The sequence below is a fragment of the Chelatococcus asaccharovorans genome, assembly GCF_003201475.1.
GTDB lineage: Bacteria > Pseudomonadota > Alphaproteobacteria > Rhizobiales > Beijerinckiaceae > Chelatococcus > Chelatococcus asaccharovorans.
Map to the genome: position 1 here is coordinate 227272 of NZ_QJJK01000011.1, position 56149 is coordinate 283420.

Sequence of the window (56149 nt, forward strand, 5' to 3'; positions counted from 1 at the left end):
TCCCGACATCGGGAGCCTGCTGCAGCAGGAAGCCGACAAGCCCGAGTGATGAAGGACCGGTCGTCTCGCAGATCAAAAGACCGAGATCGTCGCGGCCTGTTTCGCGTACGCACCGGCTCAGGAAACGGCAAAAATGGTCATAGGGCATGGTGTTGTCGGGGTGCCCAAAGATATCGGGGTGCACCCCTTCCTCGCGACAGAGCACCTCACTTGAAAACCCGAGTCTTTCCAGCACCGCGGGCAATGTGATGGACGTCCCGATCCGGATATAGCCGGGGGGGACAATATGACCCAGACCTGCCCGATAAAGCGGCGTTTCCGACATGGATGGTACTCAGCCCAGTATGGGCCACAAGGTCAAATTTACGTCCCGCTTTGTCAAGCATCTGGCAGCCGATCTGAGATTGATGAGCGCTGTAGAGCATGCCCCGAAGAGTGAAACGAGGGCACCAGGGAGACTTCCATGTTGTGTCGTATTGAACGCGGTGTTGGTGGACCATTTCAGATTCTGGCTGCGACCATCGCCCTGACGGCAGGGGTCGGATTTTCCCATACGGTGAAAGCCGCGGACGTCGCCCTTACTCCGGAAGAGGCGCGGGCCATAGGTGTGGACGCCTACACCTATTTCTATTCGCTGATTACCATGGACGTGACGCGGCTGCAGTCCACCAACATGGAAGCCGGCAAGGAACTCGGCAAAGGGCCGATGAACACGTTCGTGAACATCGGCGAGTATCCCCCCGCCAATTTCCGTGGCGTCGTCAGGCCCAACTTTGACACGCTGTATTCGAGCGCGTGGCTCGATCTCCTCAAGGAGCCCGTCGTCATCTCGGTCCCGGACACAGGCGGGCGCTATTATCTGTTGCCCATGCTCGACATGTGGACCGACGTGTTTGCGTCGCCGGGCTGGCGCACCACCGGGACCGCGGAAGGCCATTTCCTCGTGGCGCCCCAGGATTGGCGGCCCGATCTCCGGGATCGCTTCGTCGAAGAATTCAAGCTGCCGGCAGGCACCCAGCGCATTGATTCGCCGACCCCTTATGTCTGGGTGATCGGACGGACCAAGACGGACGGACCAGCGGACTATGATGCGGTCCACAAGATCCAGGCCGGCTTCAAGATCACGCCCTTGTCCCAATGGGGCCGTGAGCCGCAACCCGTCAAGGTCAACATCGACCCGAGCGTCGACATGAAGACACCGCCTAAGATACAGGTCGATACGATGTCGGCTGAACGCTTCTTCAGCTACGCCGCCGAGCTGATGAAGGTGCAGAGGCCGCATATCACTGACGAGCCGATGATCGCCAATCTCAAGAAGATCGGCATCGTCCCCGGCAAGAGCTTCGACATGGCGAGTCTGGACCCCGCCATGCGCAAGGCATTGGAGGCGGTGCCGGCCCAGGCGAGGGCGCTGATGGACTGGAAGCTCAAAAGCCTCGCGACCGTCGTCAATGGATGGTCGATGAATACCAACACGATGGGCGTCTATGGAAACTACTATCTGAAGCGGGCCATCGTCACCCAACTCGGACTCGGGGCCAATCTGCCGGAAGATGCGATCTATCCGATCAATCTCGGCGATTCCACGGGAGCACCGCTCACGGGGGCCGATCGCTATGTGCTCCACTTCGACAAGGAGGACATACCGCCGGTCAATGCCTTCTGGTCGGTCACCCTCTATGACAACGAGGGCTTCCAGGTCGCCAACACGATGAACCGCTTTGCCCTCAGCAGTTGGATGCCGCTGGTTTACAACCCGGACGGCTCCCTCGATCTCTACTTCCAGAACGACAACCCCGGGCCTGGTAAAGAGAACAATTGGCTCCCCGCGCCGAAGGGACCGTTCAACCTGACCATGCGTCTCTACGCACCCAAGCCGGCCGCCCTGACCGGGCGGTGGAATCCACCGGCGGTGACGAAGGCTGGCATCCAGCCGGTTGGCGCCCAATAAATCCTGACGTAAGCGGAAACGGAAAAGGCCACCCTGGTCCGCCCGGGGTGGCCTTCGCATTCTTCGCATGGCTATGCGGTCGAGAGACCAAGGCCGTCCCCGGTCCGCTGAGCCTGCCTCAGCTTTCCGAGCGCGGCTGCTGTTGAGGGGCGGGCCCCGGCGTGGGTGTTTCCATGCTGCGGCCCACGGGGCGCATCGGATGCCCGGGCTGGCGCGGATCGTTCTTGGCGACGGAATGCGCCATGTTCATCACATCGCGGCGAATGCTCTCGAGCAGGTCCTGGCCCCAGCCGGTATCGCCAAAGCCGATATGCTTCAAAGCTTCCTTTATCACGTCGATCTTGGCCGACACCTCAAAGGTGTTGCGGGCCTCGATGCTACCGATGGAACGCTCAACGGTACGCAGTTCGCGCAGCAGGTCATCGCGCAGCGACTTCTGATCGTCGGCGTTGATCAGCGGGGACGCAAGCATGCCGCGCAACGCAGCCCAACGCAGGCCGAGAGCCGCGACGCTGCTCGATTGGTCCTCGGAATTTGGCGGAACATTGGTCATGGTTACGCTCCCACGAGGGTACGATCTACTGGAAGGAATTCGGCGACGGCGGGACACCGGCACCAAGGCGATGGAATGTCCGCTGACAGCGAATCGGGACGAAACTGAGATAGTCGCAAGGCCATAACATGTCATCGGACATCGCGACGATCACTCGTCTTGATGGCGCATATGCCTTGTCCTTAGAGCATCACGGCCGAAAGTGTAAGCACCTTGGGCAACATCCGGCGCCCTGCGGGCCTGTGCCCCCTCTCCGGAGGAGGTTATCCCCACTCACCCACACGGCGTTTTGCCCAAACGGCCTTCTGCCTACGCCGCGCCCCGGATTTTACCGCGCAGGGACCAGCCCGCACCGGCGCCTGGTCATCGCGTGCCTGCGGAGCTTGCGTGGAAACATAGAACGCACAACGGGCAGCCACAACAGACTATCGCCCCGCTCGAATCCTATCCGGAACAAAAACGCGGGATGGCTGATTGTCGATAACGAGACACGACGAAAGGTGGCAGAAATGCGTGGTATCATTCTCTGGATTCTAGGCGTCCCCGTATCCGTCATTATCCTCTTGTACCTTTTCAACTTCCTTTGATCTGGTACAAGGCTGGGGTAAAGCTGTGGATTAGCGCGGCAGCGTCACGGAAACTCTCAGTCCGACGGGGACCTGGCCGGGGTTCCGGGGTTCGAGAACGATGTTGCCCCCATGTCCGCTGATGATGTCGCGGGCAATTGTCAGCCCAAGTCCGGTGCCCCCCGTCTCCCGACTCCGCGACGTCTCCAGCCGCTGGAACGGGGCGAACGCCCGTTCGACGTCCTCCGGTGCGATGCCCGGCCCATTGTCCTCGATCAGCACTTTCATCGTCTTCGGCGCCACAACGAGGCTGACGGTCACGGCCCCACCATATTTGACACCGTTGCGGATGATATTGGCCAGCGCACGACGCATGGCCACAGGCTGGCAACGGCCCGTGGCGTGGTCCGGCCCGACATACCGGGCCTCCCCTCCGTCGTCCGTGACGTCATCGCAGAGACTGATCAAGAGCGAGGCGATATCGACGGGGCGATGATCCTCGCGCTTGGCCTCCTCGCTGGCGAAGGTCAGCGTCGCCTCGACCATGGTTTCCATCTCGGCGATATCTGACATCACCTGCCGACGCTGCGCCGGGTCGTCGAGATACTCGGCCACCAGGCGCAGCCGCGTCAGCGGCGTGCGCAGGTCATGGGAGATGGCGGCCAGAAGCATCGTGCGCTCGTCGACGAAACGCTTCAGGCGCACCTGCATATCGTTGAAGGCCCGTGCAATGGCGGCGAATTCGCGGATCGGCGGTGGCTCGATCGGTGTCATGGCCCGCTCCCGGCCGAGCCGTTCCGCCGCGGTGGCAAGCCGGCGGAGGGGCTTCAGCATGCTGCGCGCCATCCACACCGAGAGCACGGCAATGATGACAAGGCTCAAGACGAACAGCGCGAGCGTGCGAAGTCGGTTCCACTCGAAGAAGCGGTTTCGGAACGAGCCCTCCTTCGGCTGCACCGTGAACCAGTTGCGGCCGGCATCGCTCTCCAGCGGCAAGCCGATCACAAAGCTTGGTGGCAGCACCGTGTCACGCGCAACGGCCATATTGGGCGATGCCGGCAGGGCGTCGGCACCTGGGGGAATCACGCTGATCGACGGGGGGCCAAAGCCGCCACCTTCGCTGTCGGGCGGGTCCAGCGTGAGGATAACCGGGAGAGCCTTGCCGTCGAGCCCCGCGCGCAGCAACAGGAGCAGCCGATCAAAGGGCCACCGCGCCTCCTGTTCGAAGGGCTGCCCCTGCGGCGGGGGCGGTCGGGCGCCGCCAAACCAGTCCCAGGGTTGCCAGAGGGACAAAGGCGGCGGCGGCGGCGCCGGAGGACGATCGTCGACGGAAAATTGCAGCCATTGCGCCGTTGGCAAGGCCTCAAGCGCCGCAACGCGGGCTTCGGGCCGCGTCCGCCGCGCAAGGTCATAGGCCTCGATCGCGGCATCGGCAATCCAGCCGGCCTGGAAGAGGGTGAGGTGGGGACGGGGCACGAGCAGAAACGCCACGATATTGACGATCTGCACGGCCGCGAGCGTCAGCGTGACCGCTATACCGATACGCGTCGCCAGACTGGTCGCTGACAGCCGGCGCCACAAGCTCACGGACCGTCGCCCCGCATGACCGCGCTGGTGAAGATATAGCCACCGCTGCGGACGGTCTTGATGAGCTGTGGATCCTGCGGATCGACCTCGATCTTGCGGCGCAGACGGCTGATCTGCACATCGATGCTGCGATCGAACAGTTGTCCGACCCGCCCATGGGCGAGATCGAGCAGTTGGTCGCGGCTCAAGACACGCTCCGGATGCTCGACAAAGGCCAAAAGCAGGTCGAACTCACCTGATGTGAGGTCCGTCAGCACACCCTCGGGCGAATGCAGGGTGCGATGCGAGGCATCAAGCCGCCAGCCGGAAAAGGTAAAGCCGCCGCGACCGGGTCCCTGGGCGTCGCTGACCGGGCCGGCGCCCTGCATGCGCCGCAAAATGGCGCGGATACGGGCCAGCAGTTCGCGTGGATTGAAAGGCTTGCTGACGTAATCGTCAGCGCCAAGCTCCAGGCCGACGATGCGATCCGCATCGTGATTCATCGCCGTCAGGAGAACGATGGGCACCGCATTGTCCGCACGCAGCCGTCGGCAGAGGGAGAGACCGTCCTCGCCCGGCATCATGATGTCGAGAACAATGATGTCAAAACGCCCGCCGGCGAGCGCCGCGAACATGCGCTCGCCGTTCGCGGCCTCGGTGGTGCGCAGGCCATGATCGGCCAGAAAGCGCACCAGCATTCCACGAATCTGCGGGTCGTCATCAACGATCAATACATGGGGCTGGGCAGCGGTCGCCGACATGCGCCATGCTCCTTCGCGCTGTAGATCAGGCGGTACGCGCTTCTTAAGAGATACGCAAACGCAGCATCAAGCGGATTTCTGTAACGCTTCGTTACAAACCGAAACTTCCATGTCATCGCCCATGGCCTTGCAGCCGCTACACAGGTCCTGCTCGGGCTCTATGCCGGAGATGCCGTGAAAACTCCCCAGTTGCAACGCATTTCCGGAACAGGGCGCTCGGGAGAGCCCGCCCGCATCTTCCGAGACCGAGCGCCAGTTTTCCAGCCCGTTACGGGCATGAGGCGTCTCGATCACATGTCATTTGTTTTCAGCCTTTGCACAAAATCGACGGTATCGCCCAACATCGACCGCTCCTGGCCGTCTCTCAAACGGAAATCGGCCATGATCGGGGGCTGGGCCTGTGCCATTGCCGCTGGTGTGATCCTGTGGGGCGGTCTCGCCGTGCTGTTCGGTGCGCGTGATGGTCGCATGGTGACCCTCGCCAGCGATTGCGCCGTCACAAGCTATCGCGATCCGGTGACCGGACGGGTCCAAACGGCAAGATCATCGGCGAGCAGACTGGAAAAGCGGCTCGTCTGCGGTACCAGATAGGACGTCTCCAAGACAAAGCGTCCCGCGGTCTCCCGTCCGGCTTGCGACTCGCAGCTTGCGCGTGAGCCAAGGTCGACCAAAGTAGCCCGCGTCCGTTTGACAGATCGGCCACAGGCAAGTGCCCGATCGCCAGATGCCTCATCCCGATGTCAGCGCCGCAACCGCCGGCCGTTGGCGCGCACCTTGCGCCGCAATTTGCTGACCACATGTTCAGCCGCACCGCCGGTCGCGATCGTGGCGGCAACTTCGACGAAGGCCGTGACTTTCTCGTCGACCATCCGGTTCACTTCCGCCTCCGCAACCGGGCCGCCACCCGCCAACCGCAGCATTCGCAAAGCGATGACTTCCTGGGCCTCGAAACTCAGGAGCGTCACGTCACGTGATAGCCGCATCCACGCTTGCCACATGATTCAACCTTCATAACCCGCAGGGGAAAAGTCCGGGCCGAGCCTACGCCGGCCGAAGCCGGACGGGCGGGACATAGGTGGCCAAAAATGGAAACAGACCAGGACAGGAGCCGTCAGGCGTCCCTTCACGATCGTCGACAGTCGAGGGGGCGAGCTTCCGTTCAATATCGTCAATGACCTACCGCAACACCAAGGCCAACAGAAGCGTCGACTCAGCTTGCTTCGGCCAACGATAACGCCGAATCACTAAAAAATATCCACGACGCGACCCTCATATTCCAAAAACGCATGGCAAGGACAATGAAAATGCCGACCCATGCACCAGGTGCCGCACTCACGGGCTCCAGCCCACGCACGCACACCGAAGGTTGGGCCGCATCGGTCAACGCAGCATAAAGAGATCGCGGCGGCTTGGGCGCTTGACCGTTTGACGCATGACTGATGTGCTCCAGGCACCGCCGTGAGCGCCATCAGTCGTGTATAGACTGGTGCCGGCAGTTCCGAAGACATCATCGCCACCGGCCATCCGATCGAGTTAAGTCCTAATGCCCTTCGACCCGCAAATCCTGCTGCAGATCCTGCAAATCGCTTGGATCGACCTGCTTCTGTCAGGCGACAATGCCGTCGTCATCGCATTGGCCTGCCGCTCATTGCCCGCACGGCAGAAGCGAGTGGGTATCTTTCTCGGTGCGGGCACGGCGGTATGCCTGCGAATCATCTTCGCGCTGATCATCAGCTACCTGCTGGAATTACCTTTCCTGCGCGTCGCGGGCAGCCTGCTTCTCCTGTGGATTGCCGTAAAGCTCGCGGTGGGCGAGGAGAGCAGCGACCACAACATTCGGGAAAGCACCAGCCTGTGGCAGGCCGTGCGCACCATCGCCATTGCGGACGCCGTCATGAGCCTGGACAATGTGGTCGCCATTTCGGCTGCGGCCCACGGCAATCCGTGGCTTTTCATCTTCGGCCTGATCCTGTCGATCCCGCTGATCATGGTCGGATCCACGCTGATCATGGCCCTGCTCGAGCGTTTTCCCATCTTCGTCTGGGCCGGCGCTCTGCTGCTCGGCTGGATCGCAGGCGAAATGCTGGTCTCCGACCCCTTGGTGGTGGCGCAACTGAATTCTTTGGGTACGGCGCTTGCCTTCCCGGACGCAGCCCACGACGGGGCACTCATGCCGGTCGCGCGCGTGCTCTATGCGGCCGCCGCCGTCGGCGCCTTGTTCGTACTGGCAGCGGCCGGCCTGGTAAAATGGTCGCGCAGCCGGGAAAAGGAAGCCTAGCTTCAATCGACATTCTGCGTTTCAGCTGTCATGGCCGGGCTTGTCGTTGAAGTCGGGCTTGCCGACTTCAACGTGTCCAACGCGAAACTCGGCAACAGCCGAGTTCCGTTGCCATCCCGATTTATGGAAGCGCCTTTCCGATCGGGATCACCGGAACTCGGCTGTTGCCGGGTTCCTGATCACAAGCCGAAATTCGGATAAATCCGATTTCGGGGTCAAGCCCGATGATGACAAGGGTAACACGTGCAGCAATTCTTGAATGTCGATTGAAGCTTAGGCAAGTCCGCCTGTTGCGGATTGGCTTCGCTCAAAAATAGACGAGAAAATTCATCGGCTTGGATGGGATCAGACATCCATTCAAGTCGGACCCGCTCTAGCTCGGGCCCGAGAAGCGCTGAAGGATGCGCTGGGTCAGCTGGTCACGGACACTGCGATAGGCGTCGAGCCTCTGGTCCCGCGTTCCTTCCGCAGCCGTAGGATCATGGGTCGGCCAGTATTCCACGTCGAAGGCCTGCGTTCGCGTCAGTTCAAGCGACTGGTGATGCGCCTCCGGCGAGAGCGTCACGATCAGGTCGAAACTGAGATCAGCAAGGTCATCCAGCGACTGGGGGACGTGATCGCCGATCGCCACCCCGATCTCGTCCATGACCGCCACGGCGAAGGGATCGAGGTCATCGGGCCGCACACCACAGGACGTGACATAGATCGCGCGGCCGAAGAAATGGCGGGCGATGCCCGCCGCCATGGGCGAGCGCACCGCATTATGGGCGCACATGAACAGAACCGCCCTGACCTCGCGAGCCCCGGCAGGCGACGGCTCCGCCATTGGCTCACCCCTTCCAGTGCAGCGCAAAAATCAGGGTGAACAGGCGCCTGGCCGTGTCGAAATCGACCTCGACCTTGCCGTTGAGACGCTCACGCAGAAGCTCGGAGGCTTCGTCGTGCAAGCCTCGGCGGCCCATGTCGATCGCCTCGATTTGCGAGGGGGTCGCGCTGCGAATGGCCGCGTAGTAGCTGTCGCAAATGAGTTTGTAGTCCTTGATCACCCGGCGAAACGGCGTGAGGGACAGGACATGCACGATAACCGCATCGCCGCTCTCGCGGCGGATATCCAGCGCGAGCTTCTTCTCCACGAGCGAGATGTTGAGGCAATAGGGGCCGCCATCGTCACCCGGCACGGCGAAGGAATTGGCCTCGAGGATATCCCAGATGGCGACTGCGCGCTCGTGCTCCTGATCCGGGTTGCCCCGGCCGATCGAGACTTCATCAAGCGTGACGGACATGAGGCGGCGGCGATGCTTGGCGTCTCCCAACCCTCTTCTCCTGTCACAATTATCGATTGAGCCGGATGCTGACTGAACGCGCGTGAGCGTCAAGTCCCTCTGCCCGGCCGAGGGCAATCGCCGCCGGACCGAGCGCCGCGAGGCTGTCGGGCGTGCAGTGAAGGATAGACGTCCGCTTCATGAAGTCGAGGACCCCGAGGCCGGATGAGAAGCGTGCCGAACGCGCGGTCGGCAAGACATGGTTCGAGCCGCCGACATAGTCACCGATCGCTTCCGGCGTATGGCCGCCGAGGAAGATCGCGCCGGCATTGCGGATGCGCCGCGCGAGCGCGTCAGCATCGGCCGCGACGATCTCGAGATGCTCCGGCGCGAGCCGATCGACCAGCGGGATGGCCTCGGCCAGCGACGCCACATGGATGATGGCCCCAAAATTCCGCCAGCTGGCACCGGCGATCTCCCGGCGCGGCAGGGTCTTGAGCTGCCCCGCGACCGCGGCTTTCACCGCGGTTGCCAACGCGCGGTCGTCGGTGACGAGGATGGACTGGGCTGCCGTGTCGTGCTCGGCCTGGGCGAGGAGGTCAGCGGCGATCCATTCCGGATTGGCCGACCCGTCCGCCAGCACCAGGACCTCGGAAGGCCCCGCGATCATGTCGATGCCCACGCGTCCGAAGACGCGCCGCTTGGCGGCCGCCACATAGGCATTGCCGGGCCCGACGATCTTATCCACGGGGCGGATCGTATCCGTGCCGTAGGCGAGCGCCGCCACCGCCTGCGCGCCGCCGATCCGGTAGACCTCGTCCACGCCCGCAAGCCGCGCGGCCGCGAAGACGAGCGGATTGACCGCGCCGTCGGGGGTCGGCACGGCCATCACGATGCGCGCGACGCCGGCGACCTTGGCGGGCACGGCGTTCATCAGCACCGACGACGGATAGCTCGCGGTGCCGCCCGGCACATAGATCCCGACGGCCGCAACCGCCGTCCAGCGCCAGCCCAGTGTCACGCCCAGCGCATCGGTGAACCGCTCGTCCTTGGGCAACTGGCGGCTGTGATACGCCTCGATCCGGTCACGCGCCGTCTTGAGCGCCGCCAGCGTTTCGCCGTCGCAGGCGCCCGCCGCCGCGTCGAGCTCGCCCTCGCTCACCCGCAAGGTCTCCGGCGTCAGGTCGAGCCGGTCGAACTGACGCGAAAAATCGATCACCGCCTGATCGCCGCCGGCGACGACGGCCTGCACAATGCGGGCGACGGCCTGGTCGACCTCCTCCGAGACCTCGCGCTTCATCGCGAGAAGAGCAGCGAAGCGGGCGGGAAAATCCGTCGCGGCACTGTCGAGCTCCAGCGGTCCGATGCCGGAGGGTGAATTGTCTGGCGCGTTGGTCATACGTCTCTTGCTACATTCTCGGGCGTGGGACTGGTGCGAGGAACAGGGATGCGCGCCGCTATCAGGGCACGTCGTGTTTGGGGCGGGCCGGCGCTTCCCACTCCGGGCCAAGGTCTTTCAACTGCGCCTCGATACACTCGACGCGCAGCTCGATGGCGGCCCCGCCTGAGAACAACAGCATCACGAGACCGGACGGCGCGTCGGTCTCGATGAAATCGATGGCGAGCAGGTTCAGGACCTCGCCATTGCGCGCCGGATCGATCTTGTTGCGGCGAACCCGTTCGACCTGGTTGAAATGCAGGGCAGCCAGCCGCCGCCGGGGCTTGTCTTCGGCCGGCGCCTCCCACTCGAAGCGGTGGACAGCCATCGCAAAGCAGCGCCTTTGCGGCAGATAGGTCAGATCCTCCACACGCAGCAGCGCATCCTGCAGATGTGCCGAGATGACGGACAAATCTTCACGGTCGAGGGCAACCAGCTTGATCTCGTCCATATTCGGTCCCCATGCGTCTCAGAAATTACCAAAAATTGACGCACTCATGGTTTGTTATCCCCGGGTGGGGGCCGACGCAACAGATGCGGCGGCTCGGGGGTCGATGAAACATTCCCTGGCATTAGGCGTTGAGACCACAACTCAATCTGTGCAGGTCGTGCCATCGGCTCTGCAGCGCTGACGATCGGCCCGCGTTGCAGCCTGCCTTGACGCGGCTGGACGCGGGGTTTGGAGGAAACAATGTCTTTTCGCCTTTTTCTGTCGCTGTTCGCGCTGCTGGTGGCAGGCTGGATGGCTGTGCCCCAGACAGCGCTGGCCCAGTATGCCCCTCCCGGCTATGGACGCGACTATTATGATGACCGTGGCCCGCCTCGCTATGATCCCCGCGAGGAAAGGCGGCGCGAAGAATGGCGGCGCCAGCAGGAGTGGGAGCGCCGCAACGAGCGTCGGGGCGACTGGGACGGCCGCCGCGGCGGCTGGGACGATCGCCGGGGCCCCCGCGGGGGCCGCTATTGCGTAACCTCGCGCGGAAGCTGCCCGGCCGTCGGTCCGTCCGGCGGGGCATGCCGCTGCGAAATCCCGGGCTTCGGGCGCAAGCGCGGCATCATCCAGTAAGCCGGCGCCAACCAACGCACCTCAATCGGGCCGCCGCTGACACCAGCGGCGGCTTTTTATCGCCGGTCGCCGGCCTGCCGTCCGCGACCTGCGCTGGGGCAGGCCGTCCGCTCAGCCGGAGATGCGCTCGATGCGGGCGCCGCAGCGCCCAAGCTTGTTCTCGAGTGCTTCGAAGCCGCGATCGAGGTGATAGACGCGGTTGACCATTGTCTCGCCCTCGGCGGCCAGGGCCGCGATGACGAGCGAGACGGAGGCGCGCAGGTCGGTCGCCATGACGGGCGCGCCCTTGAGGCGCTCGACGCCGTCGACATAAGCGACATCGCCATCGAGGCGAATCCGGGCGCCGAGGCGAGCCAGCTCCTGCACATGCATGAAGCGGTTCTCGAAGATGGTCTCGCGAATGCGGGACGTGCCGTTGGCCCGGGTCATCAGCGCCATGAGCTGCGCCTGCAGATCCGTGGGGAAACCCGGGAACGGCTCCGTCGTCACGTCGACGCTCGCAAGCCCCGCGCCGTTGCGCTTCACGCGGATTCCCGCGTTGCTGGCACTGATCTCCGCGCCGGCCTCAACCAACACGTCGAGCGCCGACTGCAGGAGGTCGGGCTCGGCGCCTTCCAGCAGAACATCGCCCCCGGTCATGGCAACGGCCATCGCATAGGTGCCGGTCTCGATACGGTCCGGCAGCACGGAATGCTCCGCGCCGCCGAGGCTGGTCACGCCCTCCACGACGATGCGCGTGGTGCCGGCGCCCGTGATACGCGCCCCCATCTTGGCCAGGCAAAGGGCGAGGTCTGTCACCTCCGGCTCGCAGGCCGCGTTCTCGATCACCGTGGTGCCCTCGGCCAGAACTGCCGCCATCAGCGCCGTATGCGTCCCGCCGACGGTCACCTTGGGGAAGACGATCTCTGCCCCCCGCAATCCCTTTGGCGCCCGGGCCTGCACGTAGCCCGCATCGATCTCGATCTCCGCACCGAGCCGCTCCAGCGCCATGAGCAGAAGGTCGACGGGCCGCGTGCCGATGGCGCAGCCACCCGGAAGGGACACACGCGCCTCGCCCATGCGGGCAACGAGCGGGCCAAGCACCCAGAAACTCGCCCGCATGCGCGAGACGAGCTCGTAGGGGGCGAAAGTGTCAATGATGCTGCTCGCCTTGAGGCGGATTGTCTGCCCCGTCTCGGCGGTCTGCCCCTGGCGCTTGCCGGCAATGCTGTGGTCCACGCCATGATTGCCGAGGATGCGCAGGAGCAGGCCGACATCCGCCAGACGCGGGACGTTGTGCAGTTCCAGCGTCTCATCCGTGAGGAGAGAAGCGATCATGAGGGGCAGGGCCGCATTCTTGGCCCCGGATATGGGCAGCGTACCAAAAAGCGGCTCGCCCCCCACGATGCGAATTCGATCCATCGATAATCAGTCCTCTTTCACTGGATGCTGGCCGCCCGCCCCGTGGAAATGCGTTGCAGGATCATCATGCGGTCCCGGGGCCGGCGTGCCCTGGCTGCCGGTCCCCGCCATTGGCGAATCGGATCCCTCATGGAAACCCTGGCCCGACACCGCGACCTTGCGCGCCCGGCCCTGCGCCTTGCGGCGCTTCAGGTTGTCCCGCAAGGCAGCCGCCAGCCGCGCCTGCCGGCTATCCGTCTCACTTTTCGCCATGGCGGTCCGTGATCAAGCCATTCATTCACACCGTCACTTCAGCAGCCGCGCCCGTTCATCGATGCAACGCGCAGTTCACAATCAAAAAGCGATAGACATCTCCGGCCCGGGCCACAAGTGCCAAGGCGCCCTGCCCTGAACTCAGGGTCAGCAAATCCTTGCAGCGAATACCCTGCGGACGCGGTTTCGGTGTTACGCCAAAGGCTTCGCACATCCCGTTCAGATTTATCGCCTGCGGCGTCTCGACGTCTTGTCTGATACGCGCCAATATGGAATTCCTCAAAATGTGACAGGCGCAGCTCGCCATAGCGGTTGGGCTTATCCTGTCGCCTTGACGCAGGGTAGGACCGCGATTGCGTGCGATCAGGCCCCGCCGGATGGGACGCCGCATGATCTACGACCACTTTTTCCGCTCCGCCGTCGACACGCTGCACGATGAGCGTCGCTATCGGGTTTTCACGACTTTGGAGCGCGACGTCGAACGATTTCCCCGGGCAATCTGGCATTCGTCGGATGGACCGCGCGACGTGGTGGTGTGGTGCACCAACGACTATCTCGGCATGAGCCGTCACCCGGTCACGATCGAGGCGGCCATGCGCACGGCGCAGCGCATGGGGGTCGGCGCCGGCGGCACGCGCAACATCGCCGGCACAAGCCTGCCGATCGTCGAGCTTGAGAAATCGCTGGCGCGCATCCATGGCAAGGAGAAGGCGCTTGTCTTCACCTCCGGCTATGTCTCCAACGAGACGGGTATCGCGACAATCGCGCAGCTTCTGCCCAACTGCCTCATTCTCTCCGATGCGCAGAACCACAATTCGATGATCGAGGGCGTGCGCCGCTCCGGCGCCGAAAAGGTCATCTTCCGGCACAACGACCTCGCCCATCTCGAAGATCTCCTGGCCGCCGCCGAGCCGGCCCGGCCCAAGCTTATCGTGTTCGAAAGTGTCTATTCGATGGACGGCGACGTCGCGCCGATCCATGCCATCTGCGATCTCGCCGAGCGTTATGGCGCGATGACCTATATCGACGAGGTCCACGCGGCGGGCCTCTATGGCGCGTCAGGCGGCGGCTATGCGGAGGAAGTCGGGGCGCTCGAGCGCCTCGACGTGATCGAGGCGACGCTCGCCAAGGGCTTCGGCTGCATCGGCGGCTATCTCGCCGCAAGCGACCTCATCATCGATGCGATTCGCTCGAATGCGCACGGCTTCATCTTCACCACCGCCCTGCCGCCGGCCATTGCCGCTGCCGCCCATGCCGCTGTGGAACATCTGGCGACAAGCAGCGAGGAACGCCGCAGGCATCGCACCCAGGTTGCGCGCACCAAGGCCGTCCTCAATGCCGCCGGGCTGCCGGTGAAGTTGAACCCGACGCATATCGTGCCCGTCATTGTCGGCGACCCCGAACTGACGAAGCGCGCCAGCGACATGCTGCTCATGGAGCACGGCATCTATGTGCAGCCCATCAACTATCCCACGGTGCCACGCGGCACCGAGCGGCTGCGCATCACGCCAACACCTTTCCACAGCGACGATCTCATCGACGGGCTCGCCGACGGGCTGGTCGCGGTGTGGCAGAAACTCGGCCTGCCCCTCAAGCCGCAGGCCGCGGCGGCGTGAGGCTGTCAACAGGCGTGGAAGAACGCATTTAGTGGCATCTGTGTGCTTGCGCGGGCGAATGCCTTGTGGCAGTGTCCGCGCGATTTCAGGCAGGCACGCGCCGCCGGACGTCGATTGGCTGCCGTAGCTCAGTGGTAGAGCACTCCCTTGGTAAGGGAGAGGTCGAGAGTTCAATCCTCTCTGGCAGCACCATCCCTTCCCTTCGCCAGACCGCCGGTACAGTCCAGACGCTACCCCCTCACGGGCGTGCGCCGGATGTGGTGTGCTTAGCTTCGCCCGAATCGCGGGGCTTGTCTTTACGATTGCGCCGCACGCAGGTTTGACCGACAAATCCGGCAGGTTCATCATGGGAGAGAATCCCCCATCAGCCGGTCATTCCCGCCATGTCCATCCAACCCGAGACATTCCTGCGCGGGCGAGCCCTGGCCGAGGCCCTGCGCGCGCCCGATGTCGATCATCGCGCCGCGATCGAGGCGTTCGTCGAACCCTTCGAAGAGACGGATGGCCTGCTCGCCGCGACGTCGGTGGTCATGTCGCTCGCCGATGCCTTCGTCGGCACGCCGCGCGGCCTCGCGGAGGATGCCGTGCGCGGCTTAGTCGATGCCGCCATCGCCGCCGGCTACAACGCGGAATACAAGGCGCGTATGATGGAAGGCCGCATGTGACATCACATGTGACATCACGCAGGAGGTCACGCGGGGTGACCGGAGGCTGTTAGGGACCGGCGATGTTTGCAATGCAGCTCAGGGCGTTGGGAACGCCGCTCGTCTGGACCGAACTGCCGGACAGGGAACCCGGTCCCGGGGAGATCCGCGTCAAGGTCGCCGCCTGCGGCGTCTGCCGAACCGACCTTCACGTGGTCGACGGCGACCTGCCCTCGCCGAAATTGCCCATCATCCCGGGCCACGAGATCGTCGGCCGCGTCGATGCGCTTGGCGCCGGCGTCACCGATCTCACCATCGGCGAGCGTGTCGGCGTTCCCTGGCTTGGGCATACCTGCGGGACATGTCCTTATTGCGCGAGCGGCCATGAAAACCTCTGCGACGCGCCGCTGTTCACCGGCTACACCCGTGACGGCGGCTTCGCGACCGCCTCCATCGCGGACAGCCGCTATGCGTTTCCGCTCGGGGAGGACGGCGACGACGTCGCGCTCGCGCCGCTTCTCTGCGCGGGGCTCATCGGCTGGCGCGCGCTCGCGATGGCAGGAGACGGCAAGCGCCTTGGCCTCTACGGCTTCGGCGCCGCCGCGCATATCATCGCGCAGGTGGCCGCCTGGCAGGGCCGCACCGTCTATGCCTTTACCCGGCCCGGAGACGTCGCGACCCAGGCCTTCGCCAAGACAATCGGCGCCATCTGGGCGGGAGGATCGGACGAAATGCCGCCTGACCTGCTCGATGCCGCCCTGATTTTCGCCCCGGTCGGCGCCCTTGTCCCGGCCGCGCTGAAAGCCGTCCGCAAAGGCGGCCGCGTCGTCTGCGCCGGCATTCACATGAGCGATATCCCGAGCTTCCCCTATAGCCTCCTGTGGGAGGAACGGCAGATCGTCTCGGTGGCAAACCTCACGCGCCAGGACGGGCTCGACTTCCTGAAGATCGCCCCGCAGGCCGGGATCACCACGACCACAAGCCGCTATCGCCTGGCCGACGCCAATCAGGCGCTCGATGATCTGCGCGCCGGCCGGTTCGAAGGCGCGGCGGTCCTGGTGCCCTAAACAGCGTCCGGCGTCGGCGGCTCGGCGCGCGGCGCGACGGTATGGAGTACGACGGCCTTCTCAACACCTTTCAGGACGACCGGCGAACGCGGATGGAACGCGAACGCGTCCGGCCGAGCGGCCATGACGGCGTCCCGGGTATCCGGACAGACCAGCATCTGCCCCGGTGTGGACGGATCGACCTGCGCGACGATGCGCGCAGCCAGATTGACCGTGGCGCCGAAGATGTCCCCGTCTCGCGGGACCACCGGGCCCGTGGCCAGCCCGGTGCGAACCGGCGGCAACCCGTCCACGGCACCGCGGTCTGCTATGGCAAAACAGGCTTCCAGCGCCGGGATGGCCTCTGGAAAGAGCAGCATCACCCCATCCCCGAGGGCTTTGACAAGCCGCCCGCCATGCCGGGAAACCGCGTCCTGGGCGAGGGCCTCGAGGCGCGACGCATAGTCGGCTGCGTGCTCGTCACCCATCGCCTGGGTCAATGCCGTAAAGCCCGCAAGGTCGATGAAGGCGACCGTGGGCGGCCTGCGGTTGAGCGCTTCACCGAGGCCCGCCTCGCAGAGGACCTCCTGCACGCGCATGACGACATTGTCGAAGACGGCCTCCTCCAGCATGCGCCGCTGGAGCAGGAAAAGCGCGCGGAACCCCAGCCGCTGCAACTGCAGCCGCATCTCCGCGCCGCGCACCAACATGTCGCGGCGCGAGACGCCGGAAGCCAGCATGCGCTCCTCGACTTCGCCGCGAAACAGATCCCGCATCGTCTCGACGCTGCGCCGCACGGATTGGCCGAAAATCCGCAGGACGCGCGCAAGGGCATCATCACCGAGACCAAAGGCCCGCGCGGCGGCGATCAGCGACATCAATTCGATATCGTCCTCACGCAACGGCTGATCCGGCCGCAAGGCCGGCAGGCCGATCGCACTGCGCAATCGCGCGGCGATCCCGGCGTCGAGACCGAGCGACGCCAACAGGTCTTCGCTCCCCCTCGCCGACAGGGAAATGGGCTCGAACATCAGCTGGCCGGCGAAATCCAGGGATAGCAAATCATCCGCGATCGCTGCAGCCAGCACCGTGGTGTCCAGGCCTGCCTCGCGAAGCGCCAGCGCAAGGCGCACCCGGCTGGCATCAGCCGTCGCAAAGGATCCATCCGATGGGGACAGGATGCCCAGCGCAACGAAGTCGGCAATGTCACTGACGTCGCAACCTGCCAGTTGAGCGAGTTCGATCGTCGTGACGGTCGCCATGCAACCCTTACTCCATCGCGGTTCGACGGCGTCACACTAGAGCAAATCCGGCTTGGATTGAATCAGCATTGGATTGGTCAGCAGATGCTGTCCGAGCTGGTGAATTTGCATGTTCATTGGGGAGTGGAGCCAATCCGAAAAAGTCGGACGTACTCCAGGTGGACGGTTCCCAGACGGAAGGCCGGCTTGGAACGCTATTCGGTGATCTTTGTCGAAGGCGGCGCGGAAATCGCCAGGAGATCAAGCGAGCGAACGATGGAGACAAGCGCGAGCACGATGACGACGACCCGGATGATCATCTTGACGCGACCATCGAAGGGCAGGAACCGGACGAGCCAGATAACGAGACCGCAGATCAAGATCGTCACGATCGCATGCGTCAGAACGGTGATGGCCATGCATTGTTCTCCTACCTGGAGCCAATCCGGCTTCGAATGAACAATCTGTTGATTGAATCGGCTGAGGCCATCCAAGCCGGCAACGGGTGAATGGGCGCGTCTAGAGCATAATCCGACCGGAGTGAAACGAGGATCGATAAGATTATGCTTGAAATAAAAGAGGTTAGAGCGCCGATCCGATGCAATCAGATCGAAACGCGCTCTAGCCTGGAGCGCAACAAGTCCCGCAGCAGACGGACGTGCTCGGGGAGAAATCGCGTCAACACCCCGTCGCCAATACGCCCCGTCGCCAATGAAGACGCACGCGCTGCTGTTGGCTACATCGGCCGCATAGGCATCGTGAACGCCCCCATTGGACGTGGAGACGCCGCCACGGCTTTGGGCCGTGCTATACGCCGGGCCGTTGGTTGATGCTTAACGGCGCCTTGGGTCTCTGCGCAACCGCACAGGCACCAGTTTCGTCGCCGGGCGTCGCACGGCGTATGCAAACAGCGCGACTGCGGCGAGATTGATAGCGGCGGCGCTAATCAGATAGCCGATGATATTCATACTTCGATCCCTTACCCACCGCTATATGAACGCCAAGGTAGCGCTTCGGTTCCACGCATCCGATCGCGCGCCTCTTGATCCCGACCTTTTCGCCCTATGCCAGGGACGCGTTGACCTGTCGCTGACTCAGGTCGATGATAGGCGCGCCTTGAGCATTTGACGAGATGGGTTCGCCATCGATGATGCGAAAAGCACGAGTAAAGTCAACGAGGCAGCTAAAATTGGTGCGCGGAGCGCAGCATGTGATGCCGGAAGAGCGGGGCCAGCGACGATCATGACGACAGCCAGCGCCATCATGGCCACCCTGGGGCTCAAACGCCACCCGACTTGCGGGTACGTCCAGGAAACCTATCGCAGCCATCACAGTCTGCCCGCATCATCGCTGCCGGATGGCTATCAGGGCCCGCGTCCGGCGGGGTCGGCTCTCTATTTCATGGTGACGACCGATGCCCATATTGTGATGCACCGCATCCGCGGCGACCAGATCTATCACCACTACCTCGGCGATCCCCTCCAAGTCCTCCTCCTCTATCCCGACGGCACGGGAGAAATACGCGTGGTCGGCCCGGATCTCGAAGCCGGCATGCGGCCGCAGCTTCTCATCCCGGGCGGCACCTTTCACATGTCACGCCTCGAACACCACCAGGGCTTTGCCCTTCTGGGGTCGTCCGAATGGATCGGGGTCGAGCCGCCCGATGTCGAACTGGGCGACTTCGAAGACCTGAGCCGACGCTATCCGGCCATGCGCGACATCATGATGGATTTCATGGCGAGCGCAGGCTCGCCCAGCGGTCCCTTGCGTGAGGCCCTGCGGCATCGCGAGGCCCTGTTGGACGAGGCCTTGAAAGAGACCTTCCCCGGCAGCGATACACCTTCTATCGCTTGACCCCCCGTTCGTCGCCTGATTCAGGGTGACGCGATGGCATCGACCGAGACATTCCCGCCCGACCCGAGACACCAACGATCAAGGCAACGACACAATGAGTTTACCGGATCGCATCCAGGATGCCGCAACCATCCTGGCGGAGGCGCATCGCACCGGCACGGCCATCGAAAGCCTGCCCGCCAACCTGGTCAGCTCAGCCGCGGAAGCCTATGCGGTGCAGGAGCGCGTGGTCCAGCTGCTCGATCAGGATGTCGTCGGCTGGAAGGCCGGCTTCGATGCGGACGGCCAACCGATGTGTGCGCCGATCATGGCCCGGGTCAGCCGCCACGGAGGCCCGGAACTTCCCGTATTCGGCAGCGCGCCCTGCGCCATCGAAGTGGAAATCGCCTATATCCTTGACGCAGACGTGCCCGCGGACGCGCCGGTCGCAGACGCGCAATCCGTCGTCTCGCAGATCGCGCTGGGCATGGAGCTCATCCAGTCCCGCTACCGGGACCGGGCAGCGCAGCCCTTCCTGGCGATGCTCGCGGACGGCCTCGCCAACGGCGGTTACTATCTGGCGGCTCAAAGCCGCTGGGCCGACGCACCGGACCTCAAGGCCATGCATCTGACCGTGATGCGGGATGGCGAGACGATCTGGGACAAGACCGTTGCCCACCCGCAGGTCGATCCCGCAACTCCCCTCAACGCGCTGCTCGCCGCGCCTCCACGCCATTGCGGGGGACTCAGGAAGGGCCAGTTCATCACGACAGGCACGCTGAACGGTGCCCCAACAGTCCCCGTGCCGAGCAGCGTCGCCGCCCTCACGGTCATCGGACCGCTGGCCGCCAAGCTCGTCAAGCGCTAAGCAAGGATCTCGCGCTAAGCAAGGATCTCGCCGGCGGCCGGCCCTTACTTTGTTTCGTCGCCGGCCACATAGGCATTCTGCAGCCGGCGGCTTTCCATCCGGTTGATGGTCGCGATGATGATCGGCAGCAGGACCGCGACCAGCATAAAGCGCGCCAGGTGATGGGCGCCGACGAAGATCGGGTCCAGCCCGAGCAGAAGCGCCAGCACCGTCATGACTTCAAGGCCACCGGGCGCGAAGGCGATGATGGCCGCGGCAAAGGTCACGTCGGCCAGTTGCCAGGAGACCACGGCAAATCCCAAGGCGATCGCGAAGGAAACGACGAAGGATCCGATGGCGGCCGGGAAGGCCGCTATCAGGGCGGGCCGGTTGATGGTGGCGAAGCGCGATCCGACGAAGGCGCCCACCAACACGAGTGACAGCGTATAGAGCGGTACCGGCAACCGGCCCTGCACCAGACCAAAACCATGCGCGAGGACACTGACAACGAGCGCGCCAAGCAGCATCGGCGCAGCGACTTTCAAGCGGTGCAACACCAGCGAAAGCATGAATGACAGCGCCATGATCACGGTGAAGGGCAAGGGTGCCAGCACCTCACCTGTCTGTGGTACCTCTGTTGCGGCGCCCGAGAACACGATGATCATCGGTAGGATCAGTACGAGCACAAAGAGGCGGAAGGATTGCACGACCGCAATCAATCCAACGTTTCCCCCGCGATCCGCTGCAACGGCCATCACCGTCGACAAAGCTCCAGGCGCCGAACCAAGAACCGCGTCAGCCAGGGTCCAGCCCGACCTGCGCTTGAGCCAAAGCGACGTCAGGACCAGCACGCCGACAACCGACAAGGCAAGAAGCAGGAGGCTGACGGGATAGCGGGTCAGTGCGCTGAGCGCTTCGGGAGTGGCCGTCGCCCCCATGCTGAACCCGGCCAGCAGGAAGGCGGTCTCCACCAGAGGCCGCGCCATTGGCACGGAGCGGCGGATGAGACACAGGAAGACGACGGCGCTGACTGGACCTGCCACCCAGGCCGCAGGAACGCCGAGGGTAACAAATAACAGGCCACCGGCTCCGGCCAAGGCGACCTGCGCGACTTGACGCGCGGATGCCAGGAGAACGGAACCGATGCGGGTCATACCATCTCGATGACGAAGGCGCGGTTCAGCGCGCGCAGGGGATAGAAGACCTATCGCGCGTTCTGCAACTGTCCGTCAAACGCTCATGGCGCAACGCGCAGGTGCAGGCCATGCACCGGCTGCAGCCCCGTATGGGCTCCTGGCCAAAGCGCCCTCAGCGCGCCAGGCGCATGAGGGCCGTGGCGAGCCGGCGGGTGGCCTCCTCGAGATCGGCGCTCTTCCGCGCGAAGCACAGCCGGAAGAAGGCCTCGCCCCCCGCACCGAAGGTCGTGCCTGGCGCCAGGCCCACGGCCGCTTCATCGACGAGGACCTTGGCAAAGCGTGCGCTGTCCTCGACACCGTCGACCGAAAAGAACAGGTAGAAAGCGCCCTGCGCAGGTGCAAATCGAACGCGATTGGTTGCAGAAAGGCCCTGCGAGACGATCGCCCGGCCGATCTTGGCACGCTCGAATTGCTCGGCAAAGAAGGCCTCACCCTGGTCCAGCGCGGCGATTGCGGCGCGCTGCATGAAGGCAGCGGTGCCGGACGAGGAATACTGGATCAGATTCTCGATGGTCTGGCCAAGCCGGGGGTTCGCCTCCAGCCAGCCGACACGCCAGCCGGTCATGGCCCAATTCTTCGACATCGTCTGCACGAACACGATGCGGTCTTCATCGTCGATCACGTCGCGGAAAGACGGGGCCGGGGCCGGCGCGTCATAGACAAAGCGCCCGTAGATCTCGTCGGCGATGATCCACAGGCCATGGCGACGCGCCAGAGCGAGGACGGCCGCGATATCCTCGGCGGTGGCCATCCAGCTCGTCGGATTGGACGGCGTGTTGATCACCAGGGCCTTCGTTGCCGGGGTGATGGCCGCAGCGATCCGATCGATGTCGAGAAGCCAGCCCTTGTCGGTGAAGGTCATCGGCACCTCGACCGGCCGCGCGCCGGAAATGCCCACGCCGGCCACGAAATTCGGCCATGCGGGCGTCGGCACGATCACCTCGTCACCGGCGCCCGATACCATGCGGAAGGCTGTCTGCAACGCATGCATGCCACCGCTGGTCACAAAAAAGCGCTCCGGCGAAACCGGGCGGCCATAGATGCGACCGATATAGCGGGCGATCGCCTCACGCAGCTCAGGCAAGCCGCGCTGATAGGTGTAGAAGGTCTCACCGGCGGCGAGCGAGGCGACGGCCGCCTCGGCGATGAAGGACGGGGTCGGCAGGTCCCCCTCCCCGACCCACAGCGGGATCAAACCCTCGCGATGACGACCATAATTGAAGACATCGACGATACCACTGATGGGGGCCTCGATGGCCTCGCGTCGAAGAGAGGAAATAAGGCTGTCCGTTTCGATCATGGCTGTAACCAGTCGCCTCGCGTGTTCCCGGCGCCGTCCCCGACGGCACAAGCGCACTCCACGGCAAGCTCTTAGCGCGGATCAGCGGCCAGAAACCATCAAATCTCGCGATCTATTGACCGCCATTTGTGATCAATCGTCTCGTAGACACGGCATGATCCATGCAGAATCCGCAGCCTCGACCGCAGCGCGCGCGTCCTTGCCGCAGGAGAGCGTGGGGGCGTCGAACGCAACCTCTTGAAGGTTGGCGGCAAGCCGGGGAAGCGCCATAGTGCGCCACCGGCCTGCTTGCGGCGCATGCCGTCCGCCGACCCGTGTAGATGTCTGGAAACGGAGTGGTTGATTGCAGTTTCGCCTCGTAGCCATCGCCTGTCTCGCGGCCCTGGTCGCGCCCTTCTCCGCGGCAAAGGCTGAAATGAGCTGGCGGCACGGATTGTCCCTGGTGGGCGAGCCGAAATACCCGCAGGGCTTCGCGCATTTTGACTACGTGAACCCTTCGGCGCCCCAGGGCGGCACGCTACGCCTTGGCTCCATTGGCGGCTTCGACAATTTCAACCTCGCCTTGACAGGCCTGAAAGGGGAGCTCGAGATCGGCATCAGTCGCATCTACGATACGCTCATGACGTCGAGCCTCGACGAGATCAGCAGCGAATACGGGCTGGTGGCGGAGAGCGTGAGTTATCCCGACGACATATCTTCAGTGACCTTTCGCCTGCGGCCCCAGGCCCGCTTTCACGATGGCACGAAGATGACTCCGGAGGACGTCATCTTCTCCTTCGAGACCCTGAAAGCGACCAGCCCAATGTACATGGCCTATTGGCGCAATGTGGCGAAGGCGGAGGCGACCGGGCCAAACGAGGTGACCTTCACCTTCGACGAGAAGGGGAACCGCGAGCTGCCGCTCATCGTCGGCCAGCTCACCGTGCTGCCCAAACACTGGTGGCAGGGCAAGACCGCCAACGGCACGCCGCGTGATGTCACCGCGACGACGCTGGAACCGCCGCTCGGCTCGGGCCCTTACCGCATGAAGACCTTCGAGGCGGGGCGCTATGCGGTCTACGAGCAGGTGGCCGACTACTGGGCGAAAGACCTGCCGGTGAACAGGGGCACGAACAATTTCGGTGAGATCCGCTACGACTATTTTCGTGACGCGACCGTCTTGTTCGAGGCCTTCAAGGGCGATCGCATCGACTGGCGGCGCGAGAATGTCATCCGCAACTGGATGACCGCCTACGATTTTCCGGCCGCCCGCGACGGCCGCATCGTCCGCGAGGAATTTCCCATCCGCAATCTCGGCATCATGCAGGGAATGGTCTTCAACCTGCGCCGGGAGAAATTCCAGGATATCCGCGTCAGGCGGGCCTTCAACTACGCGTTCGATTTCGAGGAACTCAACCGCACGATCTTCTTCGATCGCTATGAGCGCATCAATTCGTTCTTCTTTGGCACCGAACTCGCTTCGAGCGGCCTGCCGCAGGGGCGCGAGCTCGAACTCCTCAACGCGGTGAAGGACAAAGTGCCGCCGGAGGTTTTCACCACCCCTTACGCCAATCCCGTCGGCGGCACCACGGAGAAGAAGCGCGACAACCTGCGCACGGCGCTGGGACTTTTGCGCGAGGCGGGCTACGAGCTGAAGGGCACCCGGCTCGTCGATGCAAGAACCGGCACGCCGTTTACGATGGAAATCCTTGGCTACGATCAGACGATGGAGCGCTGGGCGGCGCCCTTCAAGGCCGCGCTCGAACGTCTTGGTATCGGGGTGAGCCTGCGGATCGTCGACGCGGCCCAATACCAGAACCGGCTGCGCAGCTTCGATTTCGATGCGACGGCGACGTTGTTTCCGCAATCCCTGTCACCCGGGAACGAGCAGCGGGATTTCTGGGGTTCGCACGCGGCAGACCAGCCTGGCTCCTACAATCTTGCCGGTATCAAGAACCCGGCCGTCGACGCGCTGATCGAGCAGATCATCTATGCCAAGACCCGCGAGGAACTGGTGGCGGCCACGCATGCGCTCGACCGCGTGCTCCTGTGGAGCGCCTATGTCGTTCCTCAATACTACTTCATGAAGGAACTGACGGCACGCTGGGATCGCTTCGACCATCCCAAGACCATGCCCTATTTCGGCGGAGCCGCCTTCCCAACCGTGTGGTGGTCGAAGGCTGCCGCCGCAGCCAACGATAACAGCAGGGTGGGGAGAAACCCGTGAGCAGAAGCTTTGTCCATCTCACCCGGCGCGGCCTCATTCAGGCGGGATCGGCATTCGCCGGCGCGACGCTCGCGGCACGCTCCGGGCTCGCCCAGACCGGGAACGGCGCCACCGGCGGGACGGCGGAAGCCGGCGAGATCACGCGCCATGGTCTCTCTGCGTTCGGAGATCTGCTGTATCCCGCCGATTTCAAACATTTTTCCTATGTGAATCCTGAGGCCCCGAAAGGCGGCACGCTTTCGCTGCAGCTCAAGCAGAGCATCGGCAACCAGGCCTTCGACACCTTCAACACGTTGAACGTCTACGTGCTGAAAGGCGACGGCGCGGCCGGTGTGCCGGAGACCTTCGACACCCTGATGGCGACGAGCCAGGACGAACCGGACGCGCTCTACGGCCTTCTGGCCCATTCCGTCCATGTCTCGGCCGACAAGCGCACCTACAGCTTCCTGCTGCGGCGCGAGGCCCGCTTCCATGACGGCTCGCCGGTCACCGCCCATGATGTAGCCTTCTCCATGGCCGTGCTCAAGGACAAGGGACATCCGACATTCCGCGCCCTCCTGACCGAGCTTGAGGAGGTGAGGGCCGACGGAGACTATACGGCGGTGGTCAGGCTCTCGCCGCGGCATAACCGCGATCTCCATCTGATGATCGCGACCCTGCCCGTCTTCTCCAAGGCCTATTGGGATAAACGCGACTTCGAGGCGGCGACGCTGGAAGCGCCGCTCGGCTCGGGGCCGTACCGCGTCGGTCGCTTCGAGCAGGGCCGCTTCATCGAGTTGCAGCGGGTCGCCGATTACTGGGGGCGCGACCTGCCGGTCAATGTCGGGCACAACAATTTCGACCGCATCCGCTACGACTATTACCGCGATCGCGAGGTCGCCTTCGAGGGCTTCAAAGCCGGCACCTACAACTTCAACGAGGAATATACGGCGCGGATCTGGGCGACGGGCTATGATTTCCCGGCCTTTCGCCAGGGGCGCGTGAAGCGCGAGAAGCTCGAGAGCGGCGCTGCCATCCCGACACAGGGCTGGCACTTCAACCTGCGCCGCGAGATGTTCGCGGATCCGCGGATCCGTGAGGCAATCGGACTGGCATTCGATTTCGAATGGACGAATGCCAATATCATGTTCTCCTCCTACAAGCGCCTGACCTCCTATTTCCAGAACTCGGACAATACGGCGCAAGGCCTGCCCTCGCCGGAGGAGCTGGCGCTTCTCGAGCCTTTCCGCGACAAGCTGCCGGCGGACGTCTTCGGCGAGCCCTTCACGCCGCCGGTCTCCGACGGCTCCGGCTCCGATCGAAACCTTCTCCGCCGGGCGGACCAACTCTTGCGGGAGGCCGGCTGCAAGCGCGAGGGCGCCATCCTGCGCCTGCCGAACGGCAAGCCTTTCGAGATCGAGTTTCTTGATTCAACGCCGGTCCTGCAGCCGCACACGCAGCCCTTCCAGGCCAATCTGAAGCGCCTCGGCATCAACGCCCGCTCACGCATCATCGATGCCGCGCAATACCAGCGGCGCACCAACGATTTCGATTTCGACATCGTCTCCAGCGCACTGGGCGGCAGCCTGACGCCAGGCGATTCGCTCCGCGTTATCTATGGCTCCGAGGCGGCACGAACTCCCGGCTCGCGCAACTTCAGCGGCATCGAGAACCCGGCGATCGATCATCTCATCGACGTCATCGGCAATGCCAGGAGCCGCGACGACCTCAAGGTCGCCTGCCGGGCGCTCGACCGTGTGTTGCGCGCCGGCCGCTACTGGGTACCCATGTGGTACCGCTCAGAGCGATGGCTTGCCTATTGGGATGTCTTTTCCCGACCTGGGACGATGCCTAAACATTCTACGGGCGCGCCGGATACATGGTGGTATGACGAGGAGAAAGCCAAGCGAATCGGGGCGAAGGGATGAGCTTGATGACCAGGCGAGGGCGGCAGTTCCAGCGAGCAGCCATGACGGCGAAGGTCGCACGCTGAATGCTGGCCTATATCGCCCGCCGCATCCTCCTCATGATCCCGACGATCCTCGGGATCATGCTGATTTCCTTCATTCTCGTGCAATTCGCCCCCGGCGGCCCGGTCGAGCGCATCCTCGCCCAATTGCAGGGCACGGATGCGGGTGCGCTCTCGCGCATCGGAGGGGGCGGTGGGGATTTCGGCAGCCAGGGCGGAGCCGGCGGCGGCTCGTCGAACTATCGTGGCGCCCAGGGGCTCGATCCGGCCTTTATCGCCCAGCTTGAAAAGCAGTTCGGTTTCGACAAGCCGGCCCACGAGCGCTTCCTGAAGATGCTCGGCGACTACGCCACCCTCGATTTCGGCAAGAGCTATTTCCGCGACGTCCCCGTCATCGATCTCATCAAGGAGAAATTGCCCGTCTCCATTACGCTCGGCTTGTGGATGACGATCCTGTCCTATGCGATCTCCATCCCGCTCGGCATATCCAAGGCCGTCCGGGATGGCTCGCGCTTCGATATCTGGACCTCGGTGGTCGTCATCATCGGCTATGCCATTCCGAGCTTCCTCTTTGCCATTCTCCTGATCGTGCTCTTCGCCGGCGGCTCGTTCTGGCAGATCTTTCCCCTGCAAGGGCTCGTCTCCGAGAACTGGGCGAGCCTCAGCTGGCCTGAGCGTATCCTCGACTATTTCTGGCATATCACGCTGCCGATCACGGCCATGGCGCTCGGCGCCTTCGCGACCTCCACGCTTCTGACGAAGAACTCGTTCCTCGACGAAATCCGCAAGCAATATGTGCTGACGGCACGCATGAAGGGGCTGACGGAGCGACAGGTGCTCTACGGCCATGTCTTCCGCAATGCCATGCTGATCGTCATCGCGGGCTTCCCCGGCGCCTTCATCTCGGCCTTCTTTGCGGGCTCGCTCCTCATCGAGACCATCTTCTCCCTGGATGGGCTGGGGCTCCTGTCCTTCGAGTCCATCGTCAACCGCGACTATCCCGTCGTCTTTGCCAATCTCTTCATCTTCTCCCTGCTCGGCCTCGTGGTGAACCTCATTTCCGATCTCACCTACACATGGATCGATCCGCGCATCGACTTCGAGACGCGGGAGGTTTGACGATGCCGAGATCGATGCCGAGATCCTGGCAATATCCGGAAGCGGTCATCAAGCCGGTTGCCGTGCACCGCGTCGCGCGCCTTGCCATCGGAGGTATGACGGCGAAAGATGTCCGCGTTTCCCCCTCTCCCCGGCCGGGAGAGGGCTGGAGCGAGGGCGGGCGATGAACGAAGCGGCCCTTCCCCGCGAAATGCCGGCGCCGGCACAGCGCCTCGCCCCGCCATTGCCGCGCCGCGGCGGGCTCCTCAATCTCTCGCCGATCAACCTGCGCCGGCTCGCCAATTTCAAGGCCAACCGCCGCGGCTACTGGTCGTTCTGGATCTTCGCCGTCGTCTTCGTGGTGACGCTGTTCGCGGAATTCATCGCCAACGACCGGCCCATCATCGCCTTCTACAAGGGCGAACTTCTGTTTCCGGTCTTCGTGGATTACCCGGAAGAGAAGTTCGGCGGGTTCCTGGCGCAGACCGACTACCGTGCGTCCATCATCGCCGACGAGATCAAGGCGAACGGCTGGATGATCTGGCCGCCGATCCGCTTCACCTATTCCACCCACAATCTCGACCTGCCGGTGCCGGCGCCCTCGCCGCCGACCTGGATGCTGACCGACGCCCAGTGCCGCCCCATCGCCGAACGAACCGGCGGCAGCACGTGCTGGGATATCGAGTGGAACTGGCTCGGCACGGATGACCAGGGCCGCGATGTCCTCGCCCGCATCATCTACGGCTTTCGCCTGTCGGTGCTGTTCGGGCTCACGCTCGCAATCATCTCGTCCGTCGTCGGCATCATCGCGGGCGCCGTTCAGGGCTATTTCGGCGGCTGGACCGACCTCGTCCTGCAACGGATCATCGAGATCTGGAACTCCATCCCCTCGCTCTATCTGCTGATCATCATATCGGCGGTGATCACACCGGGGTTCTTCGTACTCCTCGGGATCCTGCTGCTGTTCTCCTGGGTGGCGCTCGTCGGCGTGGTCCGCGCGGAATTCCTGCGCGCGCGCAATTTCGAATATGTGCGGGCTGCGCGGGCGCTGGGGCTCTCCAACATCACCATCATGTTCAAGCACCTGCTGCCGAATGCGATGGTGGCGACGCTGACCTTCCTGCCCTTCATCCTCAACGGCTCCATCACGACCCTGACCTCGCTCGATTTCCTCGGCTTCGGCCTGCCGCCGGGCTCGCCCTCGCTGGGCGAGCTCCTGAACCAGGGCAAGGCCAATGTGCAGGCCCCGTGGCTCGGCCTGTCCGGCTTCTTCGTCATCGCCTTCATGCTGTCGCTGCTGATTTTCATCGGCGAGGCGGTGCGCGACGCCTTCGATCCGCGCAAGACCTATACATGAGGCCGCCCGGATGACCGCCAACGCCACATCCGCGCAAGGCCCCCTGCTCTCCGTCGAGGATCTGTCGGTCGCCTTCCGGCAGGACGGCAAGGAGACGCTGGCCGTCGATCACGTCTCCTTCACGATCGCACCGGGCGAGACGGTCGCGCTCGTCGGTGAGTCGGGCTCGGGCAAGTCCGTCACCGCCTTGTCGATCCTGAGGCTCCTCGCCTATCCCGCAGCGCGCCATCCATCCGGCCGCATCCTCTTCAAGGGCCGCGACCTCATGGCGCTCAACGAGGATGAATTGCGGCAGGTACGCGGCAACGACATCACCATGGTGTTCCAGGAGCCGATGACTTCGCTCAATCCGCTCCACACCATTGAGCGCCAGATCGGCGAGATTTTGCGGCTGCACAAGGGATTGAGCGGCACGGCCGCGCACAGGCGCATTCTCGAATTGCTCGAACTCGTCGGCATCCGCGATGCGGAAAGCCGGCTCGATGCCTATCCCCACCAGCTCTCGGGCGGGCAGCGCCAACGCGTGATGATCGCCATGGCGCTCGCCAATGAGCCCGATCTCTTCATCGCGGACGAGCCGACCACCGCGCTCGACGTGACGGTGCAGGCGCAGATCCTCAAGCTTCTGGCGGACCTGAAAAGTCGTCTTGGCATGGCGATGCTGTTCATCACCCACGACCTTGGCATTGTCCGCAAGATCGCCGACCGCGTCTGCGTGATGACCGGTGGGCGGATCGTCGAGGCCGGGCTGGTCGAGGAGATCTTCACGCGGCCGCAACACCCCTATACGCAGAAGCTTCTCGCAGCGGAACCCAAGGGGGAGCCGCACCGCGCCGATCCCGCAGCGCCCATCGTCGTGGAAGCCGGGCCGGTGAAGGTCTGGTTCCCCATCAAGCAGGGCTTCCTGCGGCGGACCACGGGTTATGTGAAGGCCGTCGACGGCATTTCGCTAACCGTGCGCGAGGGAGAGACCGTCGGCGTGGTCGGCGAATCCGGCTCGGGCAAGACGACGCTCGGCCTCGCTTTGCTCCGGCTCATCCGGTCCGAAGGCCCCATCGTTTTTCTTGGCAACCGCATCGACGGCCTGTCCTCGCGCGCGGTGAAACCGCTGCGCCGCGACATGCAGGTGGTATTCCAGGACCCTTATGGGTCGCTCTCGCCGCGCATGTCCGTCGCCGAGATCGTCGAGGAAGGCCTCCTCGCGCAGAAGCGCGGGCTCAGCTATGAGGATCGCCGCGAGGTCGTCGCCCGCGCGCTCATCGACGTCGGGCTCGATCCCGCGACGATGGATCGCTATCCGCATGAATTCTCCGGCGGGCAGCGCCAGCGCATCGCGATCGCCCGCGCCATGGCGCTCGAGCCGCGCTTCATCGTGCTCGATGAACCGACTTCGGCGCTGGACATGTCGGTCCAGGCCCAGATTGTCGACCTCCTGCGCGCCTTGCAGGATGCGAAGAAGCTTGCCTATCTCTTCATCAGTCACGATCTGAAGGTCGTGCGGGCACTCGCCTCGTCGGTCATCGTCATGCGCGATGGCGTCGTCGTCGAGCAGGGCGATGCGCAGAGCCTTTTCGCCAACCCGCGTGAAGACTACACCAGGGCGCTGTTCGCCGCTGCGTTCTCGCTGGACACGGCAGACGGCAGCGCGGTGCGGGAGTAGGAAGCCGCCCGTGGGTTCCGTGTAAGGTCGGATGGTCGAATCCGGCACATGCCTCGGCCCCGGCCAGCGCTGATCCCTCCCCCATTGGGGGGAGGGGGCCTCGCCCCAGCGAGGCCGGGTGGGGTCACCAGGCCGGGAGCCATGCTCCGCGGGCCGTGCAATTGTTGCTCTCTGCCGGTCCGGTCAGCATCAGGTCGCCCCCACCCGGCGCCTGCGGCGCCACCCTCCCCCTTCAGGGGAGGGATCAGCGCGGCGCACGCGAGGGCCAGCAGGGCGGAAATCGAAATAGCAAGGGCGAGCTCCGCCGCTCCGTGTCATTCCCGGCGAAGGTCGCAGGCCAGAGGGATGGGGAACCCGACCCGCATGACGCCGCCCCCCGGACGGGCATGAAATCGTCCCTTTCATCGCGATGTTAAACGTCGCGTTCATCATGCCTTTGCCAAACACGCATCCGCGCGTATGGTCCTGTCTGCGATGAACGTTCACGTTTCTTGCTGTCACAACAAGTGGTGCCCATGTTTCCAAAGCCCCGGACGTCCCTCACCCCCAATACCTATGACTACGAGTCGCTGCCGCTGGTGAAGCCGACGGGCTTCCGCGAATACGACGCGCGCTGGTTGTTCCAGAAGGAAATCAACCTCATGGGGGTGCAGGCGCTGGGCATCGGCCTCGGCACGCTTCTGCACGAGCTCGGCACCAAGCCGGAAATCGTCACCGGGCACGACTTCCGCGGCTATTCCTCCTCCATCAAATATGCCCTCATCTCCGGCCTCATGGCGGCCGGCATCAAGGTCAAGGACATTGGCCTCGCCATGTCGCCGATGGCCTATTTCGCCCAGTTCGATCTCGACGTGCCGGCGGTCGCCATGGTCACCGCCTCGCACAACGACAATGGCTGGACCGGCGTGAAGATGGGCGCCCAGCGCCCCGTGACCTTCGGTCCCGAGGAGATGGGCCGGCTGAAGGAGATCGTCCTATCCGGAGATCTCAAAACGCGGGACGGCGGGGGCTACGAGTTCATCGAGAATTTCCCTGCCCGTTACATCGCCGACCTGACCAACCGGCCGAAGCTCAAGCGCCGCCTCAAGGTCATCGCCGCCTGCGGCAACGGTACGGCTGGCGCCTTCGCGCCGCAGATCCTCGAGGCGATCGGCTGCGAAGTCGTGCCGCTCGACACCGAGCTCGACCATTCCTTCCCGCGCTACAACCCCAACCCCGAGGACATGAAGATGCTTCATGCCATGGCGGACAAGGTGCGCGAAGTCGGCGCGGACGTGGCGCTCGGCTTCGATGGCGACGGCGACCGCTGCGGCGTGGTCGACAATGAGGGTGAGGAAATCTTCGCGGACAAGATCGGCGTGATGCTGGCGCGCGACCTCTCCACGCTCCATCCCGGCTCCACCTTCGTGGTCGACGTGAAATCCACCGGGCTCTTCGTGACCGACCCCGTGCTCATCAAGAACGGCGTGAAGGCGGACTACTGGAAGACCGGCCACAGCTATATCAAGCGCCGGGTGCGTGACCTCGACGCGCTCGCCGGCTTCGAGAAATCCGGCCACTTCTTCTTCAATGCTCCTGTCGGCCGCGGCTATGACGATGGCCTCGTCACGGCGCTTGCCGTCTGCGACATGCTCGACCGCAACCCCGGCAAGTCGATGGCCGACCTCTATCGCGAGGTGCCGAAGACCTGGGGCACGCCGACCATGGCCCCGCACTGCGCCGACGAGGTGAAATACGAGGTGGCCAATCGCGTCGTGAAGCGCTTCGAAGCCATGCATGCCGCTGGCGAGACCGTCGCCGGCCAGCCGATCCGCGATCTTATCACGGTCAATGGGGTGCGCGTCGTCTCGCAGGACGGCACCTGGGGCCTGGTGCGCGCATCTTCCAACAAGCCGGAACTCGTCGTCGTCATCGAGAGCCCGGTGTCGGAAGCGCGCACGCGCGAGATGTTCAAGGCGATCGACGACGTGCTTCGCGAGAATCCGGAGGTTGGCGCCTATAACCAGACCTTCTGACGGACCGGGCCGAACAGGCACGGCCGACGGAATGGTCAGCCAACCCCGCACCCAAGCCGGAAAGCCGCCCATCGCCGCTTTCCGGCCATCAAGGGGAACTGGCCATGGATACTGAACGAGAGGTTGCCAGCCACTACAGCCGCGAAGGCCTCGAAGCCTCCATTCTGGATGCGCTCCGGGCGACCGGCGCGGATATCGACAATCTGTCATCCGCCGACCTTCGCGGGGCTGACGAATTCCACCTCGGCTGGCATGCGGCAACCGCCGCCCTTGCAAGCGACCTTGGGCTGACAAAGGGCGAGCACGTGCTCGATGTCGGTTCGGGGATTGGCGGGCCGGCTCGCTATTTCGCCGAAACCTGCGGCTGCATCGTATCCGGCATAGACCTCACCGAAGATTACGTCACCGTCGCGACGGCCTTGACGCAGCGATGCGGCCTCAGCGACAAGGTATCGTTCACCCAGGCGAGCGCACTCGCGCTGCCCTTCCCGTCCGGCCACTTCGATGCCGCGACGCTCATCCATGTGGGAATGAACATTCCCGACAAGACCACGCTTTTTTCGGAGATCCGCCGGGTCTTGAAGCCGGGCGGCCGATTTGGCGTTTATGACGTCATGCGCCTGGACGATGTGGAGCTGCCGTTCCCTATGCCCTGGGCGCAGACGAGCGCAACAAGCCATGTCGAGCGTCCCGATACCTATCGCAATGCCCTTGAGGACGCCGGCTTCGTCATTACCGCGGCGCATGATCGCTCCGCGCTGGCGCTCGATCTCGCAAAAGCCATGCGGGCGAAGGTTGCTAAAGACGGCGCGCCGCCGCTCGGCCTGCACCTGCTGATGGGCCCGGCCGGTGGGCAGCGTATGGAGAATGTGCTGGGCGCCCTGCAAAGGGGGCATATCGCTCCTGTCGCGCTGATTGCGCGCGCGATTTAGACGGAAAACCCCGAAGCCTTGAGCGCATCGGCGAAGAGCTCCGGCTTCCTGAACAGATGGGCGGTAAAGCCCATCGCCTGCGCCGTCGCGATATTGTCCGGGTTGTCGTCGACGAACAGGCATTCCGCCGCCGTAAGCCCGTTCTGCTCCAGGAAGAGCGAGAAGATTGCAGGGTCCGGCTTGACGAGCCGGACCTCGCCGGAAACCACGATGCCATCGAAGTCGGCAAGAAACGGAAAGCGCTCCCGCGCGATCGCAAATTTGTCCGCTGAGAAATTGGTGATGGCGTAGGTCGGCACACCCGTGCTCCGCAGGGCGCCGAGCAAGGCGACGGTCCCGTCGATCGCATGCGGCACCATCTCACTCCAGCGCGTATCGAAAGCAGCGATTTCCGCGCCCCAATCCGGGAAGAGCGCGGTCCGCTCGGCGACAGCCTCGGACCAGGGACGGCCGCGATCCTGCTCCAAATTCCAGGCAGGCGTACAGACCTCGGCGAGGAATTGCTCCATGCGTGCCTCGTCGGCGGCGAAGATCTTGCGATAGAGATGCCGCGGGTCCCACTCGATAAGAACCGCGCCGACGTCGAAGACGACGACACGTGGTCGGGATCGTTCAGCCCGCATCGTCACAATCGTCCATCCCTGCAGCGACCTCGTTGCCGAATGACCGCGCCGGCTATGACCTGCGCAGCTTGAATGGCATTCCCGCAGCGCGCAGGTTTGCCGCCTCGCTCTAGCGGAAACGGGGGCGACATTCCACCTGTTTGCGCAAAGCTATTGATAAACGGTCCCGTTGCTGATGATGCGCGCTATGCGTGGGACGACGCGCGGCGCCATCGCGCGCGTCTCGCGCATGGTGAGCACGCCATCGCGAAAGGCCGTGATGGGAAAGCCGAGCGAGCGCAACACGGCAGCCCAGCCGTCGAAATAGGGATAGGTGACGTCTCCGACGATCAATGAGGAGTTCCGTATGGCGAGGCCTGCCGCACCGGCGGGAAAGGTGTAGACGTCCCCAGGCACAAGGGCTGCCCCGCTGCGGTTCGCATCGCTCCAGACCACCTTGGCGACACCATTGCTGTCGATATAGATGCTGGAGAGCACCAGGGTCACTCCCCCCGTCGCATAGGGCGCGAGAACCGCCCGCGCGGCACTGAAGACCAGATCACGCTCGCTGTCGGAGAGTATCTGCACGCGCGCCGTCAGGTCGGCGAGCGTATGCGCCACGATGGAGACCTTGCGGTTAAGGGCGACGCCGTTGGTAATGACGACGAAACCGATATAGATGAGCGCCATGACCGGCATGACAAGCGCGAATTCAATCGCCGCCACGCCGTCTCTTGAGCGGGTGAAAGAACCGCACTTATGCCAAGTCGGCCGCAGCTTGCAATGCCATGGTCCAGTCACTCGAATGGCTCCGTCCGGAAGGCAGCTGTCGCCATGATCAGGCGATTGCCGTTGGCGAGATTGGCGAGGGCCGGATTGCCGAAGGCGACAAACACGGGCAGTTCGAGCGCGGCACGCACGAGGACGATCTGGTTGGCGCTGCTGCGCTGGTAGCCGAAGCCGGAGACATCGACGGCCCCATCGCGGATTGGCATGTTCAGGTCCGCCTGGTTAAAACTCGACAGAACGCGGACGTCGAGGTGGAGGTTCGCCTGGCATTCGCTGACCCCCACCATCACGATCGGCCCGCCGTCGCAGATGCTGTCGCGCAGGCTTGTCAGGCGCGCAGCGTCGCTGATGCCGGCCGACTGCGAGCGGCCGGTCAAGACGAGGCGCGCGCCTTCGTCGACATTGGTCTCGAGGACCTGCTGCGCCCAGAAGATCAGCGCTGTCTGGATAATGGCGAAAGCAAGCGCGAGGAAAATCGGCGCGACCATCGCAAGCTCGATGGCGGTCACGCCGCCCGTGTCGCGCGCGAACGCGCCAGCCCCCCAGCGGCGGCCGCGACAATCCGGCAAGCAGGAGGCGTCCTCCCGACTATTTCCCCGCAGCGAGGGCATTGCGATCCTCGATCTGGCCTTTCAATGTTCGGAACGCCTCCGTGTCGTCACCGATGGCCAGCGTCGGCTCGCAGCTTGGCGCACAGATAAAGCTCTGCCGCTGCCGGCCATGCTGCACCATCACAATTCCATCGCGCGATGCCTCGACACGCAACTGCGATTCCCCAACGACGGCACCTTGCGCATCAAGAGCAATGACATTCGTGATGCCGAAACTCTTGCCCGTGACGACAAGGACGTTGTTCTTCTGCAGGGAGACATCGGCGACCGACGGGTTGCCCACGACCACGGTCTGCGCATTCTCGGGCAGGCGCACGATCCTGGCCTGGTTGGTCCTGACACTGATCGTCTCCATCGGCGCGGCACACAGGTCATCGCCTCCCGCTATGATCGCGGCGCCCAAAGCGATGAGGCACGTCGCGATGGCCCTGTCACTACGCATCAGGGGCATGGAAGACGCGAACCTTCGCAGTCTATCCCCAATCGATATGTCGGACCGCAGGTCGATCCGCGTCCTGTGGCGAGCCTCAGGCGGGCAAAGCTTGTGCATCTCTCGCGCCCCTTGGGCAAATGCGGATAGCAGGAAACCTACTTTATGAACAATGAACGTTCACCTAATCATCGCGCGGCCACTTGATCGATACCGCCCATCAACCCCATAAAGCAGGCCTCTATGGGCGAAAATCAGAAATATTAAAACAACAAATATAGATCTTGAAGTAGAACTTATTCTGATAAATAATTCACAATTACTGATTCTATATAACTTTTTATTATAAATCCATTCTTGACCATACGATAAGAACGGAAAACTCTGTATGTCTTTTTCCCGGAATTTAACTGAGGCGCAATGGTTGAGGTGCTACGGTTGGCCATGGTTCCGATGGCGCCAAACAAAGAGAGGCGTTTGATGATGAGAACCTGGTGCAAGGAGCAGTAGGTATGACGATGTTGTTTTCACGTTTCATTCAAGACGAAACCGGCGCAACCGCCATTGAATACGGCCTGATCGCGGCGCTCGTGGCTGTCGCCATCATTGGCGCCCTCACGCAGCTTCAAGGTGGGCTGACCGCATTGTTCAATGGCATCGGAACGCGGCTGTCGACGGAAGCGGCCAACGCAACCGGCGGCTAATTGCCAAATCGAAGGCAAGACCCCGCAATCCGGCCTACAACGCCTCGCGGGTTGGCAAGACCATGCAAAGCGGTCGCGAACTGCCTGTCGGCGGCGCGACCGCTTTTCGCGTTTACTCCACATAAAATCGAATATCCATTGCCGAATATATAATAATCGATCATTTCGTATAACGAATGAGCTTGCTATGACAATAGCTTTTCTCCTGATCGCATTTCCACTTCTCGTGATATTTGCGGCAGTCAACGATATCATGACAATGACGATACCCAATCGCATCCCCATGGCTCTCGTCATCAGCTTTGCCCTGTTCGCTCCCACCGTGGGGCTGCCCGCCATGACGATCGGCCTCCACGCGACGACCGCCATGCTCGTGCTCGCGGTGACCTTCGGCTTTTTCGCTTGCGGCTGGATCGGCGGAGGCGACGCGAAACTTGCGGCCGCAGCGGCACTCTGGTTCGGCCCGACCCTGCCGTTGCTGGACTTTGCTCTCCTGACATCGCTGATCGGCGCTGCCCTCACCCTGACACTCCTCGCCGCGAGGCGCCTGCCGCTCCCTGTCTTCGCTGAGACATGGACTTGGGCACGTCGTCTCCACGCGATCAGCGCCGGTGTTCCGTACGGGGTCGCCCTCGCCGCAGCGGCCCTGATCGTCTATCCCGATAGCGCGCTCTGGAAAGCCACAATGGGCTTATAGACAATGTATATATTTATAGATTTACTTATTTCCCCTGGCATTCTGCGCAATATGCAACTCCACTTCCGCCAAAAAGCGATATTTCGTTCGGGCGATATTCTTATTCTATTAGCCATAAATTGACGTTTACGGCGCACAAAGGAAGAATAGCTTTTGCGTGCGGTCATCGCTGGCGCGTTCCAGCCAGATGTTCATGGCCTATCGTGGTCAGTCGGTCGGCATGTGCTTTGTCGGGTGGCCTGTTGCGGCGGTCTCTTTGCAGACCGGCTGCCCCCCGGATCATGCTTCGGCGTATTGTTGGATTGTGGCGGCAATGAAATCAGCACGTTTCGTCGTTCTTGGCATAGCGGTGGCGGCTGGCGTTTCGGCCGCGTATCTCGCGCATGGATCATCCACAACACCAGCCCCCGTGCCTCCGACCCAGCCGGCCCTGCAGACCGTCGATGCCCTGGTGGCTGCGAGCGATATTGGCATGGGTGGAACATTGAAGGCGAACAGCCTTCGCTGGCAGGCCTGGCCGGCGGAGAGCCTCCCCTCCTACGCGATCACGAAGCGCGACACCCCGGATGCGACGACGGAATTCACCGGCACGATCGCGCGCACCAGCATGGGCGGCGGCGATCTCATACGCCGGGAGAATCTGATCAAGGCGAACGGCTCCGGCTTCATGTCCGCCATTCTTCCATCGGGCAAGCGGGCCGTGGCGGTGGCCATCGACAGCCGCGGCAGCAGTTCTGCGGGCGGCTTCATTCTGCCCAATGATCGCGTCGACGTCATCCGCACCTACCGCGGCGAACAACAGGGCAGCAACGAGACGATCTTGGCCCAGACCATCCTGCAGAACATTCGCGTGCTTGCCATCGGCCAGACCGTCCAGGAGAAGGCGGGGGAACGTGTGGTGAGCGGCGAGAATGCGACGCTCGAGGTTGATCCCCGCCAGGCCGAAATTCTGGCGCGCGCCCAGAAGAGCGGGCAACTCTCGCTCGTGCTGCGCTCGCTCACGGACGCCAACGCTGCGGCTATCGAGGACGATCCGAACGACGGCATGACAGTCGTCCGTTTCGGCGTCGCGTCCCAGATCGGGGGGCGCTGAGAACATGTCCATTGCGCTTGACCCGATCCCCGTGCCCGCGCCCCCCCCTGTCCGCCGCCGGCGGACTGACGAGGGACGACGCACATTACGGCCCATGGTCATCGCCATGCTCGCGGCCCTGCTGCTGCCTGCAAATCCGGCCTCGGCGGACAACGGCCTCAGGCCCGGCTTCAGCCTCGAGCCAGCGCAGATCCGGCGCATCGACCTGTCGATCGGGCGGTCGACGGTCATCAACCTGTCGCGCGACGCCAAGGAAGTCTTCGTCGCGGACCCCAAAGTCGCGAATGCCGTCGTGCGTTCAGCGCGCAAGCTCTTCATCATCGGCGCCGGCGACGGCGCGACCTCGATCATCGCGCTGGATGCCAACGGCCAGCAGCTTGCCTCCATCGACATTACCGTTGGCCGCGACATGAATGTCCTGCGGCAGACCATCAAAGCGGTGGCGCCGCATGCAACGGTGGAAGCACGCGCGGTCGGCGAATCCATCCTGCTCACCGGCTCCACCAGTTCGGCGGTGGAAGCCCAGCAGATTGCCGACGTTGCAGGTGCCTTCGTCGCGACAGGAGCGGCTGGGAGCGGCGGCAAGGGCAATGTCATCAACGCGCTGACAATACGCGCCAGAGATCAGGTGATGCTCAAGGTGACCATTGCCGAAGTCCAGCGCAATGTCTTGAAGCAATTGGGGGTGGATGCCACCGGCACCTGGAATCTCGGCCGGATCTCCCTCGACGCGGTCACGAGCAACGCCTTTCCCGTACAGGGTGTTCCGGACAACTCCGTCGTATCGAACTTCGGCTCCAAGAACAGCGTGACGCTGCGCGCGCTGGAGCAGGCCGGCGTCGCACGCACACTGGCCGAGCCCACCTTGACGGCCATCTCGGGCGAGACGGCAGCCTTCCTCGTAGGCGGCGAGGTGCCTATTCCCTCCGGCTACAGCTGTTCGGGGACTGGCACATCGACCTGCACGCCGTCCATCGAATTCAAGAAGTTCGGTGTCGCGCTGACCTTTACGCCTGTTGTCCTGAGCGAGGGGCGCATGAGCCTGCGCGTCGCGACCGAAGTGTCGGAGATCGATACGCAGAATTCCACGCGCTATGCCTCGTTCAGCGTTCCGGGTTTCAAGGTGCGCCGCTCCGAAACGACCGTGGAGCTCCCTTCGGGCGGCTCCATGGTCACGGCAGGTCTCATTCAGCAGAACTCGCGCCAGGCCATCACCGGCCTGCCGGGGCTGCTCAACCTGCCCATTCTCGGCGTCCTTTTCCGCTCGCGCGACTACCAGCGGCAGGAAACGGAGCTCATGATCGCCGTGAGCCCCTATATCGCCAAGCCGGTAAGCGCCCATGAAATCGCGCGACCGGACGATGGCTTCGCCGACGCGATGGATCCGCAGGGCGTGTTCCTCGGACGGGTCAATCGCATCTATGGGCCGAAGACCGGCAGGCCCGCCCACGCCAGCGCTCCCAATCGCATCGGCTTCATCAATGACTAGCGCCCTCGTTCCCAGCCTCCCCAGCCCATTCCCCGAAAGGCGCATGCTCCGGCTCGCGGCTTGCGCCGCGCCTTGCCTCGCCCTTACCCTTTCCCTCGCGGCCTGCGGCGCGAACCGACGCGTGGACAGCACGGAAATTGCTTACGACTACCGCGAGCGCCATCCCGTCGTCATCGCCGATAGGACGGAACTGCTGAACATCGCTGTCACCGGTCAGCGCCATCTCGACAGGCGCCAGGCCGACGATGTCCGCGCCTTTGCGGCGAACTACCGGCTCCATGGCAAGAGCGGCATCCGCCTTTTCGTTCCCGCGGAGATCGGGCAGGAACAGTCCGTTCAAGCCACGCTGCAGGCGACGCGGGGGGCGCTCGCGGCAGCGGGGGTCAGCGCCGCCGCAATCGCGACAACGCGCTATCATCCCGGCGACAGCGACGCCGTGCCGACGTTACGCCTCAGCTTCATGCGGCTTGGCGCGGCCGTTGCGAGCCCCTGTGGCCGCTGGCCCGCGGACCTCGCAAACGCCGCTTCGACGGACGGCTGGACCAATGCAGCCTATTGGAATTTCGGCTGCGCCTATCAGACCAATTTTGCAGCCCAGATCGCCGATCCGCTCGACCTCGCGCGCCCGCGCCAGGAGGGCGTGCCGGACACGCAGAAACGGCTGCGCGGCATCGGGCAACTGCGCCAGGGCAAGGATCCCTCGACACTTTACCGGTCTTCCCAGCGCGTCGAGGATCTCGGCCAATGACGACACCAGTCCTGCGCTCCGCCATCCCTAAGCCCCCGGCCGAGCCGCTGCCGCCTGCGATGCCGCCTGTGCCGCGCATCACGGTGGCCGCCTTTTGCGAAACGCCGGAGACGACGGCGTGCATTCTCGCCGCAGCGCGCGATCGGCACATGATGCGTGCGCAGGTCGCCGTGCACCATGGCGGCATTACGGCAGCGGAAGGGACGCTCGGCAGCTCGCCTTCGCCCAATGTGATCATTGTCGAAACCCAGGCGGGGCGCGCCGAGACGCTGAAGGCCCTCGACGGACTGGCGCATGCGTGCGATCCCGGAACAAAGGTCATCGTGATCGGCCATGTGAATGACATCCTGCTCTATCGCGAATTGATCAGCCGCGGCGTCAGCGAATACCTGATCGCACCGATCGAACCGCTTGATCTCATCGGGACGATCACCGGCATATTCAACCGGCCGGATACGGATGCCTTCGGCCGGACCATTGCGGTCGTCGGTGCCAAGGGCGGCGCAGGCGCCTCGACCATCGCGCACAATCTCGCGGCGACCATCGCGCGCGAGCTCCACTTTGCCTCCGTCATCGTCGACCTCGACATCGCCTTCGGAACGGCGAGCCTGGACCTCAACCTCGATCCGCCGCAGGGTGTCGCCGACGCGCTCGCCGCGCCGGACCGGCTCGACGGCAATTTCGTCGATCGCCTCATGGTGAAATGCACCGACAATCTCAACCTGCTGGCCGCCCCGGCGCTTCTCGATCGCCCGTGGGATCTCGATCAAACCGTCGTCGACAAGCTGCTCGGGACGCTCCGTTCCACCCATCCCGCCGTCGTGCTCGACATGCCCCATACGTGGACATCCTGGGCACGCCACGCCCTCGTGGACGCCGACATCATCGTGATCGTAGCCGCTCCGGACCTCGCCAATTTGCGCAACGCGAAGAACATGATCGACGTGCTGCGCCACGCCAGGCCATCAGACCGCCCGCCTCACCTCGTGCTCAATCAGCTCGGTCTGCCGAAGCGCCCTGAAATCAGTGTTGCCGATTTCGCCAAGGCCGTGGGCCTAGACCCGGCTGCGACGATCGCCTTCGACGCGCAGCTCTTCGGCAACGCCGCCAATAACGGCCACATGCTCCACCACGTTCAGCCCAACGGCCGCGCGACATGCACCCTGAACGAGCTGGCAGCGACCATCATGGGGCGCACGCGGAAAGGCCACCGAGAAGCCGGCTTTCTGCAGCCCCTGCTCGCCAGACTGGCCAGCCTGCGGGGAGATAAAAGCCAGGGGTAAGTCCAGCCGTGCCGGACCAGGTCCGGCTGTTGCGGATTTTGCCCGCTCAATGGATCCGACCCTAAAGAAAGAATAGACTTCGCAATTATCAGCTCATACGCAGCATATCGTGTGATCGCGAGAGATCAGCGCTGCGCGCCACGCTACGGGAGCGTCGTTGCAATGTTTGGCAAGAGATCCGGCCAGGACGCCTTGGCTCGCAAGCCCGAGCCCGCCATCACCAAGCCGCGCGCCATCGCGCCGCACGCTGTCCCCACCGCAACGGCGTCCACCCCATCGCATTCGCAAGATGCGCCACGCCACTCCGACGAATACTATCAAACAAAGAACGTGATCTTCGCCGCTCTCATCGAGGCAATCGATCTGACACAACTGGTCAAGCTCGACGTGGAGAGCGCGCGCGACGAGATCCGTGATATCGTGACGGAAATCATCGGTCTGAAAAGTGTCGTCATGTCCATCGCCGAGCAGGAAGGGCTCCTCGAGGACATCTGCAACGACGTGCTTGGCTATGGTCCGCTTGAGCCGCTGCTGGCGCGCGACGACATCGCCGATATCATGGTCAACGGTGCGGATCGCACTTATATTGAAGTATCCGGCCGTATTCAGCAGACCAATGTACGGTTTCGTGACAACCAGCAACTGATGAACATATGCCAGCGCATCGTCAGCCAGGTCGGGCGGCGTGTCGACGAGGCATCCCCCATCTGTGACGCCCGCCTGCCGGACGGGTCACGCGTCAATGTCATCGGCCCGCCCCTGTCGATCGACGGACCGGTCCTGACCATCCGAAAATTTCGCCGCGACAAGCTGACGCTTGATGATCTCGTGCGCTATGGATCCATATCGCCGGAGGGCTCCGAACTTCTGCAGATCATCGGACGTATACGCTGCAACGTCATTATCTCCGGGGGCACGGGATCTGGAAAGACGACGTTGCTCAACTGCCTGACCCGCTTCATCGAGGACCGCGAACGCATCATTACCTGCGAGGACGCTGCCGAGCTGCAATTGCAGCAACCGCATGTGGTGCGACTGGAAACACGCCCCCCCAATCTCGAGGGGCAGGGCCAGGTCACGATGCGTGATCTCGTGCGCAACTGCCTGCGCATGCGCCCCGAACGCATCATCGTTGGCGAGGTGCGCGGCCCGGAGGCCTTCGACCTGCTCCAGGCAATGAACACGGGCCATGACGGCTCGATGGGCACGCTCCACGCCAACACGCCGCGGGAGGGCCTCTCGCGCCTGGAATCGATGATCACCATGGGGGGCTTCTCGCTGCCGTCGCGCACCATTCGAGAGATGATATGCGCGTCCGTCGATGTCGTGGTGCAGGCGCAACGCCTGCGCGACGGATCCCGCCGCATCACCCAGATCACGGAAGTGCTCGGCATGGAGGGCGACGTCATCATCACCCAGGATCTCATGACCTTCGAAATGGTGGGGGAAGATGCCAACGGGAATATCATCGGTCATCATCGGTCAACCGGAATAGGCCGTCCACGTTTCTGGGAACGCGCACGCTATTTCGGCGAAGAACATCGGCTGGCGCGCGCGCTCGACACGATCGAGCAGCAAGCCGGCCTCGTCGGCTCGTCGTGACACCAAAGAGAAGCGACGCAACGAGATGATATCATGACTATCGATGATCTATTTGTCATTGTCCTTTCGACGGTTGCCACGGGCGCGACAACATATGCGCTCGTCTTCCCGTATATTTCGTCGCGCGCACGCGCTGCGGAGCGGCAGAAGACCTTCGTCGCGCCACCGGCACAACGTGCCATCGAAAGGGCGAACGGCGCGGCCAACCGACGTGACCAGATCGCCCAAAGCCTGAAGGATCTCGAGGCTCGGCAGAAGGCCAAGCATAGGGTTCCGCTGGAAACACGGCTCGCGCGCGCCGGACTTCCCTGGAGCAGAAAACGCTTCTTCATGGCAAGTGTGATTGTCGGCATCGTCGTCGGCATCTTGCTCGGCGCCGCTTCCGGCAATCCGTGGTTCGCCGCCGGCGGGCTCTTCGTCGGCACATTTGGCCTCCCGCGCTGGATCCTGTCCTATCTCACCAAGCGCCGCATCAACCGCTTCATCGCGGAGTTGCCCAATGCGCTCGACATTATCGTGCGCGGCATTCGCGCCGGCCTGCCGGTCGGAGATTGTCTGAAGATCATCGGAAGCGAGGCAGCCGAGCCGGTGCGCAGTGAATTTCGCGCGATCGTCGAGGCACAGGTTCTCGGTATGCCCGTGGCCGACGCCGTGGGTCGCCTGCCCGAACGCATCCCGGCCGCTGAGGCGAATTTCTTTGCCATTGTCATCGCTGTGCAGCAGCAATCGGGCGGGAGCCTTTCCGAAGCTTTGGGCAATCTGTCCCGTGTCTTGCGCGAGCGGCGCAAGATGAAGGGCAAGATCACAGCGATGAGCATGGAGGCAAAGGCGTCTGCTGCCATCATCGGCGCGCTCCCCTTTGTGGTCACTGCACTCGTCTATTTGACGAGCCCCAGGTATATCGCCTTCCTATGGACCACGAACTCAGGGATGCTGGCGCTCGCCGCGTCGGCCCTCTGGATGACGATCGGCATTCTGGTCATGAAGAAGATGATCAGCTTCGACATCTGAGGTGTCTGTCCTGTTGCGGTCGCGAGAAGCGTGAGGGTTGCGCCATGTCAACATTGATCGTCATGATCACGGAGAAGCAATTCCTGCTCAGCATCCTCATCGCGCTTTCCGTTGGGGTGACGGTGCTGACGCTCGCGATGCCGCTCGTCGCAGGGGACAACCTCGGCAAACGCATGAAATCCGTGGCATCGGAGCGGGAACGCATCCGCCAGCGCGAGCGCGAGCGGCTCAACGCCAGCCAAGCCCAGCGCGCCAGTCTGCGCCCGGCGCCCAAGGCCTATATGAAGCAAATCGTCGATCGGCTCAATCTTTCGCAATGGCTCGGGACAGAGACCGCGAAGATGAAATTGAGCATGGCGGGATATCGCGGCAATTCGGCAGAAATCAACTTCCTGTTCTTTCGCCTCGTCTCACCAATTAGCCTCTGCCTTCTGGCGATCACCTATATGTTCGGGCTCAAGGTGGGCCAGTTTCCCGGCATGGTCCGCTTCGGCATCGTGATCGCTGCGACCTATGCCGGCATCAAGCTGCCGGAGCTCTTTCTCGCCAACAGAATACAGAAGCGGCAGCGATCGATCAAGCGCGCCTGGCCGGACGCGCTTGATCTGCTGCTCATCTGTGTGGAATCCAGCATGTCCGTCGAACAGGCCTTTCGCAGGGTGAGCCAGGAGATCGGCGCGCAATCGATAGCGCTGGCCGAAGAGCTGATGCTGACGACGGCCGAGCTCTCCTATCTCGCTGAACGGCGGCAGGCTTATGAGAACCTTGGGATTCGCACGGGCGTCGAGTCGGTGAAGAATGTGACGACCGCGCTCATTCAGGCCGAACGCTACGGAACACCCGTGGGCCAGGCACTCAGGGTGCTGGCCCAGGAAAGCCGCGACGCCCGCATGAACGAGGCGGAGAAGAAGGCGGCCGCGCTGCCGCCGAAGCTGACCGTGCCGATGATCCTGTTTTTTCTGCCCGTGCTGTTCATGGTGATCATCACGCCGGCGCTCATCCAGGTTTTCCGATGGAAATAGTCACGCCAGTCCGCGGCAAACGGCGACCAAACCGATGATTTTAAGACATCGTCGTCATTCAACGGAAGGCCTGAGCGGCAGGCCAAGCGGCATGGCCTGCGTGGCCTGTTCCTCAACCGCGTCCACCTCGTCTGCAACCGAAGAGACACGTCGCATCGGCGCCTTGGCGGCGGGCGCCAACCTGTGCGCCTGCGTCTCAATGGCGGTGGAACGTCGGGCCTGCGCCGCAGCGGTTCCCGGCGCGCGCGGACCGGTTCCCGGCGCGGGGCGGGCAGCGATGGCTGGTTTGCCCGTCAGCTGCTTGAGATAGGCGAGCCCCCGGGCCGCGGCTTCAGGCGGCATGTCCTGCTTCAGAAGGCGCTCTGCCTCCGTCGTCTGCCCCGACAGCCCCAGCACGAGCGCCAGATTCTGGCGCACGCGCTGGTCGGCCTTCGGGCTGGCCGCCGCCTGGCGCAACGCCTTTTCCGCCTCGGGCAGGTTGCGCGACAGCGCATAGGACAGACCGAGATTGGAGAGCACCGATGGCTCCCCCGGTGAGAGGCGCAGCGCCGCTTCGTAGTAGCGGCGCGCACCGGTGTGGTCGCCCATCTGGTCCGCCACCGTTCCCTGGGCCGAGAGCACCCGCCAGTCCGGCTTGTCGGGTGTATGGGCCCGTGCGAGCACATCCGCGGCCTCGCGCAGATTGCCGACATCGGTCAGCGCCCGGCCATAGGCGGACAGAAGGGCCTTGTCTTCGGGCGCGCGCAAGGCGGCCTGCCGCAACACGGCCACGGCCTGCTGGTGCTGACCGATCTCGCGCAGCGAGCGCCCATAGGCCAGCGCCGCGACCCGGTCCTCGGGATTGGCCTCGTAGCGCTTGCCCGCCTTGTCGGCCAGCTCGCGCCAGTCGGCCTCCGTCGGCTCGGTCGGCTCGGCCTTGCGCTTCAGCAGGGAAATCGACCCGGTGATGTCGGCCTTCGACAAATCCGGCATGCATCCGCCAAGCACCAACGACAGCATGCAGGCCGCCGCCAGGCCGACGATCGGTCCCCGCGTCACCCGCCTGCGCAAGGGAGGTCGCGCGAGCGCGACGGCTGGAGGAAAAGGGTTCATGCGCTCGCGTCGACCTGATGATGGCCTGTCCGGGTATAGCTTCATTCATACCCGATTAACCCTAACGGCAGGTTACCGGCCACCTCCGCCAAGCAAAAGCCGCCGCCGGCCAACCAGGCTGTCCGGGCATCGCAACAGATCAATGTTCGAAGACCAGTTACATTCGTGCTACGCAAAAGACAGCGCCGTCATCGCTGCTGCGAGCGCGTCATTCAGTTTTGAGGATCGTCCGTGCATCCGTCCATCGCTCCCTCGTCTGTCGCCGATTCCATTCCACTGATCATCGTCTCGAGCGAGGAGCTTGCCGAGGTACTCGCCACCCTGCCGGCACCGGCCAAGGCCTTCGCGACGGCGCAGGGCTTTGCCGCCGACACGGGCAGCCATCTCGTCCTCCCCGACGCGGCTGGCGGCATCGCAGCCGTGCTGTTCGGCTGGGCGCCGCTGAAGGCGGAGGCGGATCCCTTCCTGCCGGGCAAGCTCCCGCCGCTCCTGCCCGAGGGCACCTACCGCCTCGAGCGGTTGCCGGAGGCGGCGGCGGCCAATGCCGTCCTCGGCTTCCTGCTGGGCGCCTACCGCTTCGATCGCTACCGCACGAAGAAGGCGCCGCCGAAGGCTCGCCTCGTTCTCCCGCCCGGCGTCGATGGCGAAGAGGTCACCCGTATCGCCGAGGCGGTCGCGCTCGGCCGCGATCTCATCAACACGCCCGCGAATGATCTGGGGCCGGACGGCATCGAAGCCGCCGCCCGGAGCGTCGCCGGCCGCCACGGCGCGACCATCGCCGTCACGGTGGGCGACGATCTCCTCACCGGCAATTTCCCGATGATCCACGCTGTCGGCCGGGCCTCGGCGGTCGCGCCGCGTCTCATCGATCTGACCTGGGGTGATCCGGCACACCCCAAGGTGACGCTGGTCGGCAAGGGCGTCGCCTTCGATACCGGCGGGCTCGATATCAAGCCCCCGGCCGGCATGACCCTGATGAAGAAGGACATGGGCGGGGCAGCGGCGGCGCTGGCGCTCGCAGACCTCGTCATCGGCGCGAAGCTGCCCGTCCGCCTGCGCGTGCTGATCCCCGCAGTGGAGAATGCCATCTCGGGCTCGTCCTTCCGCCCCGGTGACATCCTGCAGAGCCGCAAGGGCCTCACGGTGGAGATCGGCAACACGGACGCAGAGGGCAGGCTCATCCTGGGTGATGCGCTGGCGCTCGCGGATGAGGAAGCGCCGGACCTCATCGTCGACTATGCCACCCTGACGGGTGCTGCACGTGTGGCGCTGGGTCCGGATCTGCCTCCCTTCTATACGGATGACGACGCCTTGGCCGCACGGCTCGCCAGCCTGTCGCGCGCGGTGAACGATCCCGTCTGGCGCATGCCGTTCTGGTCGCCTTACGACACCATGCTATCCTCGAAGATCGCCGACGTGAACCATATCGCGGGCAGCGCCTTCGCCGGTTCGGTGATCGCGGCCCTCTTCCTGCGGCGGTTCGTGGACAAAGCCGGCGCCTATGTGCATTTCGACATTTTCGGCTGGACGCCGTCGGCCAAGCCCGGCCGGCCGGAAGGCGGCGAAGTGCAGGCGGCGCGGCTCGTCTATGCCTATCTGAAGGAACGCTTCGGCCGGTGAGCCGCCCTCCATGGTCGGGACGCGCCGGGCCGGTAACGCGGCGCGTCCATCAGGCCACATTCTCTTAACCTCGCCACGAGGAAGCGATTGTGATCCAGCCGCTTCCGTCGATATGAATACGGGTCCGTAACGACTGCCGGCCCAGACCGATGTCCGTTGAGCTCCGTGCCTTGCAGGCCCTCACATTGTGGCATGATGTCTCGCTGGAGCTCGTGCGTGACGAGGATATCGACCTGTCGCTCAGACAGATGGCGATTCTCCTGACCATCTATCTCGACACCCCGCCCCATACGGTCCGTGGCCTCGCGCGCAAGCTCGGCGTCACCAAGCCGGTGATCACCCGCGCGCTCGACAGCATGGGCAAGCTCGATCTCGTCTCCCGCCGCCGCGATGACCAGGACCGCCGCAACGTCATCGTCCAGCGCACGGTCAAGGGTGCGCTGGCCGTCGAGCGCCTTGGCGATATCGTCGTGGCCAAGGCGTTGACACTAAGGCCATGACAGCGCTGACATGACATTGCCGTGATAGGGCGCCAAGGAATCGCGACGAGCAGGACACGCCGATGAACGCCTTCGATCCCCGTCTGACTGCCGCCCGCCCGGATATCGCAGCCGCGCATCTGCGTGGGACAGTCGACGCCAAGGCCTTCGTGACGCCGCAACTCCTGCGTGTCACCGCCCCGACGGCGCCGCTGCGGCGGGAGCCCGTGCCGGACGCGCCGCTCGATACCGAAGCGCTCGCCGGCGAGCCCGTCGCCGTCTATGAGGAGCGCGAGGGTTGGGTCTGGGGCCAGTTGCTGCGCGACGGCTATGTCGGCTATCTCCCCGCGGAGGCCCTGGGGCGCCCATCGCTGCCGCCAGACCACGCCGTCACCGTTCCGCGCACCTTCGTCTTCCCCGGCCCCAGCATCAAGCTGCCGCCACTCAGCGCGCTGCCCTATGCGGCGGAGATCGCCGTGGCCGCGACGGGGCCGGCCCCCTTCGCGCGCCTGGCGGATGGTGGCTTTGTCTTTGCCCGGCATATCGCGCCCCTGCGCGCCTGGCGCGACCGCGACTTCGTGGCGACCGCCGAGCGTTTCCTCGGCGTGCCCTATCTCTGGGGCGGCAAGACCGTGCTGGGAATCGATTGCTCCGGCCTCGTCCAGGTCAGCCTGCGGGCGGCCGGCGTCAACTGGCCCCGCGATACCTACCGGCAGGAACAGTCACCGGCCGCGGCCCCCGTCGCGGGTGGCGAACAGGGGCACGGCCTCGCGCGCGGTGATCTCGTCTACTGGAAGGGCCATGTCGGCATCATGGTCGACGCGGAGCGCCTTCTGCACGCCAATGCCCATCATATGATGGTCGTGATCGAGCCGTTGATCGATGTCGTGGAGCGCAGCCTGTCCAGGGGCGGCTGGCCGATCACCAGCGTCAAGCGCCTTGCCTTCCCGAAAACAGCCGGCGTTTGAAGCGCCGCGCCTCGGTGTGTCGTCCTGGAAGCCGCGTTCGAGCGCATGGAAACGCAATGGTCATCCCTGAAGCGGCGTAGCCGCTGTCCGGGAACCATGAACACCGGAGCGTTTTTTCGGGCCACCGACCGTGTTCATGGATTCCGGGCCCGCGCTTCGCGCGTCCCGGAATGACACGCGCGGCTGACGCACGCGATGAGCACGTCGGTCGATGCCGGAAGGCGAATGCTTAAATCTCGTCGGGCCGCGCGATGAAGCCGCGGATGATGCGTCTCAGGCCGGCCGCCGCCGGTATGGTGATGTCCTTGGTCACGCCATGCTGTTGCGGCACATCCTCGAACCCGCTGGCATAGCTCGTCACCACGGAGATCGCCGAGACGCGAAGACCGAAGCGCCGCGCCAGGATGACCTCCGGCACCGTCGACATGCCGACGAGCTCGGCGCCGAGCGTTCGCGCCATGCGGATCTCCGCCGGCGTCTCGAAACTCGGCCCCGAGAACCACATATAGACGCCCTCGTTCAGGGTGATGCCGGCGGCGATGGCTGCAAGTTTCAGCCGGCGGCGGAGGCGATTGTCATAGGCATCCGACATGTCGACGAAACGACCCTCCTCCCGGTCGCCGATCAGCGGGTTGAGGCCCGAAAAATTGATGTGGTCGGTGATCACACAGAGGCTGCCGACACGGATGGTCGATTTCACCGACCCGGCCGCATTCGTCAGGAGGACCGGCGGCTTGCCGAGAATGCCGAGCAGGGCCAGCGGCAGCGCCATGGTGCGCGCATGGCCCGTCTCATAATAATGGGCCCGCCCGCCGTAGATCAGCACGCGCTTGCCCTCCATATAGCCCGAGACAACCTGCCCGGGCTGCCCGGCCGGCCCGTTGTCCGGGAAACCGGGGATGGCCGCGTAGGGCACCTGGATCGCGCCCTCGACGTCCTCGATGATGTTGCCGAGGCCCGTGCCGAGCACGAGCGCATGGTCGAACGGGCCCATGACGCCCCATTCTTCCAGCACGGAGCGGGCCTGATACAAGAGTGGCTGAGATGTGTCCGTCACGGGCGGGGTCCCCTTATCGGGCGAGATTGGAAGGTCCGAACGCAAAAGGCAGAAGATCGCCGAAGCGAAAGCTCTGCCTGACGCCACCCTTGTCACCCACATGGACGGGCGTATCCGCCCCCGAGAATTCGCTGAGCCTCTGCCGGCAGACACCGCAGGGCATTGTCAATTCATCCCCCTCACCCACCACCATCACCGCGGTGATGTGTCTCTCGCCGGCGGCCACCATCGCGCCGATCGCCACGGCCTCGGCGCAGAGCCCAGCCGGATAGGACGCATTCTCCACATTCGCGCCGGCAAACACGCGACCGCTTGCCGTCAGGACGGCCGCTCCCACCCGAAACTGCGAATAGGGCGCATAGGCATGGGCGCGTGCCGCGCTTGCGGCCGCGAACAGCGCCTCGACATCGCTACCGGCAGTCCCGCCCACAGTCGTCACCTTGCCACCCTAGAGCAAGTCCGTCTTTTACGGACTTGGTCCGCTCAGAAATTAACGAGCAAATTCATCGACTTAGATGGAATCAAATGATTCCATCTAAGCCGGATTCGCTCTAGCAATCGCCCCCAACCTTGCCACCCCATATCGCGGCGCTCATTGCATCCGGCAGCGACACCCGCCATGTGCTGTAGCAAGATGGGTTGCAGCAAGACGCTCGAACGCAAGGGATGTCACCGGCGCCGACGTCCGGTCTGGATACAGCAGATCTGGACCTGGCACGCGAAACTCCAGATCAGACCCTAGAGCATCAAGCCGAAGGGTGGCAATCTGTTTTCGGAAAAATCCTTTTATAGTACAACGGGATAGATAAAGGCGGCATGTCTGATCAGCCGGAGCGGGCTTGGTCCGCGGGTCCCATAAGACTATGACGTGGCGATAGCGGAACCGCGGCTGATCCGGGACGAGGTGAATGGTGAGTCTGTCTGGCGAAGAGATTGAGCGCTATGCGCGCCACATCATCCTGCGGGACGTCGGCGGTCCGGGGCAGGCCAAGCTGAAGGCCGCCCGCGTGCTGGTCATCGGTGCCGGAGGCCTCGGCTCGCCGCTCCTGCAATATCTGGCCGCGGCCGGCGTCGGCACGATCGGCATTGCCGACGACGACATCGTGTCGCTCTCGAATCTGCAGCGCCAGGTCATCCATGGCACCCCCGACATCGACCGACCCAAGGTCGACAGCGCCGTCGATGCGATCGCCCGCCTCAATCCGCATGTTCAGGTCGTGCCGCATCGCCTGCGGGTTGTCCCGGGCAATGTGGAAGCGCTCCTGGCGGACTATGACGTCATCGCCGACGGCTCGGACAATTTCGCGACACGCTATCTGGTGTCGGATACGGCCTTCCGCGTCGGGCGGCCGCTGGTGATGGGCGCGCTCGGCACCTTCGATGCCTCCCTCACGACCATACGCGCCCATGAGCGCGGGCCGGACGGGCGGCCCAACCCGACCTATCGCTGCCTGTTTCCCGAACCGCCCGCGCCGGGCACGGTGCCGACCTGCGAGGAGGCCGGCATCATCGGTGCCCTGCCGGGGCTCGTCGGATCGCTGATGGCCCTTGAAGTGATCCGCGCCATCGTCGGGTTTGGTGAGGGTCTCGTCGGCCGCCTGCTGCTCATCGACGCGCTGACCATGCGCTTCGAGACCCTGAGCTACGGCTGGGACCCGGACAACGTCTTGAGCGGCGTGGACGCAAGCCCCTAGAGCAAATCCGGCTTGGATGGAATCGTCTGGCACCATCCAAGCCGGTGAATTTGCTCGTCAATTTTTGAGCGGAGCCAAGTCCGCAACAGACGGACTTGCTCCAGCTGCTCACGCCATAGCCGCGACGGCCGCGACGAGACGTTCGATGTCCTCCGGGCGGGACAAGCGGTGATCGCCGTCCTTGATCAGGGTCAGGGTCACGGCCTCGCCGGGCAGATGTTCCACGAAGCCGAGCACATGCCGCCACGGCACATCCGGATCTTCCATGCCCTGCAGAATGTGGACCGGGCATCCCGGCTCGATGGCGCCGTCGAGCAACAGATGCCGGCGGCCATCCTCGATCAATCCACGGGTTATGGCATAGGGCTCGCCATACTGCGATGGCCGCATGAACACCCCATCCGTCAGGATCACGCGCCGCGCCTCCTCGGGAAAGGCGTGCCACATCAGCCGCTCGGTAAAATCCACCGCCGGCGCGATCAGGACGAGCCCCGAAGGCGCGTGCGGCGAGCCCGCCGCGCGCAAGCGGAGCGTGGCAAGCAGCGCAAGCCAGCCGCCCATGGACGAGCCGACCAGGACAGGCGCGCCGTCCGTGTGCGTGGTTATGACGGCGATGCTTTCCTCCAGCCAGCGCGAAATCGTGCCGTCCTCGAAACGCCCGGTCGATTCGCCATGCCCGGAATAGTCGAAACGCAGGAAGGCCCGGCCCGCCTCGGCGGCCCATTCGTCCAGCGCCGTCGCCTTGGTGGCGCGCATGTCCGAGCGGAACCCGCCAAGCCAGACGACGGCCGGACCGGCACCCGGACGTGACAGCACCGCGATGTCGCGGCGGCGTTCACCGTCGCCAACGCCAAGGAATTGCAGATCCGGCGTGTTGCCCATAAGACTTTCTCCTGCACTATCATGCACGAATCGATCAGGAGGCGTCATACACTGGTGACCCAATCGACACGAGCGGGAGCGCCGCTGATCCTGCCGACAGGGACCAACCATCCCCTGGCTGGCCGCGCCATCCTGCAGATCGTGCCGGAGCTGGAAGCAGGCGGCGCGGAACGAACGACCGTTGATATCGCGGCCGGCCTAGCTGCCGTTGGGGCACGCGCGCTCGTCGCGACTGAGGGCGGCAGGCTGGTGGGCGAGTTGCAGGCCAAGGGCGGCGTCTGGATCCCCTTCCCCGCCCGCACCAAGAACCCGCTGGCGATGGCGCTCAACGTGCGTCGGCTCATCCGCATCTGCCTCAACGATGGCGTCGAGATCCTCCACGCGCGGTCGCGCGCGCCCGCCTGGGTGGCGCTCGCCGCGGCCCGCACGCTAAAGATCCCGTTGGTCACAACCTATCACGGCAGCTATGCCGGGCGCTCCGCCGTGAAGGTGATGTATAATTCCGTGATGGCGCGCGGCGATGTGGTCATCGCCAATTCGATCTACACGGCGGATCTCATCCGCGCCGCCCATCCCATCGCCAACGGCCGCATCCGTGTCGTCTACCGCGGAACAGATCTGGCCCAGTATTCCGCAAGCGCCGTGCCGCCGGATCGCGTCGAGGCCTTGCGCAAAGCATGGGGCATCCCGCCGCACGAGCGGATCGTTCTGCTGGCCGGTCGTCTGACCGGGTGGAAGGGCCAGACCGTGCTGATCGACGCCGCGCGCAAGCTCGTCGACCTTGGCCTGCGGGATGTCGCCTTCGTTCTCGCCGGCGACCATCAGGGGCGCGACGGCTACGTGCGCGAGCTCGACCAGCAGATCGAGAGGCTCGGCCTCAAGGGCGTGGTCCGCCGCGTCGGCCATTGCGTCGACATGCCGGCGGCCTTTCTCGCCGCCTCGGTTGTCACCGTGCCCTCGACGGAGCCGGAGGCTTTCGGCCGTGTCGCCGTGGAAGCCCAGGCCATGGGCACCTGCGTCGTCGTCGCCGATCTCGGCGCGGTCCCCGAAACCGTGCTCAGTCCGCCCCAGGTGCCGGCCTCTGAACGCACCGGCTGGCATGTGCCGCCCGGCAATGCCGACACCCTCGCGAATGCCATCGGGGAAGCACTCAATATGGGGGCCACCGCCTTGCAAGGCATGGCCGTGCGCGCAAGGCGCCATGTGGAAAGAAACTTCTCGCTTGAAAGCATGGTGAACGAGACTTTGGACATCTATTCGGCCCTTATCGAGCGCAAACCGCTCGAAACGACTGATACTTTTGCATCAGACTCGCTCCACAAACGGTAGCTGGCCCGGAATCTGTTGACTTTCTGGGCTCTTGACGTGAATGTTGTTAGCTCAGCGTATTTTGCTAACCACGAACCATCCGTCCTGGTAACTCCATGTGACGCAGGGCTTTTGAGATGGCTCGGCACATGCAGATAATAGGGCTCAACCAGACGGCAACAGGAGAGCACTCCCATTCGTAGGCCTATGAGATCCATCGCGGCTCCACAGAAGGAGGGTCCCCGCGCTAACCGAGACATTAGAGGTGTCCGCGAAGTTCAGCTGATCGACGAAACGGGTCAGAACCGTGGAGTTATGGCGCTCTTCGACGCACTGCGTGCTGCCGAGGAAGCCGGCCTCGATCTCGTCGAGATCGCACCGAACTCCGTACCGCCAGTCTGCAAGATCCTCGACCACGGCCGCTTCAAGTTCCTTGAGCAGAAGAAGGCCGCCGAGGCGCGCAAGAAGCAGAAGACCGTCGAGGTGAAGGAGATCAAGCTCCGTCCCGGCATCGATGACCACGACTACGAGGTCAAGATGAAAGCGGTGAAGCGCTTCTTCGAGGAAGGCGACAAGGTCAAGGTCACGCTCAGGTTCCGCGGCCGCGAAATGGCTCACCAGGATCTCGGCTACAAGCTCCTCGTGAAGGTGAAGGACGAGATGTCTGATATCGCCAAGGTCGAGAGCGAACCGCTGCTCGAAGGCCGCCAGATGGTCATGATCCTGGCGCCGCGCTGACAGATGGTGCGACCCGGCGGTCTTTGCCGGGGTGATATGCCACAGGATACGCCTGTCGAAAGCGCAGGCGGATCAGTTGCCAAGCGGGCGCGTTTCTGCGATAAGCCCGACCTTCGTTGGAACCGCCCGGCCACTAGGGCTGCCGTGGCGGTTCTTTTTGCTCACATGCAATGTGACAGCCGTGATCGGCGGGCAAC

Annotated in this window: 56 protein-coding genes and 1 tRNA gene (1 of these 57 cut by a window edge); 32 read left to right on the forward strand and 25 right to left on the reverse strand. The window is 63.9% G+C overall.

Going from position 1 to position 56149, the window contains the following annotated elements; translation table 11 throughout:
• A protein-coding gene (locus C7450_RS24765) for an AraC family transcriptional regulator (protein ID WP_110377135.1) crosses the window boundary here: on the reverse strand, positions 1-325 show its 5' end (the start). It extends 740 nt beyond the left edge of the window; the window shows 325 of its 1065 coding nt (coding positions 1-325); it begins with the start codon at positions 323-325; the stop codon falls past the left edge of the window.
• A 138-nt stretch (positions 326-463) separates the two neighbouring features.
• Here C7450_RS24765 and C7450_RS24770 point away from each other — a divergent pair, with 138 nt between their 5' ends.
• Positions 464-1951: a DUF1254 domain-containing protein gene (locus C7450_RS24770; protein WP_110377136.1), complete on the forward strand. Its 1488-nt coding sequence runs from the start codon at positions 464-466 to the stop codon at positions 1949-1951.
• Positions 1952-2069: 118 nt separating this feature from the next.
• On the opposite strand, the gene C7450_RS24775 is transcribed toward C7450_RS24770, so the two are convergent.
• The 4 genes from C7450_RS24775 to C7450_RS33685 form a co-directional block, all read right to left on the reverse strand.
• The gene (locus tag C7450_RS24775; RefSeq protein WP_110377137.1) at positions 2070-2504 is read right to left on the reverse strand and encodes a hypothetical protein; all 435 of its coding nucleotides are present in this window, start codon (positions 2502-2504) and stop codon (positions 2070-2072) included.
• Positions 2505-3121: 617 nt separating this feature from the next.
• Entirely contained in the window at positions 3122-4657 is a 1536-nt protein-coding gene (locus C7450_RS24780) for an ATP-binding protein (RefSeq protein WP_146227506.1), read from the reverse strand.
• Positions 4654-5397, reverse strand: coding sequence for a response regulator (locus C7450_RS24785; RefSeq protein ID WP_110377139.1), 744 nt, complete (start codon positions 5395-5397; stop codon positions 4654-4656). The genes C7450_RS24780 and C7450_RS24785 overlap by 4 nt, the downstream gene beginning before the upstream one ends.
• Positions 5398-5463: 66 nt before the next feature.
• Entirely contained in the window at positions 5464-5691 is a 228-nt protein-coding gene (locus C7450_RS33685; protein WP_146227523.1) for a hypothetical protein, read from the reverse strand.
• A gap of 87 nt (positions 5692-5778) precedes the next feature.
• Between C7450_RS33685 and C7450_RS24790 the strand changes: the two genes are divergently transcribed.
• Positions 5779-5988, forward strand: coding sequence for a hypothetical protein (locus C7450_RS24790; protein ID WP_146227525.1), 210 nt, complete (start codon positions 5779-5781; stop codon positions 5986-5988).
• A 149-nt stretch (positions 5989-6137) separates the two neighbouring features.
• Here C7450_RS24790 and C7450_RS24795 read toward each other — a convergent pair whose 3' ends face one another.
• A complete protein-coding gene (locus C7450_RS24795) occupies positions 6138-6380 on the reverse strand; it encodes a hypothetical protein (RefSeq protein WP_410369374.1) in 243 nt (80 codons plus the stop codon).
• A 560-nt stretch (positions 6381-6940) separates the two neighbouring features.
• Here C7450_RS24795 and C7450_RS24800 point away from each other — a divergent pair.
• Complete coding sequence (locus C7450_RS24800) at positions 6941-7675, forward strand: TerC family protein (RefSeq protein WP_110377142.1); 735 nt, start codon at positions 6941-6943, stop codon at positions 7673-7675.
• Positions 7676-8048: 373 nt separating this feature from the next.
• Here the strand turns inward: C7450_RS24800 and C7450_RS24805 are convergent, their stop codons facing one another.
• From C7450_RS24805 to C7450_RS24820, 4 genes are all read right to left on the reverse strand, one after another.
• Positions 8049-8501: an arsenate reductase ArsC gene (locus C7450_RS24805; RefSeq protein WP_110377143.1), complete on the reverse strand. Its 453-nt coding sequence runs from the start codon at positions 8499-8501 to the stop codon at positions 8049-8051.
• A 4-nt stretch (positions 8502-8505) separates the two neighbouring features.
• Positions 8506-8958, reverse strand: a complete 453-nt coding sequence (locus tag C7450_RS24810; protein WP_245450108.1) for a UPF0262 family protein — start codon at positions 8956-8958, stop codon at positions 8506-8508.
• 49 nt (positions 8959-9007) lie between these two features.
• Entirely contained in the window at positions 9008-10336 is a 1329-nt protein-coding gene (gene hisD / locus C7450_RS24815) for a histidinol dehydrogenase (RefSeq protein ID WP_110377145.1), read from the reverse strand.
• Between the two features lie 61 nt (positions 10337-10397).
• Positions 10398-10826 (reverse strand): DUF2948 family protein, encoded by a 429-nt coding sequence (locus C7450_RS24820; RefSeq protein ID WP_110377146.1) that lies wholly within the window; start codon positions 10824-10826, stop codon positions 10398-10400.
• 240 nt (positions 10827-11066) lie between these two features.
• On the opposite strand from C7450_RS24820, the gene C7450_RS24825 reads away from it, so the two are divergent.
• The gene (locus tag C7450_RS24825) at positions 11067-11441 is read left to right on the forward strand and encodes a hypothetical protein (protein ID WP_110377147.1); all 375 of its coding nucleotides are present in this window, start codon (positions 11067-11069) and stop codon (positions 11439-11441) included.
• 111 nt (positions 11442-11552) lie between these two features.
• On the opposite strand, the gene murA is transcribed toward C7450_RS24825, so the two are convergent.
• The 3 genes from murA to C7450_RS33690 are packed head-to-tail and all read right to left on the reverse strand — an operon-like array spanning position 11553 to position 13362.
• The gene (murA, locus tag C7450_RS24830) at positions 11553-12842 is read right to left on the reverse strand and encodes a UDP-N-acetylglucosamine 1-carboxyvinyltransferase (protein WP_110377148.1); all 1290 of its coding nucleotides are present in this window, start codon (positions 12840-12842) and stop codon (positions 11553-11555) included.
• 6 nt (positions 12843-12848) lie between these two features.
• Entirely contained in the window at positions 12849-13094 is a 246-nt protein-coding gene (locus C7450_RS24835) for a hypothetical protein (RefSeq protein WP_110377149.1), read from the reverse strand.
• Positions 13095-13149: 55 nt separating this feature from the next.
• The gene (locus C7450_RS33690; protein WP_146227527.1) at positions 13150-13362 is read right to left on the reverse strand and encodes a hypothetical protein; all 213 of its coding nucleotides are present in this window, start codon (positions 13360-13362) and stop codon (positions 13150-13152) included.
• Positions 13363-13483: 121 nt separating this feature from the next.
• On the opposite strand from C7450_RS33690, the gene hemA reads away from it, so the two are divergent.
• The 4 genes from hemA to C7450_RS24855 all read left to right on the forward strand — a co-directional run bounded on the left by hemA (position 13484) and on the right by C7450_RS24855 (position 16421).
• On the forward strand, positions 13484-14710 hold the full coding sequence (gene hemA, locus C7450_RS24840) for a 5-aminolevulinate synthase (protein WP_110377221.1): 1227 nt from the start codon (positions 13484-13486) through the stop codon (positions 14708-14710).
• A gap of 117 nt (positions 14711-14827) precedes the next feature.
• Positions 14828-14902, forward strand: a tRNA-Thr gene (locus C7450_RS24845).
• Between the two features lie 191 nt (positions 14903-15093).
• Positions 15094-15375 carry a hypothetical protein gene (locus C7450_RS24850; RefSeq protein ID WP_110377150.1) on the forward strand — a complete coding sequence of 94 codons (282 nt, stop codon included), beginning with the start codon at positions 15094-15096 and terminating at the stop codon, positions 15373-15375.
• A gap of 62 nt (positions 15376-15437) precedes the next feature.
• Positions 15438-16421 carry a zinc-dependent alcohol dehydrogenase family protein gene (locus C7450_RS24855; protein WP_110377151.1) on the forward strand — a complete coding sequence of 328 codons (984 nt, stop codon included), beginning with the start codon at positions 15438-15440 and terminating at the stop codon, positions 16419-16421.
• Here C7450_RS24855 and C7450_RS24860 read toward each other — a convergent pair.
• Together C7450_RS24860 and C7450_RS24865 are read right to left on the reverse strand one after the other, a co-directional pair.
• On the reverse strand, positions 16418-17662 hold the full coding sequence (locus tag C7450_RS24860) for an adenylate/guanylate cyclase domain-containing protein (protein WP_110377152.1): 1245 nt from the start codon (positions 17660-17662) through the stop codon (positions 16418-16420). The two genes, C7450_RS24855 and C7450_RS24860, sit on opposite strands and share 4 nt — an antisense overlap.
• A gap of 194 nt (positions 17663-17856) precedes the next feature.
• Positions 17857-18060: a Thivi_2564 family membrane protein gene (locus C7450_RS24865; RefSeq protein WP_110377153.1), complete on the reverse strand. Its 204-nt coding sequence runs from the start codon at positions 18058-18060 to the stop codon at positions 17857-17859.
• 823 nt (positions 18061-18883) lie between these two features.
• Between C7450_RS24865 and C7450_RS24870 the strand changes: the two genes are divergently transcribed.
• Positions 18884-19495 carry a cupin domain-containing protein gene (locus C7450_RS24870; protein ID WP_245450095.1) on the forward strand — a complete coding sequence of 204 codons (612 nt, stop codon included), beginning with the start codon at positions 18884-18886 and terminating at the stop codon, positions 19493-19495.
• A 94-nt stretch (positions 19496-19589) separates the two neighbouring features.
• A complete protein-coding gene (locus C7450_RS24875) occupies positions 19590-20342 on the forward strand; it encodes a fumarylacetoacetate hydrolase family protein (protein WP_110377154.1) in 753 nt (250 codons plus the stop codon).
• Positions 20343-20386: 44 nt separating this feature from the next.
• On the opposite strand, the gene C7450_RS24880 is transcribed toward C7450_RS24875, so the two are convergent.
• Entirely contained in the window at positions 20387-21475 is a 1089-nt protein-coding gene (locus C7450_RS24880) for an AbrB family transcriptional regulator (RefSeq protein WP_110377155.1), read from the reverse strand.
• Between the two features lie 154 nt (positions 21476-21629).
• Positions 21630-22817 (reverse strand): pyridoxal phosphate-dependent aminotransferase, encoded by a 1188-nt coding sequence (locus C7450_RS24885; RefSeq protein ID WP_110377156.1) that lies wholly within the window; start codon positions 22815-22817, stop codon positions 21630-21632.
• Positions 22818-23160: 343 nt separating this feature from the next.
• Here C7450_RS24885 and C7450_RS24890 point away from each other — a divergent pair, with 343 nt between their 5' ends.
• The 7 genes from C7450_RS24890 to C7450_RS24920 all read left to right on the forward strand — a co-directional run bounded on the left by C7450_RS24890 (position 23161) and on the right by C7450_RS24920 (position 34033).
• Positions 23161-25023 carry an extracellular solute-binding protein gene (locus C7450_RS24890; RefSeq protein WP_425351258.1) on the forward strand — a complete coding sequence of 621 codons (1863 nt, stop codon included), beginning with the start codon at positions 23161-23163 and terminating at the stop codon, positions 25021-25023.
• Entirely contained in the window at positions 25020-26930 is a 1911-nt protein-coding gene (locus C7450_RS24895; protein WP_245450096.1) for an extracellular solute-binding protein, read from the forward strand. The genes C7450_RS24890 and C7450_RS24895 overlap by 4 nt, the downstream gene beginning before the upstream one ends.
• Positions 26931-26995: 65 nt before the next feature.
• On the forward strand, positions 26996-28090 hold the full coding sequence (locus tag C7450_RS24900; RefSeq protein ID WP_110377157.1) for a microcin C ABC transporter permease YejB: 1095 nt from the start codon (positions 26996-26998) through the stop codon (positions 28088-28090).
• 163 nt (positions 28091-28253) lie between these two features.
• Positions 28254-29426 (forward strand): ABC transporter permease, encoded by a 1173-nt coding sequence (locus tag C7450_RS24905; protein WP_110377158.1) that lies wholly within the window; start codon positions 28254-28256, stop codon positions 29424-29426.
• A gap of 10 nt (positions 29427-29436) precedes the next feature.
• Complete coding sequence (locus C7450_RS24910) at positions 29437-31086, forward strand: ABC transporter ATP-binding protein (protein ID WP_110377159.1); 1650 nt, start codon at positions 29437-29439, stop codon at positions 31084-31086.
• Between the two features lie 515 nt (positions 31087-31601).
• A complete protein-coding gene (locus C7450_RS24915; protein WP_110377225.1) occupies positions 31602-33101 on the forward strand; it encodes a phosphomannomutase/phosphoglucomutase in 1500 nt (499 codons plus the stop codon).
• Between the two features lie 104 nt (positions 33102-33205).
• Positions 33206-34033, forward strand: coding sequence for a class I SAM-dependent methyltransferase (locus C7450_RS24920; protein ID WP_110377160.1), 828 nt, complete (start codon positions 33206-33208; stop codon positions 34031-34033).
• Here C7450_RS24920 and C7450_RS24925 read toward each other — a convergent pair.
• The 4 genes from C7450_RS24925 to C7450_RS24940 form a co-directional block, all read right to left on the reverse strand.
• A complete protein-coding gene (locus tag C7450_RS24925) occupies positions 34030-34656 on the reverse strand; it encodes an HAD family hydrolase (protein WP_110377161.1) in 627 nt (208 codons plus the stop codon). The two genes, C7450_RS24920 and C7450_RS24925, sit on opposite strands and share 4 nt — an antisense overlap.
• 150 nt (positions 34657-34806) lie before the next feature.
• Positions 34807-35361 carry a hypothetical protein gene (locus tag C7450_RS24930; RefSeq protein WP_110377162.1) on the reverse strand — a complete coding sequence of 185 codons (555 nt, stop codon included), beginning with the start codon at positions 35359-35361 and terminating at the stop codon, positions 34807-34809.
• 71 nt (positions 35362-35432) lie between these two features.
• Positions 35433-35993 carry a TadE/TadG family type IV pilus assembly protein gene (locus tag C7450_RS24935; RefSeq protein WP_170147420.1) on the reverse strand — a complete coding sequence of 187 codons (561 nt, stop codon included), beginning with the start codon at positions 35991-35993 and terminating at the stop codon, positions 35433-35435.
• Between the two features lie 19 nt (positions 35994-36012).
• Complete coding sequence (locus C7450_RS24940; RefSeq protein ID WP_170147421.1) at positions 36013-36477, reverse strand: pilus assembly protein N-terminal domain-containing protein; 465 nt, start codon at positions 36475-36477, stop codon at positions 36013-36015.
• A gap of 500 nt (positions 36478-36977) precedes the next feature.
• Here C7450_RS24940 and C7450_RS24945 point away from each other — a divergent pair, with 500 nt between their 5' ends.
• The 9 genes from C7450_RS24945 to C7450_RS24985 all read left to right on the forward strand — a co-directional run bounded on the left by C7450_RS24945 (position 36978) and on the right by C7450_RS24985 (position 46114).
• Positions 36978-37169, forward strand: coding sequence for a Flp family type IVb pilin (locus tag C7450_RS24945; RefSeq protein WP_110377165.1), 192 nt, complete (start codon positions 36978-36980; stop codon positions 37167-37169).
• 187 nt (positions 37170-37356) lie between these two features.
• Entirely contained in the window at positions 37357-37866 is a 510-nt protein-coding gene (locus tag C7450_RS24950; protein WP_110377166.1) for an A24 family peptidase, read from the forward strand.
• 313 nt (positions 37867-38179) lie between these two features.
• Positions 38180-38959, forward strand: a complete 780-nt coding sequence (cpaB, locus tag C7450_RS24955; RefSeq protein ID WP_110377167.1) for a Flp pilus assembly protein CpaB — start codon at positions 38180-38182, stop codon at positions 38957-38959.
• 4 nt (positions 38960-38963) lie between these two features.
• Complete coding sequence (locus C7450_RS24960) at positions 38964-40448, forward strand: type II and III secretion system protein family protein (protein ID WP_110377168.1); 1485 nt, start codon at positions 38964-38966, stop codon at positions 40446-40448.
• A 43-nt stretch (positions 40449-40491) separates the two neighbouring features.
• The gene (locus C7450_RS24965; protein WP_170147422.1) at positions 40492-41196 is read left to right on the forward strand and encodes a CpaD family pilus assembly protein; all 705 of its coding nucleotides are present in this window, start codon (positions 40492-40494) and stop codon (positions 41194-41196) included.
• Entirely contained in the window at positions 41193-42479 is a 1287-nt protein-coding gene (locus tag C7450_RS24970) for a CpaE/TadZ family protein (protein WP_245450098.1), read from the forward strand. Before C7450_RS24965 ends, C7450_RS24970 begins: the two co-directional genes overlap by 4 nt.
• A 162-nt stretch (positions 42480-42641) precedes the next feature.
• Complete coding sequence (locus tag C7450_RS24975; RefSeq protein WP_110377170.1) at positions 42642-44081, forward strand: TadA family conjugal transfer-associated ATPase; 1440 nt, start codon at positions 42642-42644, stop codon at positions 44079-44081.
• 30 nt (positions 44082-44111) lie between these two features.
• Positions 44112-45092, forward strand: coding sequence for a type II secretion system F family protein (locus C7450_RS24980; protein ID WP_410369458.1), 981 nt, complete (start codon positions 44112-44114; stop codon positions 45090-45092).
• 44 nt (positions 45093-45136) lie between these two features.
• Entirely contained in the window at positions 45137-46114 is a 978-nt protein-coding gene (locus tag C7450_RS24985) for a type II secretion system F family protein (protein ID WP_110377172.1), read from the forward strand.
• 54 nt (positions 46115-46168) lie between these two features.
• Here C7450_RS24985 and C7450_RS24990 read toward each other — a convergent pair whose 3' ends face one another.
• Positions 46169-47206: a tetratricopeptide repeat protein gene (locus C7450_RS24990; protein ID WP_245450099.1), complete on the reverse strand. Its 1038-nt coding sequence runs from the start codon at positions 47204-47206 to the stop codon at positions 46169-46171.
• Positions 47207-47437: 231 nt separating this feature from the next.
• On the opposite strand from C7450_RS24990, the gene C7450_RS24995 reads away from it, so the two are divergent.
• The 3 genes from C7450_RS24995 (at position 47438) to C7450_RS25005 (ending at position 50273) form a co-directional block, all read left to right on the forward strand.
• Positions 47438-48826, forward strand: a complete 1389-nt coding sequence (locus C7450_RS24995) for a leucyl aminopeptidase family protein (RefSeq protein ID WP_110377173.1) — start codon at positions 47438-47440, stop codon at positions 48824-48826.
• 149 nt (positions 48827-48975) lie between these two features.
• Positions 48976-49326, forward strand: a complete 351-nt coding sequence (locus C7450_RS25000; RefSeq protein WP_110377174.1) for a MarR family winged helix-turn-helix transcriptional regulator — start codon at positions 48976-48978, stop codon at positions 49324-49326.
• A gap of 62 nt (positions 49327-49388) precedes the next feature.
• Entirely contained in the window at positions 49389-50273 is an 885-nt protein-coding gene (locus tag C7450_RS25005; protein ID WP_110377175.1) for a C40 family peptidase, read from the forward strand.
• 229 nt (positions 50274-50502) lie between these two features.
• Here the strand turns inward: C7450_RS25005 and C7450_RS25010 are convergent, their stop codons facing one another.
• On the reverse strand, positions 50503-51330 hold the full coding sequence (locus C7450_RS25010; RefSeq protein WP_245450100.1) for a purine-nucleoside phosphorylase: 828 nt from the start codon (positions 51328-51330) through the stop codon (positions 50503-50505).
• A gap of 13 nt (positions 51331-51343) precedes the next feature.
• Positions 51344-51769 carry a cytidine deaminase gene (gene cdd, locus C7450_RS25015; RefSeq protein WP_245450101.1) on the reverse strand — a complete coding sequence of 142 codons (426 nt, stop codon included), beginning with the start codon at positions 51767-51769 and terminating at the stop codon, positions 51344-51346.
• Between the two features lie 469 nt (positions 51770-52238).
• On the opposite strand from cdd, the gene C7450_RS25020 reads away from it, so the two are divergent.
• On the forward strand, positions 52239-53024 hold the full coding sequence (locus C7450_RS25020; protein ID WP_110377178.1) for a HesA/MoeB/ThiF family protein: 786 nt from the start codon (positions 52239-52241) through the stop codon (positions 53022-53024).
• A 108-nt stretch (positions 53025-53132) separates the two neighbouring features.
• Here C7450_RS25020 and C7450_RS25025 read toward each other — a convergent pair whose 3' ends face one another.
• Positions 53133-53906, reverse strand: a complete 774-nt coding sequence (locus C7450_RS25025) for an alpha/beta hydrolase (RefSeq protein ID WP_110377179.1) — start codon at positions 53904-53906, stop codon at positions 53133-53135.
• 54 nt (positions 53907-53960) lie between these two features.
• Between C7450_RS25025 and C7450_RS25030 the strand changes: the two genes are divergently transcribed.
• The gene (locus C7450_RS25030) at positions 53961-55235 is read left to right on the forward strand and encodes a glycosyltransferase family 4 protein (protein ID WP_245450102.1); all 1275 of its coding nucleotides are present in this window, start codon (positions 53961-53963) and stop codon (positions 55233-55235) included.
• A gap of 186 nt (positions 55236-55421) precedes the next feature.
• Positions 55422-55952, forward strand: coding sequence for a translation initiation factor IF-3 (gene infC, locus C7450_RS25035; protein ID WP_110377181.1), 531 nt, complete (start codon positions 55422-55424; stop codon positions 55950-55952).
• Positions 55953-56149: the final 197 nt, after the last annotated feature.

Bases quoted from the DNA above. Each gene is read 5' to 3' on its own strand.
- C7450_RS24770 (WP_110377136.1), top strand. From the start codon at position 464: ATGTTGTGTCGTATTGAACGCGGTGTTGGTGGACCATTTCAGATTCTG.
- C7450_RS24775 (WP_110377137.1), bottom strand. From the start codon at position 2,504: ATGACCAATGTTCCGCCAAATTCCGAGGACCAATCGAGCAGCGTCGCG.
- C7450_RS24785 (WP_110377139.1), bottom strand. From the start codon at position 5,397: ATGTCGGCGACCGCTGCCCAGCCCCATGTATTGATCGTTGATGACGAC.
- C7450_RS24790 (WP_146227525.1), top strand. From the start codon at position 5,779: ATGATCGGGGGCTGGGCCTGTGCCATTGCCGCTGGTGTGATCCTGTGG.
- C7450_RS24795 (WP_410369374.1), bottom strand. From the start codon at position 6,380: ATGCGGCTATCACGTGACGTGACGCTCCTGAGTTTCGAGGCCCAGGAA.
- C7450_RS24800 (WP_110377142.1), top strand. From the start codon at position 6,941: ATGCCCTTCGACCCGCAAATCCTGCTGCAGATCCTGCAAATCGCTTGG.
- C7450_RS24805 (WP_110377143.1), bottom strand. From the start codon at position 8,501: ATGGCGGAGCCGTCGCCTGCCGGGGCTCGCGAGGTCAGGGCGGTTCTG.
- C7450_RS24810 (WP_245450108.1), bottom strand. From the start codon at position 8,958: ATGTCCGTCACGCTTGATGAAGTCTCGATCGGCCGGGGCAACCCGGAT.
- hisD (WP_110377145.1), bottom strand. From the start codon at position 10,336: ATGACCAACGCGCCAGACAATTCACCCTCCGGCATCGGACCGCTGGAG.
- C7450_RS24820 (WP_110377146.1), bottom strand. From the start codon at position 10,826: ATGGACGAGATCAAGCTGGTTGCCCTCGACCGTGAAGATTTGTCCGTC.
- C7450_RS24825 (WP_110377147.1), top strand. From the start codon at position 11,067: ATGTCTTTTCGCCTTTTTCTGTCGCTGTTCGCGCTGCTGGTGGCAGGC.
- murA (WP_110377148.1), bottom strand. From the start codon at position 12,842: ATGGATCGAATTCGCATCGTGGGGGGCGAGCCGCTTTTTGGTACGCTG.
- C7450_RS24835 (WP_110377149.1), bottom strand. From the start codon at position 13,094: ATGGCGAAAAGTGAGACGGATAGCCGGCAGGCGCGGCTGGCGGCTGCC.
- hemA (WP_110377221.1), top strand. From the start codon at position 13,484: ATGATCTACGACCACTTTTTCCGCTCCGCCGTCGACACGCTGCACGAT.
- C7450_RS24850 (WP_110377150.1), top strand. From the start codon at position 15,094: ATGTCCATCCAACCCGAGACATTCCTGCGCGGGCGAGCCCTGGCCGAG.
- C7450_RS24855 (WP_110377151.1), top strand. From the start codon at position 15,438: ATGTTTGCAATGCAGCTCAGGGCGTTGGGAACGCCGCTCGTCTGGACC.
- C7450_RS24860 (WP_110377152.1), bottom strand. From the start codon at position 17,662: ATGGCGACCGTCACGACGATCGAACTCGCTCAACTGGCAGGTTGCGAC.
- C7450_RS24865 (WP_110377153.1), bottom strand. From the start codon at position 18,060: ATGGCCATCACCGTTCTGACGCATGCGATCGTGACGATCTTGATCTGC.
- C7450_RS24870 (WP_245450095.1), top strand. From the start codon at position 18,884: ATGACGACAGCCAGCGCCATCATGGCCACCCTGGGGCTCAAACGCCAC.
- C7450_RS24875 (WP_110377154.1), top strand. From the start codon at position 19,590: ATGAGTTTACCGGATCGCATCCAGGATGCCGCAACCATCCTGGCGGAG.
- C7450_RS24880 (WP_110377155.1), bottom strand. From the start codon at position 21,475: ATGACCCGCATCGGTTCCGTTCTCCTGGCATCCGCGCGTCAAGTCGCG.
- C7450_RS24885 (WP_110377156.1), bottom strand. From the start codon at position 22,817: ATGATCGAAACGGACAGCCTTATTTCCTCTCTTCGACGCGAGGCCATC.
- C7450_RS24900 (WP_110377157.1), top strand. From the start codon at position 26,996: ATGCTGGCCTATATCGCCCGCCGCATCCTCCTCATGATCCCGACGATC.
- C7450_RS24905 (WP_110377158.1), top strand. From the start codon at position 28,254: ATGAACGAAGCGGCCCTTCCCCGCGAAATGCCGGCGCCGGCACAGCGC.
- C7450_RS24910 (WP_110377159.1), top strand. From the start codon at position 29,437: ATGACCGCCAACGCCACATCCGCGCAAGGCCCCCTGCTCTCCGTCGAG.
- C7450_RS24915 (WP_110377225.1), top strand. From the start codon at position 31,602: ATGTTTCCAAAGCCCCGGACGTCCCTCACCCCCAATACCTATGACTAC.
- C7450_RS24920 (WP_110377160.1), top strand. From the start codon at position 33,206: ATGGATACTGAACGAGAGGTTGCCAGCCACTACAGCCGCGAAGGCCTC.
- C7450_RS24925 (WP_110377161.1), bottom strand. From the start codon at position 34,656: ATGCGGGCTGAACGATCCCGACCACGTGTCGTCGTCTTCGACGTCGGC.
- C7450_RS24940 (WP_170147421.1), bottom strand. From the start codon at position 36,477: ATGCGTAGTGACAGGGCCATCGCGACGTGCCTCATCGCTTTGGGCGCC.
- C7450_RS24945 (WP_110377165.1), top strand. From the start codon at position 36,978: ATGACGATGTTGTTTTCACGTTTCATTCAAGACGAAACCGGCGCAACC.
- C7450_RS24950 (WP_110377166.1), top strand. From the start codon at position 37,357: ATGACAATAGCTTTTCTCCTGATCGCATTTCCACTTCTCGTGATATTT.
- cpaB (WP_110377167.1), top strand. From the start codon at position 38,180: ATGAAATCAGCACGTTTCGTCGTTCTTGGCATAGCGGTGGCGGCTGGC.
- C7450_RS24960 (WP_110377168.1), top strand. From the start codon at position 38,964: ATGTCCATTGCGCTTGACCCGATCCCCGTGCCCGCGCCCCCCCCTGTC.
- C7450_RS24965 (WP_170147422.1), top strand. From the start codon at position 40,492: ATGCTCCGGCTCGCGGCTTGCGCCGCGCCTTGCCTCGCCCTTACCCTT.
- C7450_RS24970 (WP_245450098.1), top strand. From the start codon at position 41,193: ATGACGACACCAGTCCTGCGCTCCGCCATCCCTAAGCCCCCGGCCGAG.
- C7450_RS24975 (WP_110377170.1), top strand. From the start codon at position 42,642: ATGTTTGGCAAGAGATCCGGCCAGGACGCCTTGGCTCGCAAGCCCGAG.
- C7450_RS24985 (WP_110377172.1), top strand. From the start codon at position 45,137: ATGTCAACATTGATCGTCATGATCACGGAGAAGCAATTCCTGCTCAGC.
- C7450_RS24990 (WP_245450099.1), bottom strand. From the start codon at position 47,206: ATGAACCCTTTTCCTCCAGCCGTCGCGCTCGCGCGACCTCCCTTGCGC.
- C7450_RS25000 (WP_110377174.1), top strand. From the start codon at position 48,976: ATGTCCGTTGAGCTCCGTGCCTTGCAGGCCCTCACATTGTGGCATGAT.
- C7450_RS25005 (WP_110377175.1), top strand. From the start codon at position 49,389: ATGAACGCCTTCGATCCCCGTCTGACTGCCGCCCGCCCGGATATCGCA.
- C7450_RS25020 (WP_110377178.1), top strand. From the start codon at position 52,239: ATGGTGAGTCTGTCTGGCGAAGAGATTGAGCGCTATGCGCGCCACATC.
- C7450_RS25025 (WP_110377179.1), bottom strand. From the start codon at position 53,906: ATGGGCAACACGCCGGATCTGCAATTCCTTGGCGTTGGCGACGGTGAA.
- infC (WP_110377181.1), top strand. From the start codon at position 55,422: ATGAGATCCATCGCGGCTCCACAGAAGGAGGGTCCCCGCGCTAACCGA.